Source organism: Rhodoferax sp. BAB1, from assembly GCF_013334205.1.
Lineage (GTDB): Bacteria > Pseudomonadota > Gammaproteobacteria > Burkholderiales > Burkholderiaceae_C > Hylemonella.
In genome coordinates this window covers 3,655,660-3,710,050 of sequence record NZ_CP054424.1, presented here as the reverse complement: position 1 = coordinate 3,710,050, position 54,391 = coordinate 3,655,660, and the positions used below count along the sequence as shown (strand labels likewise).

Here is a 54,391-nt window from a genome sequence, read left to right as displayed (position 1 = left end):
CCGGCGGCGATCAACTCCTTGGCGCGCTCCACGGCGGCGATGTAGTCGTCCTTGGCGAACTCGCGGCCGATCTCATGCGAGGGGCTGGGCTTGATGGGCGGCGCCTGCACCGAGGTGTTCAGACGCTCGCGCAGTTCGGCCAGCCGGGCCTGCGCCTGGTCATAGGCCTGCGGCTGCCCGGGGTCGGCGTAGACGATGAGGTAGAGCTTGCCCGAGAGGTTGTCGATGACGGCCAGTTCCTCGCACTGCAGCAGCAGGATGTCGGGGCAGCCCAGGGTGTCGGGCGGGCAGCTGTGCACCAGCTTTTTTTCGATGTGGCGTACCGTGTCGTAGCCGAAGTAGCCGGCCAGGCCGCCGCAGAAACGCGGCAGGCCGGGCTGCAGCGCCACCTTGAAGCGCTGGTGGTACTGGGCCACGAAGTCCAGCGGGTTCAGGCGCGAGGTCTCCACCACCACGTCGTCGGTCACGACTTCGGTCACTGCCGATTCGCCAAAACCGCGCGAGCGCACCAAGGTGCGCGCCGGCAGGCCGATGAAGCTGTAGCGGCCGAAGCGCTCGCCACCCACCACGGACTCCAGCAGAAAGGTGTTCTTGCCGCCGTTTTGCGCATGCGCCAGCTTGAGGTAGAGCGAGAGCGGCGTTTCCAGGTCGGCAAAGGCCTGGGCCAGCAGGGGGATGCGGTTGTAGCCCTGGCGGGCCAGTTCCTTGAATTCGGATTCGGTCATCACGGGAAAACTCCGGTTCGACGCCAGGACGGTTGGCCCTGGCGCCAGGCACTGTGTGCCCTGTTCATTCATTCAGTTCTGGAAACCCCGTGGACCGGGGTGGTGCATGACCGGGCGGGTCGTCAGCCGGCCTCAGTCGCGCGACCGGGCGCGCACGTCATGTCAGGTACGCCAGGGCCAGGCTCCCCGGTCGCTGCAACCTGTGCTGATGAGGCGGTGAATGAACATGGGCCCAGTTTAGCAAAGGCGCCCACCCCCAGAAAAACCCTGAATCGGGCCGGCGCCGGGGTCTGGGATAATTAGAACGAACGATCGTACTATTCCGGAGGTTTCCGATCATGTGGTTTCCTTTACGTCCCGCCGTGTTCGGCCTGCTGCTGGGTCTGGGCCAAGTGGCATCCGCGCTGGAAGTGGGCGGCGTCAATTTCGCGCCGCAAGTCGAAGTCAACGGCAGCAAGCTGGATCTCAACGGGGCCGGCGTGCGCTACAAGGCCGTCTTCAAGGTCTATGCCGCCGGCCTCTACACCAGCCGCAAGGCCGGCTCGCTGGAAGAAATCCTCAAGACGCCCGGGCCCAAGCGCATGAGCATCACCATGCTGCGCGAGATCGATGCCGCCGAACTGGGCAAGCTGTTCTCCCGCGGCATGGAGGACAACATGGACCGCGCGGCCTTCGTCCAGCTGATCCCCGGCATCATGCGCATGAGCCAGATCTTTTCCGATCACAAGAAGCTCATGGCCGGCGACAGCTTCACCCTGGACTGGGTACCCGGTCAGGGCTTGTCCATCGCGGTCAAGGGCAAGGTCCAGGGCGCCCCCTTCAAGGAGCCCGAGTTCTTCGCCGCCCTGATGGGCATCTGGCTGGGCAAGGCCCCGGCGGACTGGCAGCTCAAGAACGCCCTGCTGGACATCAAGTCCTGAGCGCAGCCGCCGGCATGGCCAGGGCCCATGACTCGAGGTCCCGGGCGCTCAGCGGCCGGCTGTACAGATACCCTTGGCCCTTGCCGCAACCGAGCTCGGCCATGAGCGCGGCCTGCTCGGCCGTCTCGATGCCTTCGGCCACGGTCTGCAGGCCCAGCGTGCGCGCCATGCTGATGGTGGCATCGATCATCACGCGGTGGTAATTGCTGGTGAGCGCCTGGCTCACGAAGGAACGGTCGATCTTGACCTGGTTGACCGGCAGCTCGTGCAGACAGGAGAGCGAGGAATAACCGGTACCGAAATCGTCCAGCGAAAGGGACACGCCGAGGGCCCGGATTTCGCGCAGGATGGCCTGCATGCCCTCGTCCTGGGCCGCCAGGCTTTCGGTCACCTCCAGCATGAGCGAGCCCGGTGCCAGCCCGGCGCTGTACAGCAACTCCGACAGCTTGGCGGTGAAACCTGCCTGGCGCAGCTGGGCCCGCGAGAGGTTGACCGACACCGTCTCGGGCGCACGCGCTCCCAGCAGGCCGCGCAGGCGCACCAGCTCATGGCAGGCCGTCTTCAGCACGAATTCACCCAGACGGCCGATCACGCCCGTGGCCTCGGCCACCGGGATGAAGGTCAGGGGTGACACCGGACCGCGCAGCGGATGCGACCAGCGCGCCAGTGCCTCCATCCCCACCAGACGGCCACTGCCCAGGTCCATCATGGGCTGGTACACCACATGGATCTCGCCCTTGTCGATGGCCTGGCGCAGGTCGTTCTCCAGCTCCACGTCGTCGTGCACACGCTTGCGCATGGAGGGCTCGAACATCTCATAACGCCCGCGTCCCTGGCGCTTGGCCTCGTACATGGCGATGTCGGCATCGCGCAGCACGCTGTCGGGATCCTCGGCCATGTGGGCCGTGGTCACGATACCGATGCTGGCCGTGGAGCTGACGCGGTGCGGACCGATCTGGTAGGGCTCGGCCAGCACTTCGAGCAGGCGGGCGGCCACCACCTGGGCGTCCAGATCGCCGCGGATGTTGTCCAGCAGCACCACGAACTCGTCGCCGCCGATGCGCGCGGCCATCTGGCTGAAATCGCTGGTCTGCACGAAGGCGTCGCCCGGGCGCAGGCTGTCCTCCAGGCGCTTGGCAATCTGGCGCAGCAACTCGTCCCCGACCGAATGGCCCAGGGTGTCGTTGACCTGCTTGAAGCGGTCGAAATCCATGAACAGCACGGCAAAGCAGTAGCCCGGCTGCTGCCGCGTGCGCTGGATCGAGGCCTCGATGCGGCCCAGCAATTCGACCCGGTTGGGCAGGCGCGTCAGGCTGTCGGTGCGGGCGGACTGCCGCAGCTGCTCCTCCAGCTCCTTCTGGGCGTTGATGTCGTAGCAGATGCCCGCCATGCGCAGGGCCCGGCCGCTGCCGTCGCGCGCCACCACGGTACCACTGAAAAGCGTCCACATCCAGCGCCCGCTGCCATGGTGCATGCGCACCTCCCAGTGCAGGGGCTGGTGCGAGTCCCGCAGATTGGTACGGATGGCCCAGCCCCAGCCCTCGCGGTCATCGGGGTGGATCAGCTGGAGAAAGCCGTCGGACGTCAGGTCCATCTGACCTGGCTGGTAGCCGAACAGGGACAGCAGGCGGTCGTTCACGTCCATGCGGCCGCTGGGTATGTCCCATTGCCAGACGCCCAGCGAGGCGCTTTCGATGGCCAGCGTGAGCAACTGCTGCTGTTCGCGCTGCTGCGTCACATCGACCAGGCAGGAGATCACGCCAGTCAGGTGCCCCGCCGCATCGTGCATGGGCTCGGTGTTGACCATGTGCCAGCGCAGCTCGCCCGCCGTGCGCATGTGGCCCACCAGTTCGCCGCGCAGCCCCCGGCCGCTGCTCAGGGTGCGCACGCTGGGGCGATCCGCCATCGCATAGGGCGTGAGGTCGGAGCGCACCACCATATTGTCCTCGGCCAGCCGGTCACGACCCAGCAGCTTCTGCTGCGGCAGCGCCAGCATCTCCTGCGCCTGCCGGTTGCACTCGATCACCACCCCCTGGGCCGACTGCAGCACCACACCGGCGGGCAGGGTGTCCAGCAGCGTCTGCATGCGCACGCGCTCGTTGACCGTGTCGGTGATGTCGCGGGCCACCAGCGTGAAGCCGGTGTGCAGGCCCTGCGCGTCATGGATGGGCTGGTAGTCGACATCGAGCCAGACCTCCTCGCCCTGGCGGCCACGGTGCATGACATCCACCCTGGCCGCCAGCCCCATGTCCAGCTCGGCCAGCAGGCGTGTCATTTCCTCGGCATCGTTGTAGTCATTGCTGGCCAGCAGGGCCGCATGCTGGCCCAGCACCTCGTCCAGCGTGCTGCCCTTGCCGCGCAGGAAGGCCTCGTTGCACCAGAGCACACGGCGTTCGCGGTCCACCACGGCCACCCAGTTCGAGGTGCGCTGCGCCACCAGGGCCAGGCGCTGGAGCTCCATCGACTGCTGCTGCAGATCCTCGCTCTGCCGCCGCACGAACAGCACCAGCGGCTCGGCCACCGCCAGGATCAGCAGCAACAGCACACCCAGCATGAAATTGCCCGAGAACTCGATGCGCTCCATGCTGGCGCCTGAACGCCGCTGGGCGGCCAGCTGCAGCTCGTCCACCAGGCTTTGTGTCGTCAGCCAGAAGGATTCCAGTTCCGTCTGCAGGAACTGGGCCGCGACCAGACGCCGCGCCGGATTGTCCTGGTCGATCAGCCACAGCAGGGACTGGGTCCGGTACCAGACCTTCTCCCGGCGGTCCTGCCACTCGAAGATGGCGCCGCGCAGCTGGGGGCGGTCGTCGAGCTGCCAGACCCCCTGGCGGGCCAGCAGCTCGTCGAGCAGTGTGGCCTGGGTCTGCGTCTGGTTCAGGGTTTCGGTCAGGGCGTTGACATGCTCCTCTTCGCTGCCCTCGTCGTGCTGCAATCGGGTCAGCAGCATGCTCATGCGCTGGATCAGCGTGCTCTGGGCGGCTGCCACGCGAATGATCTCCGCATCGGCTTGCCGGATTTCCTCGGCCTGCTGCTGCTGGCGCATCTGCCAGTAGGTCAGCGCGCCCACCACCACCAGCACCGTGTACAGGGCCAGCCGCACCCAGCGGTACACCTGGATGCCGCCTTCGGGCCGGCTGCGCCTGGGCAACCAGTCCAGCACGCGCCGCCAGGCGGACCCGCGCTTTTCCTGCGGGTCGGAAACGATGGACGTGGTCTCGCTGCTTTTCATGAACTGGCGCCGATGCTAGCCCTGAAGCGTACTCCCCGGCCTCATGACTGACACGTGGGGGCGCGCCCCCGCCTGTTGCTCAGGCCAGCGCCTGGCGCATGGCCTGGATCACGGCGCGGTAGTCCGGCTTGCCGAAGATGGCGCTGCCGGCTACGAAGGTATCGGCCCCGGCATCGGCCACGCGGCGGATGTTGTCGGCCTTGATGCCGCCGTCGACTTCCAGCCGGATGTCCTTGCCGCAAGCCTGGATGCGCTTGCGCGCGGCCTCGACCTTGCGCAGGGCGGAGTCGATGAAACTCTGGCCGCCGAAACCCGGGTTGACGCTCATGATGAGGATGAGGTCGATGTCCTCGATCACCCAGTCCAGCACGTCCAGCGGCTGCGCCGGGTTGAACACCAGGCCGGCCTGGCAGCCCTTGCCCTTGATGGCCTGTACGCTGCGGTGCACGTGGCCCGAAGCGTCGGGGTGGAAGCTGATCAGATCGGCACCGGCGGCGGCAAAGGCCTCGGCCAGCGCGTCCACCGGCTGCACCATCAGGTGCACGTCGATCGGCACGGCCTGGCCAGCGGGGGTCTTCGCGTGCGGCTTGAGGGCCTGGCACACCATGGGGCCGAAGGTCAGGTTGGGCACGTAATGGTTGTCCATCACGTCGAAGTGGATCCAGTCGGCGCCAGCGGCGATCACATTGCGAACCTCTTCGCCCAGGCGGGCGAAATCGGCCGAGAGGATGGAAGGGGCAATGCGGAAGGTTTGGGACATGGGCGGTATTTTCACAGGTACGATGCAGGGGATGGTGCTCGGAACTGGCGCGCACGGCGCCAGTTCCGAGCACCATTTCCTCGACTATATCCATATATGGCAAAGTACCAGATTCTTGTCGAAGTCCAGCCCCGCCATATGCCCGAGCAGTCGGCCCCGGCACAGGGCTTGTATGTCTTCGCCTACACCGTCACCCTCACCAACACCGGCGACATCCCCGCGCAACTGATCTCGCGCAGCTGGAACGTGAACGACGCGAATGGCCACACCGAGAAGGTGCGCGGCCTGGGTGTGATCGGCCAGCAGCCCCTGCTGCAGCCGGGTGCGACCTTCGAATACACCAGCGGCACCCGGCTGCGCACGGCCACCGGCACCATGCACGGCAGCTACTTCTTCGTGGCCGAGGACGGTGAACGCTTCGACGTGGACATCCCCATGTTCGTGCTGGACGCCCTGAGCGCCGGCGACGGCACGCGCACCCTCCACTAGGGCCTGTTCATGGCGTTACCGCGCGATCTCGACACCCTGCTGGACGCACTGGACCCCGAGGCCACGCTGGTCGAACGCCACCTCTGGCTGGTCCGCCTGCTGGACTGGATGCGCGGCGACCGCAGCTCGGTCAGTACCACCCTGGAACGCCTGCAGCTGCTGATCGAGCGGCTGGAGACCAGCGCCGAGCTGCGCAGCCGTGCCCAGGCCTGGTGGCTGGCCCTGCTGGACGGCGTGGACGGCACCACCCTGCTGGCCGACCACGGCTTGGCCCAGCGCCCGGTCTTCCTGAGCGAATTCATCAACCGCCTGCTGCAGCACGTGCTGCCGGCCACGCCGCAGACACGCGACGCCTCCGAGCTCCACACCCTGCTCTTCCCGCACGACTTCGACGCTGCCTGGCTGGGCCGCCTGGATGAAGAGACCGAACAACGCCTGGCCGCCGTCCTGGGCCTGTCCCTCACGGGCGCGCGGCCCTGGCGCGCTGCCCTGGAGGAATCCATCGCCTGCTGCGTGAGCCAGATCTGCGCCATCGGCTACGCCCCCGAGCTGCGCCTGCGCATGGACAACAGCGCGCAGCAGCTGCAGGCCTACCGCGAGCTGCTGGTCGACTTCGAAACCCTGCGCCGCGCCCTGCAGCAGCGCCCGCTCGACGCGGCCGCCCTGGAGCAGGCTGTGCAGGCCTTCAAGGACCGGCTCGACGCCTGCCGCCAGGCCGCCGCCAGCGTCTATGCCCACCTGGACGAGCACGGCATCTCGGTCGACGTGGTGTTCCGCCTGCGCCAGCTGCGCGAGCGCGTGCTGCGCTGCCGCCTGCTGCTCGACACCCTGCTGGCCCCCGGCGCCGTGGGCACCGGCAAGCTGCTGGCCCAGCTCACCCTGGCCGGCCACAACAACCGCAGCCTGCGTGCGCTGATCGCGAGCAACTCCTCCCTGCTGGCAGCCAAGGTGACTGAGCGCAGCGCCGAGACCGGCGAACACTACATCACGCGCAACCGGGCCGAGTACGCCGACATGCTGCGCAAGGCCGCGGGCGGCGGCGCCCTGATCTCGGTCACCACGCTCATGAAGTTCGCGTTGCTGGGCCTGGGCCTGTCGGCCTTCTGGGGCGGCTTCGCTGCCGGCGTGAATTACGCGCTGTGCTTCGTGCTCGTGCAGCTGCTGCACTGGACGGTGGCCACCAAGCAGCCCGCCATGACCGCGCCGGCCATGGCGGCCAAGCTCAAGGACCTGCAGGCACCCGGTGCGGTCGAGGACTTCGTCGACGAGGTCAGCCACCTCGTGCGCTCCCAGGTGGCCGCCGTGATCGGCAACCTGGCCCTGGTCGTGCCCGGTGTGCTGCTTCTGTGCGGCGCGTACTGGCTGACCATAGGCCATGCGCCGCTCAGCGTGGAAAAGGCCGGCCATGTGCTGCACTCGCTGACGCTGTTCGGCCCCACGCTCTTCTTCGCCGCCTTCACCGGTCTGCTGCTGTTCGCCTCCAGCATCGTCGCGGGCTGGACCGAAAACTGGTTCGTGCTGCAGCGTCTGGACTCGGCCCTGCGCTACCACCCGCGCGTCACCGCCGTGCTCGGTGTGGCGCGCGCCGACCGCTGGGCCAGCTGGCTGCGCCACAACATCTCGGGCCTGGCGGCCAACATCTCGCTGGGCTTCATGCTGGGCCTGGTGCCGGCCTTCGCGGCCTTCTTCGGCCTGGGGCTGGACGTGCGCCATGTCACGCTCTCCGCCGGCCAGCTGAGCGCGGCCGCCGTCACCCTGGGGCCGGACGTGCTGAAACTACCGCTGTTCTGGTGGTGCGTGCTCTCCATCCTGCTGGTGGGCGTGCTCAACGTCGCAGTGAGTTTCTTTTTCGCCTTCCGCCTGGCCCTGCGCGCGCACAACGTCACGGGCCTGGACCGCGCGCGCCTGTACCGGGCCATCCGGACCCGCGCGCGCCAGACGCCGCTGAGCTTCTTCTGGCCGCCGCGCGAAACGCCCGTCGTGGAGCCGCTACGCCATGGGTGAGTTCGAGCTGATCCGGCGCTACTTCCAGCGCCCCGGCGGCGCCAACCCCGCCGTGGCCCTGGGCATAGGCGATGACTGCGCCCTGCTGCAGGCCACGCCGGGCACACAGCTGGCCATCTCCAGCGACATGCTGGTCGAGGGCCGCCACTTCTTTCCCGATGTCGATCCCGAGGCCCTGGGCCACAAGGCCCTGGCGGTGAACCTCAGCGACCTGGCCGCCTGCGGCGCCCGCCCGCTGGCCTTCACGCTGGCCCTGTCGCTGCCGCGCGCCGACGAAGCCTGGCTGGAAGGTTTTGCGCGCGGCCTGTTTGCGCTGGCCGATGCGCACGGCTGCACCCTGATGGGCGGCGATACCACACGCGGCCCGCTCAACATCTGCATCACGGTTTTCGGTGAAGTGCCCAGCGGACAGGCCCTGCTGCGTTCGGGCGGACGGCCCGGCGACGAACTCTGGGTCAGCGGCACGCTGGGCGATGCACGCCTCGCGCTCGAAGCCTTGCAAGGAAAACGCAGCTTGCCCGCCGAAGTGCTGCAGGCGGCCCGCCAGCGCCTGGAACGCCCGACGCCGCGTGTGAGCCTGGGCCAGTCTCTGCGCGGCATCGCCACGGCCGCCATGGATTTGAGCGACGGCCTGGCCGGCGATCTGGGCCATCTGCTGCAGGCCTCGGGTTGCGGCGCACGGCTCGACGCCGCCGTGCTGGGCACACTGCTGGCCGCGCACGCCGCCTCACTGGACGAGGCGGCGCGTCTGGCCCTGGTGCTGGGCGGGGGGGATGATTACGAATTGCTGCTCAGCGCGCCTGTTGCGCAGCAGGCGGCGGTACAAGCGGCGGGCCGCGCAGCAGGCGTACCGCTCACGCGCATCGGCCGGCTCGAGGCCGAACCCGGTCTGCGGGTGGTGGACGCGCAGGGCCGTCAACTCGACGGCCGCTACACGTCCTACGATCACTTCGCCTGAACGGGGCCGCCGCGCAGCTGCGCGTGCCGACCCAGGCTGTGGGCGAGACGCCGGGCGCTGCGCTGCGCCGTGGCCAGACCGGCCGAACAGACACTGTCGGTGCCGCGCCAGAAATCGGCCCAGGCCTCGCGCCGCAGGGCCTGGGCCTGGCGCAGGGCCTGCTCGTGCAGGGCGTTCCAGTCGGCGGCGCTGTAAAGACGCTGCATGCTGTGCTGGGACTCGGTGCTCATGCTCTGCTCCTTGATGCCGGAATGAAAGTCGGCATGGCTTGCACTTTATTGGCTGAAGCAGGGGACGGAAACGGCAAAAAATCGAAGATGGTTTTGCAGTTAATGCAAAACCAGGCCATACTGTTTGTCATGCAATTGCAGTTGGACGATGTCGCCCTGTTCGCCCGCATCACCGAGCTGGGCACCCTCTCGGCCGTGGCGCGCGAGCGCAATGTGCCGGTCAGCCAGGTCACGCGTGCGCTGGCGCGGCTCGAAGCCGACTGCGGTGTGCGCCTGCTGCACCGCACGACCCACGGCCTAAGCCTGACCGACGAGGGCGACACCTTCCTCGCCCATGCGCGCCGCCTGCTCGACACCCGCGATGAACTGGCCAGCGAACTCAGTGGCAAGCTGGCCGGCCCTGGCGGCTGGGTGCGCATCAGCGCCAGCCCCCTGGTGGCCCAGGTCGTGATCGCGCCCGGCCTGAGCGGCCTGTACCGGCGTTACCCGCAGCTGCAGCTGGACATCAATGCCGACGACCGCCTGGCCGACATGGCACGCGACGGCATCGACATCGCCATCCGCTCGGGCTCCCCCAGCAGCGAAACCCTGGTGGCACGCGAGATCGGCCACTCCGGGCGCTCGCTCTACGCAGCGCCCGCCTACCTGGCCGCCCACGGCACACCGCAACACCCGGACGAGCTGGCGCAGCACCGCCTGATCGGCAACAGTGCCAGCCCCCTGCTCAACCGCTGGCCCCTGGCCCAGGGTGGCAAGGGCCAGGAGCTGCTGGTGCAGGGCCACACGCGCACCGACAACTCCTCGGTCATCGTGGCCCTGGCCCTGCAGGGCGCGGGCATCGCCCGCCTCATGGACCTGCTGGCGCGGCCCATGGTGGAGCGCGGCGAACTCGTGCCCGTGCTGCAGGGCCACTTCAGCGCCATGCCCGTACCCATCTACGCCGTGATGCTGCAGGAGCGGCACCGCCTGCCCAAGATCCGCGCCTGCATCGACTACTGGGCCGAGTGGCTGCGTGACCTGGCCGCCGCACCCGGCGCTCCACCATAATCGCCGCATGAACGCCCCCAGCCCCCTGCGTCCGCCCATGACCCGGCCCACCGGCCGTTTCCTGCTGGCGCATCCGGCCCACGCCATCGCCCTGGGTTTCGGTTCGGGGCTCAGCCCCAAGGCCGCCGGCACCGTGGGCACCCTCTGGGCCTGGGTCGCCTTTCTCGCGCTGCAGCCCTGGATGAACGAGGCGCGCTGGGGCCTGCTGCTGCTGCTCGCGCTGCCGCTGGGCTGGTGGGCCTGCAGCGTCACCGCGCGCCACCTGCACGCGGGCGACCCGGGCTGCATCGTCTGGGACGAGATCCTCGCCTTCTGGCTGGTGCTGTGGCTCATCATGCCCGCCGGCTGGCCCGAGCAGCTGCTGGCCTTTGTGCTGTTCCGCTATTTCGATGCCGCCAAGCCCGGCCCGGTGGGCTGGGCCGACCGCCTGTACCACGACATGGACCCCAGCCACGCGCGCCACGGCTGGGCCAAGGCCGGCTGGGGCATCATGCTGGACGACCTGGTCGCCGCCTTCTGCACCCTGCTGCTGATCGCGCTGTGGAGAACGCTGTGAGCGCGGACACCCTCCCCCTGATCGAACGCCTCGCCGCGCAGCTGCAGCAGCGCCAGTGGATGCTGGTCACAGCCGAGAGTTGCACCGGCGGCCTGATCGCCGGTGCCTGCACCGACCTCAGCGGTTCGAGCAACTGGTTCGAACGCGGCTTCGTCAGCTACTCCAACACGGCCAAGAACGAACTGCTGGGTGTGGAGACTGCGCTGCTCAAACAACACGGTGCCGTCAGCGAGGAAGTGGCACGTGCCATGGCCGCCGGCGCATTGGCGCGTTCCCGGGCCCAGGTGGCCGTGGCCGTCACCGGCGTGGCCGGCCCCACCGGCGGCACCCCCGACAAACCCGTGGGCCTGGTCTGGTTCGGCTTTGCGCTGCCGGGGCAGGTGCTGACGGAAAAGATGAATTTCCCCGGTGACCGCGCGGCCGTGCGTGCCGCCACCGTCACGCACGCGCTGCAGCGCCTCAACGAACTCCTGCCATGAACTGGTTTGATGGTTTCGAGCCCCGTCGCTTCGACGTCAACGGCGTACAGATCCATGCGCGTGTGCCCGTCACTGCGCGTGGCAGCAAGCCCGCGCTGTTGCTGGTGCACGGCTTCCCGCAGACCCATGCACTCTGGCACCGCGTGGTGCAGCAGCTGCAGCAGGACTACTGGATCGTGCTGCCCGACCTGCGTGGTTACGGCGACTCGGCCCAACCCGCCGGCCTGCCCGACCACGGCAACTACAGCAAGCGCACCATGGCCCAGGACCTGGTGGACGTGATGGACCAGTTGGGCTGTCCCACCTTCTTCCTCTGCGGCCACGACCGCGGCGGCCGCGTCGCGCATCGTCTGGCGCTGGACCACGCCGAGAAGGTGGAGAAACTCTGCGTGATCGACATCGCGCCCACGCTGGACATGTACGCCGCCACCGACATGGCCTTCGCACGCGCCTATTACCACTGGTTCCACCTGATCCAGCCCTGGCCCCTGCCCGAACGCATGATCGGGGCCGACGCCAGGACCTACCTGCACGCCAAGCTAGGCGGCTGGGGATCCCAGGGACTGGACTACATCGAACCGTTGGCCCTGGCCGAGTACGAACGCTGCTTCTGCAGACCCGAGGCCATCCACGGTGCCTGCGAGGACTACCGCGCCAGCGCCGGCATCGACCTGGAACACGACCGGACCAGCCGCGCGCACGGTCAGAAGATCGCCTGCGACACGCTGGTGATCTGGGGCGAGCGCGGCGTGGTGAACCGGCTCTTCAAGCCATTGGAGCTCTGGCAGGCGCAATGCTGCGCCACCGTCAGCGGCCAGCTGCTGACGGCCGGGCATTTCATCCCCGAGGAACTGCCGCAGGAAACGGCCGCCGCACTGAAGAACTTCTTTGTATAGAGCCGGCAGCGTAGAACTTGTGAAGAAATCGTAGCGAGCGGCCCGCGCGCAAGGCGGACGGAGCACAGCCACCGGAACGTACTTGCTGTACGTGAGGATGGCGCGCACCGCCCAACGCGGCGATCGGGCCGCGCAGTAGATTTATTCACAAGTTCTCAGGTCGCGCCGTGGCACTTCTTGTACTTCTTCCCGCTGCCGCAATAACAGAGGTCGTTGCGGCCGGGCGTCGTTTCCTTGCGCACGGTTTCCACCCGCGGGCCGATGCTGCGCCAGATCTCGCGCAGGTCGTAGACGGCCCAGATCGCGTCACCGAAGGCGTTGAGCCGCTCCACGCTGACCGAAGGCGGCGTGTCGTCGCCGAAGGGTGAAATCTCGGGCGGGGCCGTGTCGTCTTCGGTCATGGCCACCATGGCCTGCAGCGAGGCATCCAGCCACTCGGCCGCTTCCTTGTCGCGCGGGGGCGCCCACTCCTCGGGCCAGTTCTCCACGGCGAACATGAATCCCAGGGCCCAGACCTGGGCGAAGGCCGGCACCTCGTCACCGAGCTCCGCACGTTCCGCCGGCGACAAGGCTGCGATCGCACCACGCACGTCCATGACCTCGGGCTGGTAGGCCGCTTCGTCCTCCAGGTTCTCGACCTCGGCATCGAGTGCCGTTTGCACCTCCTGCCAGCGCCGGGTCCAGAGCGCGAGAAAGCGCTCGCGCTGGGCGGCATCGGCAAAGGGCGCGACGGCCCCGGCATCGTCCATGCCCAGCAGCACCGGCAGGTATTCCGCCGCAGGGATGGGCCGGCGGCAGCAGACCAGGGCGGCCAGAAAGCCTTCGCAGAATTCCCACTGCGGGATTTCCTCGTCGCGTTCGCGCAGATCGTCGAGGATGGCGTCGAGCTCGTCGAAATCTTCGGGCTGCAACAGCTCGCCGGGTTGGGGGTTGTCGGATGTCGTCATGGTCGTTCCCGAGGGTGGTGATCAGTGGGTCGCGGCGGCCAGGGCCGGGGCGGTGCTCACCCCCAGCGGCAACAGTCGTCGCTTGAGGCGCAACACGGCGTGGTCCTTGCTCAGCAGCAGCGCGCGGTGCGCCACGGCCAGGTCGATGAACTTCTGGTCGTCCGGGTCCTTGCAGACGCAAGACACCCGCGGGGCCGTCTCGACGATCTGCACCTGCCGGTCGAAAGCGGCCAGCACCGCGTCGACGCCGAGCTGGTAGTAGGCCAGGCGCGCGGCGATGTGCGGATAGGCCAGCACGCGGACCAGTTCCTCGCGCATGGCGGGCGTGGCGATCCATTGCAGCTGGCGGCTGTCGAGCGCCTCTTTCAGTGGCGGCGTGGCCGGGTCATCGAAGACCAGCAGATCCAGCACGATGTTGGTGTCCAGCACGATCATGGCTGGCCCGGTTTCTCGCGTGCCGAGCCCCTGATCATCTCGAACTTGAAGAGCCGGCACTCCAGCGGGCCGTTCCACATGGGCACACGGCGCGATTCCTTCAGGCGCATCTTGCTGGGCAATTTGAGGTCGGGCGTGAGCACCCAGGCGGTCCAGCCGCTGTAGTTCTTCTTCCAGTGGCTGGCCAGCTTGCTGAAGAATTCGTTGTCGTCGCCGGCCTGTTCCGTCTCGGGCAGCTCACGCGCGCCAAAGCGCGCGGCGCCCGCAAAGCCGCCGGCCTCGATGCGTTCGCCATAGGGCGGGTTGACCAGCATCACACCCGGCGTGGCGCAGGGCGGCATGCGCTGCAGGGCGTCACCGCCACGGAACTCGATCACGTCAGCCACGCCGGCCCGCTGGGCATTGCGCTGGGCAAAGTCCACCATGCGGTGCGACACGTCGCTGCCGTAGATCAGCGCGGCCTGGCCCGGCTCGGGCTTGACCACCGCCTGCGCGGCCTCGCTCTTCATCTCGGCCCATTCGGGGGCGCGGAAGGGGCGGTATTTCTCGAAGGCAAAACGACGCAGGGAACCGGCCGCGATGTTGCAGGCAATCTGCGCCGCCTCGATGGCGATGGTGCCGCTGCCGCAGCAGGGGTCGTACAGCGGCGTCAGGTCACCGTCGGCGTCGCCCTCGGCCCAGCCGCTGGCGGCGATCATGGCGGCGGCCAGGGTTTCCTTCAGGGGCGCATCACCCTTGTCCTCGCGCCAGCCGCGCTTGAACAGCGGTTCGCCCGAGGTGTCGATGTAGAGTGAGCAGCTGTCGGTGGTCAGGTGGGCGTAGATGCGCACATCGGGCCACTGGGTGTCCACATCGGGGCGCACGCCGCCCGAGGTTTCGCGAAAACGGTCACAGACCGCATCCTTCACCTTCAGCGCCGCGAAGTTCAGCGAGGTCAGCGGGCTGTGCTGGGCCGTGATCTCGACCTTGATGCTTTCCTTCGGTGTGAACCACTGCTCCCAGGGCACTGCCATGGCGGCGCGGTACAGGTCCTGCTCGCTGCGGTACTCGGTGTAGGACACCAGCACCAGCACACGCTGCGCCAGGCGGCTGTAGAGATTGAGCAGCATGGCCTGCGCAAACGAGGTGCGCACCGCCACCCCGCCACGTTGTTTGGTGATGCAGCCCGGCGGCAGGTCCGTGATCCGCAGGATCTCGGGGGCCAGATAGTCCTCGACGCCGGCGGCGCAGGGCAGGAACAATTGAAGCTGGTTCACAAGGCTTTCCGTAAATTCGCGGGCGCGATCTTGAGCGCCTCGCGGTATTTGGCGACCGTGCGTCGCGCGCACTCGATACCCTGCTCCTTGAGCATCTCGGAGAGCTGGCTGTCGGACAGGGGTTTCTTGACACTCTCGGCGCTGACGAACTGCTTGATCAGCGCGCGCACCGCCGTGCTGGAGGCATTGCCGCCGGACTCGGTGCCCAGGCCCGAGCCGAAGAAGTACTTGAGCTCGTAGGTGCCGAAGGGCGTGGCCATGTACTTGGCCGTGGTCACGCGGCTGATGGTGGACTCGTGCAGGCCGAGCTCGTCGGCGATCTCGCGCAGCACCAGCGGGCGCATGGCCAGCTCGCCGTGCATGAAGAAGTTCTTCTGTCGCTCGACGATGGCGCTGGAGACACGCAGGATGGTGTCGAAGCGCTGCTGGATGTTCTTGATGAACCAGCGCGCCTCCTGCAGGCGCTGCTGCAGCGCGGCGTGGTTGTCGGCGCTGCGGCCGCCGGCCTTGTGGCCCTTGAGCGCATTGGCATAGATATCGTGCACGCGCAGCCGCGGCATGATGTCCGGGTTGAGCTGCACGCGAAAGCGGGTCTGCGCGCCGCTGCCGCTGCGCACGACCAGCACGTCGGGCACGATGACGTTGCGCTCGACATTGACGAAACGCCGCCCGGGCTTGGGCTCCAGCCGCGCCACCAGGCCCAGGGCCTCACGCGTCAGGGCTTCGCTGCCGCCACAGAGCTGGGCGAGTTTGCGGAGATCGCGCCGCGCCAGCAGTTCCGGCGGCTGCTCGACCATGCGCAGGGCCTGGGCCACCACGGCCGGTTCCGGCAGGTTCTGCGCGCCGCGCATGGCCTCGGCCTGCAGGGCCAGCAACTGCAGGCGCAGGCACTCGGCCATGTTGCGCGCACCCACGCCGGTGGGCTCCAGGCTTTGCAGCAGACGCAGCGCGAGCTCGAAGTGGGCGAGCAGGGCCTCCAGATGCTCGCCTTCCTCGCCGGCCAGGCCCTGGGCCAGCGATTCGAGCGTGTCCTCCAGGTAACCGTCCTCGTTGAGGGACTCGATCAGGAACTGCAGGGCGGCACGGTCTTCGGCCCCCAGGCGCAGGGACAGGGCCTGGCGCTTGAGGAAGTCCTGCAGCGATTCCTGGCTGCGCGCCAGCTCGGTGGCATCGGCCTCATCGTCCTCGCGCGCGCCGTTGCGCGCCGGCGCGTCACCGCCCCACTCGCTGTCGTCGGGCGACATGTCCACGCTGCCATCGCCCTCCCAGCTGCCCTCGCTCTCCAGGCTGCTCACCGCGACGCTTTCGTCCGGCGCCTCGCTGGACGAAGCGCTGCTGCTGTAGTCGTAGTCGCCCTCGTCCTGCGCCACCGGGGTATCGGCACGCTCCAGGCCATGGGCCTCACGCTCAACGCTGTCGTCGGCGCGCTCCAGGAAGGGGTTCTCGTCGAGCAGTTGCTCGACCTCCTGGTTGAGCTCCAGCGTGGAGAGCTGCAGGAGACGGATGGACTGCTGCAGCTGGGGCGTGAGCGCCAGATGCTGGGAGACCCGCAGCGACAGTCCCTGTTTCATGTTGTCAGTCCGATGTGCAGGGCAAGCCCTCTCACATCTTGAAGTGCTCGCCCAGGTAGACCCGGCGCACGTCGGCGTTGTTGACGATGTCGCCCGGCGTACCCTGGGCCAGCACGCGGCCTTCGCTGATGATGTAGGCGTGATCGCAGATGCCCAGCGTCTCGCGCACATTGTGGTCGGTGATCAGCACGCCGATGCCGCGCGCCTTCAGGAAGCTGATGATGCGCTGGATCTCGATCACGGCGATCGGGTCGATGCCGGCGAAAGGTTCGTCGAGCAGGATGAAACGCGGTTGCGTGGCCAGGGCGCGGGCAATCTCCACACGACGGCGCTCGCCGCCCGAGAGCGCCAGCGCGGGCGACAGGCGCAACTTCTCCACGCGCAGGTCCTGCAGCAGGGCCGTGAGGCGCAGCTCGATCTCGTCCTTGCGCAAGGGCTTGCCGTCCGCGTCGCGCTGCAGCTCCAGCACGGCACGCACGTTGTCCTCGACGTTGAGCTTGCGGAAGATCGATGCCTCCTGCGGCAGGTAGCTCAGGCCCATGCGGGCGCGCTGGTGGATGGGCATGTGCTCCACCGGCTGGTCGTCGATCAGGATCTCGCCGGCGCTGGCACGCACCAGGCCCACGATCATGTAGAACGAAGTGGTCTTGCCCGCGCCATTGGGGCCCAGCAGTCCGACCACCTCGCCCTTGCGCACCGTCAGCGAGACGTCCTTGACGACCTCGCGGCTGCCGTAGAACTTCTTCAGGTGGCGGGCTTCGAGCCGGCTCGGGTCGCCGCCGGGCAGGGTGTCGGGGGCGGTGGCCGTGTCGGGCTGGGTATCGGGCGGGATCGTGCCGGCCATCTGCTGGCTGTCGCTCACTTGCGCCCTCCGAGGGAATCGTCGTTGCGCAGCGGCACGCCCGGGCGCGATGCGGCCGGCTGCGGCGCCTCGCTGCGCGGCGTCAGCGTGGCGCGTACGCGCCCGCTGCCCTTTTGCTGTCCGCCGTCCACGGTGAAGACATCCGTCAGGCTGTTGTACTGGATGATGTTGCCGGTCACCAGGTCGGCCACCTGGCTGCCGCGCAGGCGACGCAGCTCCGCGTTCCTGATCAGCTTGAAGACGTCGGCACGGCCGTCGTATTCGATGGTCTCGCTCTCGCCTTCGATGTATTCGTCATCGCCGTCGCGCTTCTGGCGGAAGGTGGCGCGCTGGCCGGCCTCGGCCGTCACCACGCCAAACTGGTAACCCTGCGGATCCTGGCGCACCTCGATACGGGCGCCCTTGATGATGATGGAACCCCGCGTCAGCACCACATTGCCGCTGAAGACGCTGGTCTGCCTGAGGTCGTCATAGCGCAGGGCGTCGGCCTCAATGTTCATCGGCTTCTTGCTGTCGGCCTTTTCGGCCCCGGCCAGGCCCGCGCTCAGTGCACAAGCGGCACACAGCAGGAGCCGGAGGATGGGAAATTTCATAAAGGCACGAATCTTGCTCTTTGGGGTCTGGGGCATTGTAATCGCGCCGGGCCGCTGGTCCAGGCCTTGCTTGGGCCTCTTTTCCTGAGCCTGCCGGTTTCGTGAGAGACTTCCAGCCCCAGGCTCCAGCCTTGACTGAAGCCCGTCAGGACCCCGCCCCACCCGCGCGGGCCCCCAACGCCCACCTCAGCTTGCGACCACCCGCCATGGACCTGCTTTTCATCGCCGACCCGCTGGAATCGTTCAAGACCTACAAGGACAGCACCTTTGCCATGATGCGCGAGGCACAGCGCCGCGGCCACACCGTGGCAGCCTGCGAGCCGCAGCAGCTGGGCTGGCAGGCCGCCACCGGTGTGCAGGCGCATGTGCGCCGCATCCGGCTGACCGGCCACGAGGAGCACTGGTTCCACGAATCGCCGCTGGCGCCGGCCCAGCGCCTGGTCGCGCTGCGCGACTTCGACGCCATCGTCATGCGCAAGGACCCGCCCTTCGACAGCGAGTACTTCTATGCCACCCACCTGCTGGAGCAGGCCGAACGCGAAGGTGCGCGCGTCTTCAACAAACCACGCGCGCTGCGCGACCACCCGGAAAAGCTCGCCATCCTCGAATTCCCGCAATTCACCACGCCCACCCTGGTCACGCGCGAAGCGCAGGCCGTGCGCGACTTCCACGCCCAGCACCGCGACATCATCCTCAAGCCGCTGGACGGCATGGGCGGCGCGGGCATCTTCCGGGTGCGCGACGACGGCCTGAACCTGGGCAGCATCATCGAGACGCTGAACCGCCACGGCGCGCAGACCCTGATGGTGCAGAAATTCCTGCCCGCCATCACGCAGGGCGACAAGCGCATCCTGGTCATCGGCGGCAAGCCCGTGCCCTACAGCCTGGCACGCATCCCGCAAGGCAGTGAAGTGCGCGGCAACCTGGCGGCCGGCGGCAAGGGAGTGGCCCAGCCCCTGAGCGCACGTGACCGCGAGATCGCCGAGGCCATCGGCCCGGTGCTGGCCGCGCGCGGCCTGCTGCTGATCGGCCTGGACGTGATCGGCGACTGCCTCACCGAGATCAACGTCACCAGCCCCACCTGCTTCCAGGAAATCACCGACCAGGCCGGCTTCGACGTCGCGGCCATGTTCCTCGACACGCTGGAAGTGGCGCTGACGGTGCGCTGAGCGCCCGCCTCAGCCCACCGGGCCGGCGGCCAGCCGGAACACGGCCACCGTCTGCACCAGCTCCTGCGCCTGCATCTTCAGGCTGGCCGCGGCCGCCGCCATCTGCTCGACCAGGGCCGCGTTCTGCTGCGTGGCCTGGTCCATCTGGGTCACGGCCTCGCCGATCTGCGCCACGCCCTGGCTTTGCTCGCTGCTGGCCCCGCTGATCTCGCCCATGATCTCGGTCACGCGCCGGATGGCCGCCACCACCTCGTTCATGGTGGTCCCGGCCTGGTCGACCTGGGCACTGCCCTGCTCGACACGCTGCACGCTGTCGGTGATCAGGTTCTTGATCTCCTTGGCGGCCTCGGCGCTGCGACCGGCCAGCGAGCGCACCTCGCTGGCCACCACGGCAAAACCGCGGCCCTGCTCGCCCGCCCTGGCCGCTTCCACCGCGGCGTTCAAAGCCAGGATGTTGGTCTGGAAGGCGATGCCGTCGATCACGCTGATGATGTCGTGGATCTTGCGCGCGCTATCGTTGATGCCCTTCATGGTGTCCACCACCTGGGCCACCACCTCGCCGCCCTGCACGGCCACCGTGCTGGCGCTCTGGGCCAGCTGGTTGCCCTGTCTGGCGTTGTCGGCGTTCTGGCGCACGGTCGAGGAAAGTTCTTCCATGCTGGCGGCGGTCTCTTCCAGCGCACTGGCCTGCGACTCGGTACGCGAGCTCAGGTCCTGGTTGCCCTGGGCAATCTCGGCACTGGCGGTGGCCACGCTCTCGGAGCCCTGGCGCACCCGGGCCACCACCTGGGCCAGGGACTGCTGCATGCCCATCAAGGCCTGCAGCAGCCGGGCCAGCTCGTCGCTTCCGCGGGCCTGCTGCGTGGAAGTCAGGTCCCCGGTCGCGACGGCCTGGGCCAGCGCCAGGGACTGCTGGATCGGCTGGGTGATGGTGCGGCTGAAGCGATAAGCGGCGACGACACCCAGCACGAACACCACCAGCATCAGCACCAGCGACACCACCAGGGCCTGGCGCCCTTCCATACTGGCCTGCTGCCCGACCTCACGCGCATGAGTCGCCAGTTCGGTGCTGACATCGTCGAGCAGCTTGGCCGGCGCCCGGTCCATGCCGCTGACCGCCTTGTCGCCGACGCTGGCGTCGAAATCGGCGGCCTTGAAGGCCTCCAGGCCCTTGCGGTAACCCTGTCCCATCTTGGCATGCTCCTGGAGAAAGTTCTCGACCATGGTCTTGCTTTCCCCGGGTGGCAAGGTGGCCAGCAGCTTGCGCCCCTGGTCCGCCACGGCCTGCTCGGACTTGGTGAAACTGCCCCAGTAACGCTCCAGCTGCTTGGGGTCACGGCCGCGCAGCAGCGTGTTTTTCCATTCCTGGACCTGGGTCTTGAAGTCGACCAGCATGGCGGAGGCGGCGCGCTCCTGGTCATTGCCCAGCTGCACGACCGTTTCATACACCCCCAGCGCCTGCCGCATCTGGTACAGACCGGCCAGCGCCGCGGCCAGCAGGAGGGTCAGGGCCAGGGCAAAGGCCAGGGGCAGACGCACGGTTATGCTGTTCATCATCGACTCCTCGGTCTGCGAGCCTGCATCCAGGTCCGCGGGGGGGGGTGGAAGATCCTCGGCACCCATTGTGGCCCAGCCCCGCTCAAGGCGTAAAGCGGTATCAGCCGGGCAGCGGCAGGCCGTCCACAAACACCCTGAGTTCACCCGGCGCAAACGCCGTCCACAACTCGTCGCTGGTCAGCGGCGCCGTCACCACCACCGCCACGCGGTCACCCGGCGCGGCGTGCTCGGCGAAATTCACGCTCAGGTCCTCGTCGCGCAGGGTGGCGCTGCCGAAAGGGTGCTGACGCACCACATGGAAGAGCTTCGTCGAGGCATGCGCCCACAGCGCCTCGCCATTGCTCAGCAGGAAATTGAAAGTGCCGTGGCGTGCGATCTGCGGCACCAGTTCGCGCAGGGTCAGCGTCAGCTCGGCGATGGAAGGCACGCTGGCGTGCGACTTGGCCAGTTCCTGCAGCAGCCAGCAGAAGGCGCGTTCGCTGTCGGTATGCCCCACCGGCCGGAAGCTGCCATGCAGGCGCGGCGCGTAGTCCTTGAGGTCACCGTTGTGCGCAAACACCCAGTAACGGCCCCAGAGCTCGCGCACGAAGGGGTGGCAGTTCTCCAGCGTCACCTCGCCCTGCGTGGCCTTGCGGATGTGCGAGATGACGTTGCGGCTCTTGATCGGGTAATGGCGGATCAGCTCGGCCACGGGCGACTCGGCGGCCGACTGGTGGTCGACGAAATGGCGCAGGCCCTTGTCCTCGAAGAAGGCGATGCCCCAGCCGTCGCCGTGGTGGTCGGTGCGCCCGCCGCGCTCGGCAAAACCCGCGAAGCTGAACATCACGTCGGTCGGCACATTGCAGTTCATGCCCAGCAGCTGGCACATGGTCCTATTTCTCCAGTCGCGCAGACACGCGCATCTGCCAGGCCGCCAGCATGGCCAGCGCGCAAACCCCCGCCAGCAAAACGAAGGTCTCGTCGAAGGCGGCCAGCCGCGCCACGCTGCTGTCGGGGCGGCTCAGGTTGTCGCCATGCGCGGCGATACGCCACTCCAGCACGATGCCGCACAGGCTCACGCCCACTGCACCGCCCAGCATGCGCAGGAAATTGATGGCGCTGGAAGCCTGCGAGATCAGCCGCGGCTCCAGGCCCGCCATGGCGCCGTTGTTCAGCGAAGGCAGGATGAACCCCAGGCCGATGCGGCCCAGCACCACCCAGGCCACCAGCAGCCACAGTGTAGCGTGCAGGCTGATCGTCACCATCAGCGCGAACGATGCGGAAAGCAGCGCCAGGCCCAGGCAGATCAGCACGCGGATCGGCCAGTGGTCCGACAGGCGCCCGGCCAGGGGGATGGTGACGGCCAGCACCAGCCCCGCCGGCAGCATGATGGTGCCCACGTGGGATGCCGAGAGCTGCTGCGCCATCTGGATGTAGAGCGGCAGCAGGTAGGTCGAGCCGAACAGGGCCGTGCCGTAGATGAAGGCCACCAGGCTGCCCATGGCGAAGGAGCGGAAGGCAAACAGGTCCGGATGCATGAGCGGCATGTCGCCGCGCCTGGCCTGGTGCCGCTGCCAGGCGATGAAACCCACCGTGCAGGCCAGCGCCACACCCAGCAGCGCCCAGGCCTGCGCGGACGTTGCGCCGTGCAGCTCGACCATGCCGTTGAGCAGGCACAGCGTGCCCACGGTGGCCAACAGCAGGCCGGCCCAGTCCAGCCGGTTGCCCTGGCGGTCGGCCGCGGCGCCGCCGGGCGCGGTGACCGGCACGTAGCGATAGGCCAGCCAGATCGACGCCACGCAGAAGGGCACGACCATGAAGAAGATGGAACGCCAGCCGAACCAGTCGACCAGCAGGCCGCCGATGCTGGGGCCCAGCGCCGGGGCCAGCACCACGCCCATGCCGAAGATGCCGCCGGCGCGGCCGCGCTCCTGCGGCTGGAAGGCGCGCATGATGATGATGGCCGGGATGGGCTGCACCACCCCCGCGGCCAGGCCCTCGACCACACGCGCGACCAGCACCACCTCGAAATTCCCTGCCAGGCCGCCGCCCACGCCGCCGCCCAGCAGCATCAGCATGGCCACCACGTAGGTGCGGCGGTAGCCGAAGCTGGCCAGCAGCCAGGGCGTGCACAGCATGGCCACCGTGGTCGCCACCATGAAGCTGGACGTGGCCCACTGGGCACGCTCCTGCCCCAGCACGAACTGGTGGCTCATGTCGGGAATGGCCACGTTGATGATGGTGGAGGACATGATGGACGCCATGGTCCCCACCATCACCGCCAGCAGCAGCAGCCAGCGGTAGCGCTCGCCGTAACGCGCCTGCATCTCGGGCAGGGTGGCGGGGTGCTTCACGCATGCCCTCCGGCGGGGACGCAGCGCAGGCTGACGCTGGCCACGTGGCCCAGCTCCGCCAGCGCCGCCTGCAGTTCGCGCTGCAGGCGCTGCAGTTCGGCGGCGCTGACGTGCACGCCCAGTTCGGCCTCCACCTCCAGCCCGCCTTCCAGGTAGTGCAGGCGCAGCGTCACCGGATGGCCCAGCACCTCCCGGGCCCGGGCCTGCACCAGAGTACGCGGCGGCAGCGCCAGCACGCGTGGCAGGTGGCGCACCGTGCCGGGGTCGATGTGCACGGTGCACTCGGCCACGCGGTGCGCGGCCTGGACCTGGGCCGCGATCTGCTCGGCGATGTAATGCCCCTCGGAGACCGTGAGGTGCGCATCCACCTCCACATGCATGTCGATCACGGCCCAGTCCCCCATGCGGCGCGTGCGCAGCTTGTGCACGTCCAGCACGCCGTCGACCGCCTGCGCCGTGCCGTGGATGCGCGCGATCTCCTCGGGATCCAGCGCGTGGTCGGTCAGGCTGTGGAAGGCGTCGACCGAGAAATCCCAGCCGGCCTTGACGATCATGAAACCCACGATGACGGCCGCCACCGCATCCATGCTGTGATAGCCCAGCAGGTTGGCCGCGATGCCCACCGCCACCACCAGGGAGGAGGCGGCGTCGGCGCGCGCGTGCCAGGCGTTGGCAATCAGCATCGAACTCTTGAGCCGCTCGCCGATGCGCCGCATGTAGCGGAACAGCCCTTCCTTGGCGACCAGCGTGAGCAGCGCGGCCAGCAGCGCCAGCGGATGCACGGCCCCCAGGCTCTCGCCCGCATGCAGCTTGACCCCGGCCGTCCACACCATGCCCACGCCCGTGGCCAGCAAGATCAGACCGATGGCCAGCGAGGCGGCCGTCTCGAAACGCGCGTGGCCGTAGGGGTGCTCCGCATCGGCCTCGGCGTGCGAATGGCGCGCGGCAAACAGCACCACGCCGTCGGCCACCAGGTCGGAGAGCGAATGCAGACCGTCGGCGATCAGGGCCTGGGAACGTGCGAACACGCCGATCACCACCTGCATGGCGGCCAGTACCAGGTTGATCCAGACGCTGATCCAGGTCGAACGCAGGGCCTGGCGCTGTTCTGTTTGGGTGCGGGTCATGGCGGGGGGCGGATCCGGGAGACGACGGGACACTGATGCTAGCAGGCGTGCCGACTTGGTGGCACCATGGATGGCATGACATTCCGCCCCCTGCTCTGCCTGTCGCTCACACTGCTGTTCACGCTGCCGGCCCAGGCCAGTTCGCAACTGGCGCTGGACAAAGGCTGCTACAACTGCCACGGTGAGCCCCCGCGCCGCAACACCCCCGGCATGGCCCAGCTGGCCAGCGACTACGCCCGCTACCGGGGCCAGGCCGATGCGCCGCAGCGGCTGACCGACAAGCTCCGAGAGGGCAGCCTCTTCGCCCACATCGCGGCGCACGAACGCCTCAGCCAGGAAGAGTGCATCACGCTGATGCGCTGGATCATCGAGGGCGCGAAGTAGTTCGCCTCAGCGCGGCACGGCGCCCGCGCAGGCCGCGCAGGCCGCGCAGATGCAGGCCTTGCGCTGCGCCTCGGGCGGCACTCGCGCCAGCAACTCCGGGGCAAAGGCCACGGTGGTGCACCAGCAGGGCGGCTGGGCCTGCCCGGTGGCGCGCGCGATCTCGTTGGCGCAGCCATTGGGCTGGCCGCACAGCGGGCAGCGGCAGGGGTCGATGGCGGCGGGGCTCGGGTCCATGGGCAACAGGGTTGGCCGCAGTTTAGCCGCCCCCCGGCGGCAGGCCCCCTCGTTTAGACTCCACGGTGCCTACCCGGCCCCAGTCACCGTGCCCATTGCCACCCGCCCCCCCGTCGTGCTGGCCCTGCTCCTGCTGGGTCACAGCCTGCTGCATTTCATCCTGGGCTGGGTGCTGGAACTCTCGGGCGACGAGGCGCTGCATGCGCTGTACGCCACCCAGCCAGCCCTGAGCTACCTTGACCACCCACCGCTGGTCGGCTGGATCCAGTGGCCGCTGGTGGCGCTGGATGCGCCCGAAGGTTTCCTGCGCCTGGTCCCCGAAGTGCTGTGGGCGCTGACGGCGCTGTTCATCCACGACACGGCACGCCGCCTGCACACCCTGCTGGTGCCGGCGGTCGGCCGCATCGACGACGCCGGCCTGTGGGCCGTGCTGGCCTTCAGCCTGGCGCCCGTGCTGCACATCCTGGGCATCGGCCTGCTGCCCGACACGCTGCTGATGCTGTTCACCGCCGCCTTGCTGTGGCAGACCCTGCGCCTGCTGGACGAAACCCATGTCCGGCAGCTGTCCGACTGGCTGCTGCTGGGCGCCCTGCTGGGGCTGGCCGGCCTCTCCAGATACACCGCCCTCTTCGCCTTCCTGCCGGTGCTGGCCTGCCTGCTGGCCGCCCACGGCCTGCGCCTGCTCACCCGCGCCGGCCCCTGGATCGCCCTGCTGCTGACGCTGGCGCTGGTGCTGCCGGTCCTGCTCTGGCATGCCGGGCACGACGGGGCCTCGCTGGCCTATCCGCTGCGCTACGTCATGGGCAGCGCCTGGGACATCGGCCAGCTGCTGGTCTTCCTGCTGGCGCAGTCCCTGCTCTACCCGCTGCTGATCTGGGGCATCTTCGGCCTGCGCCACAAGGTCCTGGGGGGCCTGGAACTGGACCACAGCCAGGCCTGGCTGCTGACCTTTTTCGCCCTGCCTTTTGCCGTGCTCACCGGCCTGTCGGGTGGCGGCGCCAGCCTGACGCACTGGACCGCACCGGCCTGGGTGGCGCTGGCGCCCTTTGCCGGCCTGGGCCTGGCCGCCCTGTGGGCGAGCGGGCGGCGCAGGCTGATCTGGCTGCTGGGCGGCCTGCAGACCCTGTTCACCGTGGGCCTGTACGCCCTGATGCTGCTGGCCGGCCCGCCCTGGATCAGCAGCGAGGCGCCGGGCAGCCCTGAACCCGAAAGAAGCAACCCCTTCGCCGATTTCTACGGCTGGCACGAGGCCGGCCTGCACGCGGTGCAACTGGCACGCATCCACCATATCCCGCGCCTGGCCGTGCAGCACCGCAGCCTGGCCAGCCGCCTGGCCTGGTACGCCCGCCCCCTGCCGGTGCACGTACTGGCCCCCGAGAGCGACCAGTTCTCGCTCTGGACCGGCCCGCTGCCCGTGGGCGAAAGCGCCGTGCTGCTGGACTGGTCACAGCTCGCCTACCAGTTGCCCGTGGGCCCGGGCCTGTTCGAGCGCTGCGAACCGGCGCAGAGCTTCACCGTGCAACACGCCGGGCGCGCGGTCTCGCGCTTTCGCCTGCACCTGTGCCATGGCTGGGGCGGTCGCCCCGCACCACGCCGCCAGGACGCGGCCTGAACCACCCCAAAAAACCCAGGAGACGAACCCATGCTTTTTTACGATCTGGTCAATGCCCGCGGCGCGCACTTCAGCCCCAACAGCTGGCGCGCGCGTCTGGCCCTGCTGCACAAGGGCCTGGCCTTCGAGGTGCGCGACGTGCTGTTCGGCGACATCCCCGGCATCAACGCCGGCGGCGACAAGCTCACCATCCCCACCCTCTCGCACCAGGGCCGGCTCGTCACCGACAGCTGGGCCATCGTGCAATACTTGGACGCCACCTTTCCCGACACGCCGCGCCTGATCCCCGCGGGCGCCGAGGGCCACGTGCTCAAGTTCTTCCAGTACTGGGCGCAGACCACCCTGCACGCCGGCATCGCGCGCCTGATCCTCAAAGACCTGCACGACAGCCTGGACCCGGCCGACCAGGCCTACTTCCGCGCCTCGCGCGAAAAGCAGTACAAGGCCACGCTGGAAGAGGTGCAGGCCGGCCGCGAGGAACGCGTCGACGCCTTCCGCAAGTCGCTGCAGCCCCTGCGCCTGGCCCTGGGCCACGGCCCCTACATTTGCGGCGAGCAGCCCGGTTACGCCGACTACCTGGCCTTCGGCGCTTTCATGTGGGCGCGCGTGAGCAGCCCCTTTGCCCTGCTGGCCGAGGACGACGTGGTCCACGCCTGGCGCGAGCGCTGCCTGGACCTGTATGGCGGTGCCGGCCGCCAGGAACGGGCCGCGTAGTCACACTAGATCGAATAGGTCTCGTAGGTGGCGGGGTGGAACAGCTCCTCCACCGCCATGAGCCGCTTGGACAGGCCCTGCGCGTGGTGGTGCCGCACAAAGGTCTCCAGCGTCTTGCGTGCCGCCTGCACGCCGTAGGACCAGTAGTCCTCGCCCAGCGATTCGCGCGCCGCCTTCAGCTGCTCTTCCACAAAGGGCAGGGTCACCTTGGTGGCCGAGGTGTCGGACAGCAGCTCCAGCGCCTGCGCCTTGGACACCGTGAAGGCCTTGACCACGGCCGCAGGCAGCCAGGGATGGGCCTGCGCCAGTTCCTTGCGGATGCCCACCACATGCATGATGGGAAACACCCCGGTGCGGCGGTAGTAGTCCTTGGCCTCGGCCGTGGGGTCGTCGAACAACCAGCCGATGTTGGGATTGCGCAGGGCCGCGCGGTTGGGCGGGCGCGGGCCGATGAAACCGTCGATCTCGCCGCGGTCCAGCAATTCGGAGATGGTCGTGCCTTCGGGCGCGGCCTCCACCTTCACGCCCGGCGGCAGCTGCAGCGCGATCTTCTCGGGCCGTCCCGGCGTGTCGATGCCACCGCGCACCCAGGTGATGTCCTCGGGCCGCACGCCGTAGTCGTCCTGCAGGATGGCGCGCGCCCAGACATTGGCCGTGAGCTGGTATTCCGGCAGGCCCACGCGCCGGCCCTTGAGATCGGCCGGCTGCTTGATGCGGTCCTTGCGCACGTAGATCGAGGTGTGGCGAAAGGCACGCGACAGGAACACCGGCACCGCGATGTAGGGGCAATCCCCCTGCGAGTGCTTGACCAGGTAACTGGAGAACGAGAGTTCGGCGATGTCGAAGTCGCGGCTGCGCATGGCCCGAAAAAACATCTCTTCCGGGTTGAGCAGCATGTAGACCGGGTCGACGCCGTCGATCTGGACCCGGCCGTCGTACAGCGCACGGGTGCGGTCGTAGTCGCCCATGGCGACCGAGAGCTGGAGTTTGGCCATGGCTGCGACTTCCCGTTCCGGTTTACTGGGGCTTCTTGATGGACAACACCAGCGGCGTCCAGCGCTCGATCTCGCTGCCCACGTAGCGCGTGAAGGTCGCGGCATCCCAGTCCTGGGTTTCCATGCTCTCGAATGCGAGCTGCTTCTGTGCGGCCTCGGTCTTGAGCCCACGGCGCACTTCCTCATTGATCCGGGCCACCAGGGCCGGCGGCATGCCGGGCGGGCCCGAGAGGGCGAACCAGGTGATGGAGGTGAGGCCCGGGTAGCCCAGCTCGGCAAAGGTGGGCACGTTCGGGATGTCGGCCAGGCGCTTGGAGGCCGTGGTGGCCAGCGCCTTGAGCCGGCCCGTCTTGACGTGTGCGTTGGCCGACGAATAGGTCATCACGGCGGCCAGGATCTGGCCGCTCAGCAGGTCGGTGACGGCCGGCCCGGCCCCCTTGTAGCTGATGTGGGTCTGCGCGTACTGGGCCTGCTTGGCCAGCAGTTCACCGACCAGGTGGCCGTGGGTGCCCTGGCCCGGCGAGCCCCAGCTCAGCCCGTCCTTGAGCTGCTTGGCATAGGCGATGAACTCGGGGACCGTATTCGCCGGCACCGAGGGGTGCACCACCAGCGCCAGGGGCGGGCCGCCCAGCAGCGCGATGTGGGTGAAGTCGTTCATCGGATTGAAGACCTTGGTCTCCACCGGCGCGATCACATGCGAGCCGATGCCCGAGACCACCAGGCTGTAGCCGTCGGGGGGCAGCTTGGAGACCTGACCCGAGCCGATGGTGCCACCGCCGCCGGCCTTGTTTTCCACCACGAAGGTCTGCTTCAGGTTGTTCTGCAGTTGCTGCGCGATCATGCGCCCCAGCGTGTCGGAGGAACCGCCCGGGGCGTAGGGCACGACGATGCGCACCGGCCTGGCAGGCCAGTCGCCGGCGGGCGACGGGGCCTGCGCCAGGGCGCCGGTCGAGAGGCCGAGCAGCGCGGCCACGGCGAAGAGTTGACGAACCATGGGTGTCTCCTTTTTATGGGTTGCTGGAACCGTTGGGCTCATGCTATCTTCGTTCTTCCAAAAGGAAAACCATTCCTCTATACGGAACAGGAGACAACGATGCTGAAAAAAGAACAGAACGAACTGGTGACCCGCACCAACGCCGGCACCCCCATGGGCAACCTCTTCCGGCGCTACTGGCTGCCGGCGCTCCTGTCCGAGGAGCTGCCCGCGCCCGACTGTGCGCCGGTGCGCGTCCAGCTGCTGGGCGAACGCCTGATCGCCATCCGCGACACGCAGGGCCGGCTCGGCGTGATGGACGAGTTCTGCGCGCACCGCGGGGTCTCGCTCTGGTTCGGCCGCAACGAGGAAAACGGGCTGCGCTGCCCGTACCACGGCTGGAAATTCGACGTCAACGGCCAGTGCGTGGACGTGCCCTCGGAGCCGGAGGGCAGCCGCCTGTGCGACAAGGTCAAGCTCAAGTCCTATCCCCTGATCGAGCGCGGCGGTGTGGTCTGGATCTACATGGGCCCGCCCGAGCACCAGCCGCCGGCCCCCGAATGGGAATTTGCCACCGTGCCCGCCGAACAGAGCTTCATGTCCAAGCGGCTGCAGGAATGCAACTGGCTGCAGGCCCTTGAAGGCGGCATCGACTCCAGCCACGTCTCCTTCCTGCACCGCGGCGGCCTGAGCCGCGACCCGCTCTTCAAGGGCGCCAAGGGCAATGAGTACAACATGCAGGACCTGCGGCCGCAGTTCGAGGTGGCCGAGGCCGAGGGCGGGCTGCTGATCGGGGTGAGCCGCAAGGCCGAAGCCGGCAAGCTCTACTGGCGCATCACGCCCTGGATCATGCCCATGTTCACCATGGTGCCGCCGCGCGGCGACCACCCGGTGCACGGCCACTTCTGGGTGCCGATCGACGACGAGAACTGCTGGGCCTGGAGCTTCGACTACCACCCCACGCGCGCGCTCAGCGCGACCGAGCGCCAGGCCATGCAGGAAGGCCACGGCATCCACTGCAAGTACGTACCGGGCACCTACATCCCGCTGGCCAACAAGTCGAACGACTACCTGATGGACCGCGAGAAGCAGCGCTCCGGCGAGCTCTACAGCGGCATCGAAGGCATTGCCGTGCAGGACTCCTCGCTGCAGGAAAGCATGGGCCCGATCGCGGACCGCACCCGCGAGCACCTCACCGGCACCGACCGCGGCATCGTGCAGGCGCGCCGCCGCCTGATCGCCGCGGCCACGGCGCTGGCCGAACACGGCACACCGCCGCCCGGCACCGAGCCGCACGTGCAGAAGATCCGTTCGGTCGCCATCGTGCTGCCCGCAGGCCAGCCCTTCCACGAAGCCGCCAGGGACGCGCTGCGGGCCGAACCCAAGAAGCCGCACGTCACGGTATGAGCACGCAGCCCCACCCCGCAGCCGGAGGCACCGCATGAAAGCCGCGGTGGCGATCGCCGCCGGCGTCACCGAGATCCGCGAGCTGGACGTGCCCGCACCGGACGCGGCCTCCGGTGTGCTGCGCGTGCTTTGCACCGGCGTCTGCGGCAGCGACTGGGGCTATTACCAGAACCTGCCGCCCTCGCGCGGGCCGCTGATCCTGGGCCATGAGACCGTGGGCCAGGTCGAGCAGATCGGCAGCTTCGCGGCCCGGCACTGGAACGTGAAGGAAGGCGATCTGGTCGCACTGGAGGAGTACCTGCCCTGCGGTCATTGCGAGTACTGCCGCTCGGGCGAGTTCCGGCTGTGCAATGCCACCGACTGGCGCCTGGGCGGACTGCGCTACGGCGCCACCGGCCTGTCGGTGGCGCCCGGCCTGTGGGGTGGTTTTGCACAGCAGCAGCACCTGCACTTCAACACGGTGTTCCACCATGTGCCGGCCGGGGTCTCGGCGCGCCACGCGGCCCTGGCCCTGCCCCTGTCCAACGGCATCGAGTGGACCTACCTGCAAGGCGGCGCCGGGCCGGGGCAGACGGTGCTGATCCAGGGGCCCGGCCAGCAGGGCCTGGCCTGCGTGGTGGCTGCGCGCGAAGCGGGGGCCGAGCAGATCATCGTGACCGGCCTGGGCAGCGAGACCGACCGCCAGCGCATGGTCCTGGCCCGGCAGCTGGGCGCTCACCACACCATCGACATCGAGGCGCAGGACCTGCTGGAGACCGTGGCCGACCTCACCGGCGGGCGCATGGCCGACCTGGTGATCGACTGCGCGGCCGGCGGGCCGGCCTCGGTGATCAGCGCGATCGAGCTGGCGCGCAAGCGCGGCCGTGTCATCCTGGGCGGACAGAAGCGCCAGAAGATCCCGGCCTTCGACAGCGACCGCATCATCGCCAACTTCCTGACCGTCAAGGGCATGCGCGGGCATTCCTACGAGTCGGTGGAACTGGCGCTGCAGCTCATCGCCGGCAATCGCCACAACGTCACCGCCATGAGCACCCACACCTTCACGCTGGAGGAGACCGATCTGGCGCTGCGTTCGCTGGTGGGGGAAGGCGTGGCCGGTCCCATCCACATGACCATCGAGCCCAAGCGATGACGACCGTCGACGCTGAAAGCCCGTCGCGCCGCCTGTCATCCGTCGGCGGCGCCCTGCGCCTGCTCAAGACCTTCACCCCCGAAGAGCCGGAACTGGGCATCACCGCCCTGGCCAAACGCCTGGGTGTGGCCAAGAGCACGGCCCATCGGCTGGCGAGCACACTGGTGTCCGAAGGTTTCCTGGAACAGAACCCGGTCGATGGCCGTTACCGGCTCGGACTGCTGCTGTTTTCCCTGGGCGCCCAGGTGCGCCGGCGCATGGACGTGTCGGAGCAGGCGGTGCCGCACCTGCACGCGCTGAGCACACAGAGTGGCGAGACGGTGCACCTGGCGGTGCTGCACGACGCCGAAATCCTCTACCTGCGCAACATCGACAGCCCGCACGCCATCCGCACGCGCTCCTACCTCGGTGTACGCATGCCGGCGTATTGCACCAGCGAAGGCCGGGCCCTGCTGGCCTACAGCCCGCCGCTGGTGGTGGCCCACATCATGCGGGCCAGGCTGCAGCCGCGCACCGAACATACGGTGACCGACAAGGCGAAGCTCACGAAAATCCTGGCGCAGGTACGCGACAGCGGTTATGCCATTGACGATGAGGAATCCGAAAACGGCATGCGCGGCGTGGCCGCACCGATCTTCGATGCCAGTGGTGCGGTGGTCGCCGCCGTGGGGCTGGCCGGGCCGGCGCAACGGGTCAGCAAGACCGGCTTGCGCAAATTCTCCGCCCTGGTGGTGCAAGCCGGCCAGGCCATTTCTGCCCGCCTGGGGCATCACCACAAATGAGCAGCCGCCGGATCTCCGTCTGGCTCGTGACCGGCTACCTGGGCAGCGGCAAGACCACGCTGCTGAAACACTGGCTGCGTGATCCGGCGCTGGCCGATGCGGCGCTGGTGGTCAACGAGATCGGTGAAGTGGGTTTCGACGACCGCCTGCTGGCCAGTGCCGTGGACAGCGCCATGCTGCTGTCCAACAACTGCGTCTGCTGCACCGGCCTGCCGGGGCTGGAAGAGGCGCTGACCGAACTCTGGTGGGACCGCCTGTACCGGCGCCGCCCCACGTTTTCCTCCGTGGTGATCGAGACCACCGGCCTGGCGGATCCCCGGCCCATCATCCAGGCCTTCGGGACCGTCCCCTTCCTGCAGCAGCGCTACGCCCTCGCCGGCGTGCTGGCCACCGCCAGCGCCCCGGCCGGCCTGGCCCTGATCGAGGCGCAGGCTGAGGCGCGCGCGCAGATCGAAGCGGCCGATGTGCTGATCATCACCAAGGTCGACCAGGCCGATGGCGCGCCCCTGGCAGCTGCCCTGCGCGCACTGAACCCGCGCGCAGCCCTGGTGTCGTCGGCCCAGGCCTCCCTCGCCTGGCCACAGGTCTGCGCATTGCTGGACGGCGCGGCCGGTGCGGCGCCCGCGCCGTCGCATGCAGCCCACGGCCATCACCACCACGCGGCGGCCCGCTTCGTGGCGATGGACGCGGCCCTGTCGGCCACCGCCTTGCGCGCGCAGATCGAGGCCCTGCGCGACGACCGCTTGCTGCGCATCAAAGGAGTGGTCGCGCTGGACGACGGCCAGCGCTACACGGTGCAATGGGCCGTCGGTGACCCCGACATCACGCTGGCGGCCTTTGCCGGGCAGGCACCTGCGCTGGGCCTGACCTGCATCAGCAGTGGCCCGGCCGCTGCGCAGGCCGCAGTCCCCGGGCACGACCATAGACAATAGCCCCATGGGATTCTTCTCGCGCTCCAGGAAACCAGACACTGCGACAGCGGCTGTAGCGGCGCCCTCCATGAACGCCCTGGCGCCCCTGAGCCACCCGGTGTTCCGCATGCTGTGGGGCACCTGGCTGGTGGCCCACATCTGCATGTGGATGAGCGACGTCGCGGCCGCGTGGATGATGACCTCGCTGACCACCACGCCGATCTGGGTGGCCCTGGTGCAGACCGCCTCCACCCTGCCGGTGTTCCTGCTGGGCCTGCCCAGCGGGGCCATGGCCGACATCCTGGACCGCCGGCGTTATTACATCCTGACCCAGTTCTGGGTGGCCACCGTGGCCATCCTGATGTGCGTGACCATCCTGGCAGGCTGGATGTCGCCGCCCCTGCTGCTGCTGCTGACCTTTGCCAACGGCATCGGCCTGGCCATGCGCTGGCCGGTGTTCGCCGCCATCGTGCCCGAGCTGGTGGCGCGCCCGCAGCTGCCGGCGGCGCTGGCCCTCAATGGCGCGGCCATGAACGGCTCGCGCATCGTCGGGCCGCTGGTGGCCGGCGCCCTGATCGCCAGCGCCGGCACGGTCTACGTCTTCCTGCTCAATGCCGTGCTTTCGGTGATCGCCGGTTTTGTCATCATGCGCTGGCGTCGCGAGCACAAGCCCAGCCCGCTGGGGCGCGAGCGCCTGTTCAGCGCCATGCGGGTGGGCCTGCAGTTTGTCGCGCATTCGGCCCGCCTGCGGGTGGTGCTGCTGCGCATCGCCCTGTTCTATGGCCACTCCACGGCCTTGCTGGCCCTGCTGCCGCTGGTGGCCAGGGGTTTGCCCAACGGTGACGCCGGCACCTTCACGCTGCTGCTGGCCTCCATGGGCGCGGGGGCGATCACGGCCGTGATGTTCCTGCCACGCCTGCGCGCCAAGCTCAACCTCAACCAGCGCGTGACCGTGGGCACCCTGCTGCAGGCCGCCTCCATGGCGGTGATCGCCTTTGCGCCCAACCTCTATGTGGCGGTGCCCACCATGTTCCTGGGCGGGGTGGCGTGGATCACCGTCGCCAACTCGCTGAGCGTGGCCGCCCAGATGGCGCTGCCCAACTGGGTGCGGGCGCGCGGCATGTCCATGTACCAAATGGCCCTCATGGGCTCCGGTGCCCTGGGGGCGGCGGTGTGGGGGCAGGTGGCGACCTGGAGCAGCATCCAGACCAGCCTGTGCGTGGCCGCCGTGTCGACCGTGCTGGCCATGGTGCTGGCCCGCCGCCTGTGGGCCGCCCATCACGACGAGGAAGACCTCACGCCGGCCAGCGAATACAGGCTGCCCGTGGTCAGCACGCCGCCGACCTCGGGCCATGTGCTGGTCACCATCGAGTACCGCATCGATCCGGCCCAGGAGGAAGCGTTCCGGGCCGTGATGCAGGAAAACCGGCGCAGCCGCCTGCGCCGCGGCGCCCTGCACTGGGAGCTGGTGCACGACCTCAGCCAGCCCGGCATCTACGTCGAGCACATCGTCGACGAATCCTGGACGGACCACCTGCGCCGCTTCGAGCGCATGACGGCGGACGACGTCGCGCTGCGCGAACGTGCGCGCGCCTTTCACATCGGCGATGCCCCGCTCATCGTGCGGCGCTTCGTGATCGACAGCACCATCCGCAGCTGAAGCGGCATGGACAGCCTGCAACGCTTTCTCGATGCCCAGGCGCCGGTCTACACAGAGGTGCTGGCCGAGCTGCGCGCCGGCCGCAAGACCAGCCACTGGATGTGGTTCATCTTTCCGCAGCTGCGTGGCCTGGGCCGCAGCAGCATGGCGCAGCACTACGGCCTCGCCTCGCGTGTCGAGGCGCTGGCCTATCTGCAGCACCCGGTGCTGGGAGCGCGGCTGAAGGAGTGCATGGGCTGCCTGCTGGCGCACCAGGACCTGAGTGCCGAGGACATCCTGGGCGACATCGACGCCATGAAGCTGCGCTCCTGCGCCACGCTGTTTGCGGCGGCGGCACCGCAGGAGCCCTTGTTCCAACGGGTCGTGGCGCAGTTCTACGCTGGCCAGCCTTGCCATCGCACACTGGACCTGCTGGACCGACCATGAACGAGCTGCTTCCCATGCTGCTGATCTGCGCCGTCGGCCTGGGCGCCGGTGTACTCGGTGGCGTGATCGGTTTCGGCACCACCATCCTGCTGATGCCGCCACTCGTGTACTTCTACGGCCCCATGACGGCCGTGCCCGTGATTGCGCTGGTGGCCATCGTGGCCAACCTCGCGCGGGTCGGCCTGTGGTGGCGCAGCATCGACTGGAAACTCTGTGGCGTCTACGCGGCCACCTCCGTGCCCGCCGTGGTGCTGGGCGCGAACACCCTGGTTCAGTTCAACCCGCGCCTGATCGAACTCATCCTCGGCAGTTTCCTGCTGCTCATGATCCCGGTGCGGCGCTGGCTGCGCCGCATGGACTGGAAGCCCCATCTGGGCCACATGGCGCTGGTAGGCGCCGGCATCGGCTACCTCACGGGCATCGTGGCCTCCACCGGTGCGATCAACACCCCGTTTTTCCTGGCCTACGGCCTGGTGAAGGGCGCCTACATCGGCACCGAGGCCGCCAGTTCCCTGGCCGTCTTCCTGGCCAAGGGTGCGGCCTTTCACACCCTGGGCGTGATCGACAGCCGCGCCATCGGCCAGGGCCTGCTGATCGGTGTCTTCGTGTTTGCGGGCTCCACCCTGTCCAAACGCCTGGTGCTGCACCTGCCCGAGCATCGGTTCCTGCAGCTCATGGAAGGCGTGATGGGGGTCTCCGGGCTGGCCATCCTGTGGATGGCCTGGCCGGGCCAGGACTATTAAGAAGCCCCGTCGATAGCCAACCTCCGGCTCCTGCGCTCCCCGGCCACGCCTGAAAGTTTTGCCCCCGAATTGCTACGACTGGTTTATATTCGTGTCTGACATTTACCTTTGGCACACCCGCACGAAAGTCGGGGTCGCAAAACCTCCGGTCTAAGGCCCTCTGGGCACGATAGCGGGGTTGCCGTCAAGATCGTCCGTTTCGGGCCCTGCTCTTGTCGCAAACGGAAACGCCCCCTGCGCGTTTCCGTGTTTTGCCACCCCCGCTTTTTGCCAGCGTGCCAGCCCCTGAATGGAAGCCCGCATGGAACACCAGCAAGCAGAGCAAGCCCCCCGCCCGCCGGCCACCGACGCTGAAACGGCGTGGCATGACACCCTGGCCGCCATGAGCGCCGTGTTGCAGGACTGCCTGCAGGCCCCCCGGGCCGCACCGTCGCGCGAGATCGAGCGGGCGGAAGCAGCCCTGCGCGAATACACCCGGCGGCTGCGGCAAGAGAAGCAGCTGGCCGAGGCGGAACTGTGAACCCGCCCAGCGCCGCGGCCACGCCCCTGCAGGAAGCAGCATCGGTGACCATGCGTCCGGCGCGCGGGCGCATGTCACCCGCCCTGCCGGGTTCGCTGGACCCGCAACGCGACAGGCTGCGCTTTTGCATCGGTGTATGCCAGGCCGACCGGCCCGAAGCCGGCGGCGTGGAAACCTCCCCCGGCCGTTTCCGCTGCGCCAACTGCTGGGCCGCCTTCCAGGCCCGGATGAAATTTCGCTGAGACGACGCCCACCCCCGACATCGCCACCCGAGTAAGCCCATGCTGCCCCAAATCAAAACCCTGCTCGGCAAGTCTGCCGCCCCGGCCCAGCGCGAAGCCCGTGCGGAACGCATGCCGCCCGACGAGGGCATGCGCTACCGGCGCGAGATGCTCTACCAGTCCATCCGCGAAAGCATGCTGGCCATGGAAGTGCTTTCCAATATGTACAAGTTCAAGGTGGTGAACGTGGACCAGCAGCACCAGGTCTTCATCGTCATGATCGAGGTCAGCAAGCTGTTCGAAGCCAAGTGGAACGGCGCGTCCGCCAGCTTCGCCCAGGCCGAGCAGCGTTTGATGACCGGCGCCATGAACCGCGCCGGTGTCACGCTGCAGGGCGTCTTCTGGCGCGTCGACGAAACCGTCGACGCCTTCGCCATGCCGGCCCGCGCCAGCGACGGCGCCGATCAGACCGGCGTGGCGATGCGCACGCGCGAAGTCCCGGGCGACGTGTCCCACGCCAGGGTGCGACTGGCACGCCGCAGCGCCGAGACCCCGGCGGCGCCGACGGGCAGCGCGAACAGCGCGTCCGGCCCCTCCGCAGCTGGCGGGAAAAGCGACATCGGCAGCACCCAGTACGGACAGCTCTGAAGCACCCCATGGAACTCGCCAGCCTGCTCCAGTCCCCCGCCGCGCTTCCCAGCATTCCCCGCGTGATCGCGCTGCTGCTGGCCGAACTCGACCGGGACGAGCCCGACCTCTTCCAGATCAACCGCCTGCTGGGCCAGGACCCCGTGCTCACCACGCGCCTGCTGCAGCTCGTCGGCACGGCCCACCATCAGCGGCAGAAGCCGATCACCAGCGTGGGCGAGGCCATGGCCCTGGTGGGCCTGCAGCAGGTGCGCGAAATGGCCTACGCCGCTGCCGCCACCAGCGCCTTCCGTCAGGTCGGCAACGTGGACATGCCGCGCTTCTGGCGCTACAGCCTGAACGTGGCCAAGCTCACGCGGCATCTGGCCCAGGACGTCCGCCACCCGGTCTCGCCCTTCACGGCCGGGCTGCTGCACGGCCTGGGCATGCTGGTCATGCACCTGGGCATGCCCCGGCAGATGGAAGAGCTCGACCGTCGCATGCCCCTGTACGCCCCGCAGCGGCACAGCGCCGAATACGAACTGGTCGGCTACAACTACGCCCAGGTCGGCGCCGACCTGGCACGCGCCTGGCAGCTGCCGCAAGCCCTGGTGGACATCCTGGAACACCAGGACGCGCCCTTTGAACGCGACAGCTACGAGCCCCTGAGCGGCATCCTGCACCTGGCGGTCTGGCGCTGCCGCGCCATGGAGATGGGCTACACCGACGAAGACCTCGCCCAGACCTTCCCGGACACCACGGCCCTGGCCCTGAAAATGGACCTGCACGATGTACTGGACCGCGACCCCATCGCCTGGACCACGCGGCAGGAAGTTGACGCCCTGACCGGCTAGCGCTGCGGACGCCTTTCCACGGCGGTCTGTGCCTGCGGTATCGTTCCCTACCTGCGCACCCACCCGAAGGAAACGCCATGTCCACGCTTGCCGCCATCGTCATCGGCCTCGTCGCCCTGCTGCACATCTGGTTCCTCGTGCTGGAAATGTTCCTCTGGGACAAGCCGGCCGGCCTCAAGGCTTTCGGCCAGACGCTGGAGAAAGCCCGGGCCTCCAAGGTGCTGGCCGCCAACCAGGGCCTGTACAACGGCTTCCTCGCCGCGGGCCTGCTCTGGGGCCTGAGCCTGGGCGCGGCGGGTACGCACATCCAGGTCTTCTTCCTGCTCTGCGTGCTGATCGCCGGCCTGTACGGCGCGGCCACCGCCAGCCGCAAGATCCTCTTCGTGCAGGCCCTGCCGGCCGCGCTGGGCCTGCTGCTGCTCGCGCTCGCCTGAGCGGGCCCCGGCGCACGGGCGTGGGGCACACAAGGGCTCGCAGTTACTACAACTTACAGACGGCAACAGCGGCTTCATCAAGAATGATCGTCCCGCCCCCACGCCCCGTCCCATGAGCAAGCCCAGCAAGAAAGCCGCTCCGGCGCCCGTCCCCGCGCAGCCGGGTTCGCTCAAGCTCGCCTTCCTGGGCTGGTACGGGGTGGTCGGCACGGCCCTGGGTTATGTGCTGCCCTTCAAGCCCCCGTTTGCCGAAGGTTATGCCAAGGAATACTGGCGCCACGCCCTGGGCAGCCTGCTGCTGGTGCTGGCACTGCTCGGCGGCATCGTCGGCCTGACGCTCTACCTGCTCGACGCCAACGACTTCAAGGCGCAGATCGTCGACTACGTCAAGACGCACAAGCAGCGCGATCTGGTGCTCGACGGCGACATCCACGTCACCTGGTTCCCGCAGCTGGGCCTGGAGACCGGCAAGCTCAGCCTGAGCCAGCGCAACAGCAGCCGCAAGTTCGCCTCGGTGGAAAACGCGCGGCTCTATGTCGCCTGGTGGCCGCTGCTGCGCAAGCAGGTGCAGGTGGAACGCGTCGTGCTCGACGGCGTGCACGCCAACCTGCTGCGCCACCCCGACGGCAGCAGCAATTTCGACGACCTGCTGGTGCCGGCCGACTGGATGGGCGAGCTGCAGTTCGCGGTGGAAAAAGTGCGCGTGCTCGAATCCTCGTTCAACCTCCAGGACGAGGCTTCGGGCCAGGCCTTTTTCGTGCACGGGCTCAACCTGGAAACCGGCCGCCTGGCCGACGCTACGGCCGGCCAGGTGCAGGCCAGCCTGCGCCTGCAGTCGGTGCAGCCGCAGTTGGACCTGCAGCTGCGCCTGAACGCGCAGCTGCTCTACGACCACGCCAGCCATCGCTACGAACTGTCCCAGATGGAAGGCCAGGCGCAGGGTGATGCCGTCGGCTTCAACGAACTGCTGCTGGACTGGCGCGGCCGGCTCACGGCCTGGCCGGGCCAGCACAAGCTGCTGCTGGAACCCTTCAGCGCCACGGCACGCGGGCGCCTGGCGCAAGACCATCTCGAAGGCAAGCTGGCCGCCGCGCGTGTGCAGCTGACGCGCGAGCTCTGGCAGGCCAGCACGCTGGCGCTGGAAGGCCGCGTCACACGCGAACAGTCCGTGCTGGCCGCCACGCTGCAAGCGCCCGCCATCGAAGCCGGCACCAAGGCCTGGAAGAGCGCCGATGTACAGGCCACCCTGGAGCTCAAACACGCCGGCGGCACGCTGCAGGGGCGCGGCAACAGCCCCCTGCTCTACGACAGCGAGAAACGTTTGTTGCAGCTGGAGGCCCTCAACACCAGCTGGAGCGCCAGCCACCCCCTGCTGGCCGCGCGCCTGCAGGCCACGGCCAACGGCAAACTGTCGGCCGCGCTGGCCACGCAGGAGGTGACGCTGGATGTGAAGGCCGGCATCGACGACAACCAGCTCAGCGGCCGCGTGCAGTTGCAGGACTTCAAGGCCCCGGCCTGGACCTTCGACCTCGCAGCCAGCGCGCTGGACCTGGACCGCTACCTGGTCAGCGACTGGACACGCCGCCTGCAGGACAGCACGCAGGCGAAAGATTTCGACGCACTCAACACGCTGAACCTGCGCGGCAAGCTGCGCAGCGACTCACTGCGCGTGGCGCGCCTGCAGACCGGCGCCTTTGCCGCCGAACTGCGCGCCGCCTCGGGCACGCTCAGCGTGGAGCCCATCACGGCACACCTTTATGGCGGCAGCCTGTCAGGCGGCCTGAGCCTGAGCGCCGGCGAGACACCGAAGCTGGCCATGCGCCAGAAACTCAGCGGCGTGCAGATCGATGCCCTGCTGGCCGACCTGACGGGCAGCGAGGCCCGGCTCAGCGGCAAGGGCCAGCTGCTGTTCGACCTGAACGCGCAAGGGGCCACGTTGCCAGCGCTGCGCCAGTCGCTCACGGGCACGGCCAGCCTGGCGCTCACGCGCGGCACGCTGGCCGGTGTGCAACTGGGTGAGGCCCTGCTGGCCGGCAAGGAGCAGCTGGGCCTGACGGGCGCCGAGCGCCGCGACAGCGTGCGCCTGACGGAAAACACCGCCTACAACGAACTCAAGGCCAGCCTGAGCGTGGAACAGGGCAAGGCACGCAGCGAAGACCTGCTGCTGAAGTCCCCCCTCTTCACCAGCAAGGGCGAGGTGGACCTGGCCCTGGACACCTTGCAGATCGACGCTTGGTTGGACACCACCGTGACGCCGGGCCTCAAGCGGGCCAGCGCGGGTGAACTGGCCGAACTCTCGGGCATCAACATCCCCATGCGCATCAACGGCCAGGGCAGCGCGGCCACCCTCAGCTACAGCCTGGGCGAGGCCAGCGGCGGCAACCTGCCCCGGCTGGCGCGGGCCAACCAGGCGCGTGTGACCGCGGCCATGGCACCGGCTCCAGCAGCGCCGGCCAGCATGACAACCACCGCCAGCACGGCCGGCGCCGGCAAGCCCGCCGGCAAATAAAGGTCGCAGCCGCGGCCAGAGGGCGGCGCTAGCAGTCCACTTGCGCCGGGCCTTGGCGCCCGGGACAATGGGCCATGCAAAGCAAGACCTTCACCATCGGTCGCTTCCGCCGCGCGGACTACGACGAAAAAACCCAGCAGCTGGACCTGCACTGGGACAGCAAGACCGTGCTGGCCTACAAGCAGGTGCCGCAGGAAGTTTTTCGCCGGCTGTGCAATGCGCCGAACCCGACGACCTATTGGGAAGACAGGATTGCGGAGGAGTATCCGAAGGGGGTGCCGATGGGCAAGAGCGGGGGCTCTGAGGATGCTGCGCAGAAGTTTCGGGATTTGTTCGGCAGCGGGGAGTGAGCCGTGGCTATGGCGATGGGATGCGGGTCAACAGCCGCCCGCGCACTCGAGTTCGAACAGTGGCACCTCGGCCTGGCGGCTCAGCCAGATGCCACCGCCCAGCTCAGTAAACCCTTGCGACAGGCCGCGCCGGTACAGCTGGCCGGAATGACGGAACAGGCGCGGGTCGGTCAGTGTCTCGTCGATGGTGTCGCGCTCGTAGTCCTCGCGCGTCACGGCTTCCACATACAGCGCGCCCCGGCTGATCGTGCCCAGGTTGTGCAGCGCCCGATTCAGGTCGGCCTCGTTCAGGTAGGGCAGCACGCCCTGGCAGATCACCAAGTCGAAGGGCTCGGCGCATCGGTAGTCCACCACCGAACCGCGCTCCCAGCCGTAGCGCGCGCAGAGGTAGTCGCTGACCTCCACGCCGTGGTACTGCGCCTCGGGAAAGTGCAGCGTCAGCGCCTCGCGCCACAGGCCGATGCCGCAGCCTACGTCCAGCACCCGCCGCACGGGTACGCGCAGGTACTTGAGGTAGCTGCACACGAATGCACCCAGCCGCGCCACATGCGCGGGGTCAACCCCGCTGGTCTTCTTGTCAAAGTAGTAGCGCTGGTAATACGCCTCGTCGAACCACTGGTCACTGGCTGATTGCACGGTTGTTCCTTATTGCTGGGGAGCTCCGATGCGGGGAGCCGATGAGGAGTATGGCGCTGGACAGTCTGCAGGCTCGCGGGCCATGCGCGCACCATTCGTATCTTTACGGGGTGACGCGCGGTTTGTGAAGTGCGCGTCCCTGCGCTATATTGGCGCGAATTCTTGAAACAAAACAGGCATTTAGCTTGCTACAAGGGAGGCGCCAGGATGACCATCCGTCCATGTTATTCCGCACTTTTGCGGTCCATATCACGTTAGGTTTTCAAGTTCAGGGCCGCACATGGATAACTACGAGAATCCGCTGCCGGGAAAGACCTACATCAGTCCATCGCTCAAGTCGTTCTCCGAACCTGAGCGAAAGGTGCGCATAGCAACAAAGCTGCTCGACCAACCAGAGACGTATGCCTTTGCCCACGAAAAGGGCGAGATGGTGCTCCGCCTAAAGGAGGGAGCAAAAACTACGATAACCGCGAAGTTCTTCGAAGATGATCGCGGCCTGTTCGTCCTGAGCATTCAAGGCTACACGATCGCGACGGCCAAGCCGCACAACGCGAGCTTCTCGTTCATCGGCGACGAGATCGGGCGTTTGGTGGAGTTCATCAACCACATCCAGGCCATGCCGTTGAAGAGCGCTGCGCCGCTGAAGATCACGGACGAGCAGTTGCGCCGTATGGTTCTGTCAACACAGCAAGCGCAGGCACTGCTTCGCGACAACGAGGAGCTATTCTCGGAGGTGCTGAAGTCGCAAATTACGAAGCAGGATGTCGTGGCAGTCGGCTACAGAAAGCGGCAACTGCAGGTCTTCGACAAGCTCCTGGAGGACCCCGCATACTTCGAAGAGATCAAGTCGAAGAAAAACTGCACCTCGGAGGGAGTGTGGCAGCAGTTTTTCGAAAAGAACCAGTGGATCTTCGGGTACGGCCTCAGCTACATCGCTTTGTCGGGGCTCTCGGACAAGAAGCTTGAGCAAGTGGTCCATGGCCATACCGTTACAGAACATGGGAAGCGGGTCGATGCCCTGCTAAGAAGTCGAGGTGTCATTTCCAGCCTTTGCTTTGTGGAGATCAAGCACCACACGACTGAGCTTCTCCAGGACAAACCCTATCGGAGCGGCTGCTGGGCGATTTCCGACGAACTCGCCGGCGCAGTCGCGCAAGTTCAAGGAACGGTGGCATTGGCTGCGGAAACCATCCGCCAAAAGCTTGCGCTGCACGACGGGTCGGGGAATCCGACTGGAGAAGAGGCCTTCAACTATCTCCCGAAGTCTTTCGTTGTGGTGGGCAGCTTGCGTGAGTTCATGATGCAACATGGTGTGAATCAGGAGCGGTATCGCTCATTCGAACTATTCCGGCGAAATCTAGGAGCCCCGGAGGTCTTGACCTTCGATGAGCTCTACGAACGCGCTCGTTTCATCGTCGAACAGCATGAAACTTAAGAACTCCTTCGACGCGGGCACGCACCGGAATTGCGCCGCGAAGCGTACCGGTTTACTCCAACATTCATCCGGCGATCGAAGACCGGGCCAACGTAGCCGGCCCCAGCCCCGCCGACTCCACTGCCAGCGTTTTGATGGCCTCACCAACCTCAATCTCTAGTTTGAACGCCAACACCGAATCCGCCCGCGTCCGCCCTCGATTCACAGCCGCCACCGGCTTGCCTGTCGCCACCGCCTCCTCCACAAAGCGGTAACCCGAATACACCATCAACGACGAACCAGCCACGAGCACGGCATCCGCTTGCGCCAGCGCCTCCCGCACCGCCGCCACACGCTCCCGCGGCACGCTTTCGCCGAAGAAGACCACGTCGGGCTTGAGCAAACCGCCGCACTGCGGGCAGTCCGGTACCTCAAACGCGGTGAAGTCCAGGCCGTCGAGATCCGCATCGCCATCGGGCAGGCTGCGCGCGTCGAGTCCCAGCCAGTCCGGGTTGCGCGCCATCAGCTCCTCCTGCAGCGCGCGGCGTGGCGAGCGCACACCGCAGCCCAGGCAACACACGGTGTCGATACGACCATGCAGGTCCACCACGGCCTGGCTGCCCGCGGCCTGGTGCAGGCCGTCCACGTTCTGCGTCACGAGCTGAACGATACGGCCCGCGCGTTCCAGCTGCGCGAGCGCGTGGTGCGCGGCCGTGGGTTGCGCATGCGCCATGGTGCGCCAGCCCAGCATGCTGCGCGCCCAGTAACGTTTCCGCGCGACCGGGTCGCCGGTGAAGACCTGAAAACGCATGGGCTCACGCTGTTTCCAGGCCCCGTTTTCGTCACGGTAGTCGGGGATGCCAGCGGCGGTGCTGCAGCCGGCGCCGGTGATGACCAGCAGACGCGGGTGCTTTTGTACGAAATCGATCAGAGGCTGCAGACCGTCCATGCGTAGATTGTGCGGACTTTGGGTCACGGGCGTGGGGCAGGGGCCTGCCGTGCACGCAGCCGGGTATTGATGTATGATGGCCGTCATGCGAAATTCAAACACCACCGCCAGAGCGGCCGCCAAGGATGCCACCCACGAACGCATCGTGGCTGTGGCCGCGCGGGCCATCCGCCGCAGTGGCTACGACGGCACCGGCGTGGCGGACATCATGAAGGAGGCCGGCCTGACGCATGGCGCCTTCTATTCCCACTTCAAGTCGCGCGAGGCCATGCTGGCCGAAGCGGCGGGAAAGGCCTGCGCGGAGTCCGCTGCCACCGTGGCCGACGTGGTGGCCGGTGTGCCCCCCGGCAAGGCACTGGTTTCCATGCTCAGCGCCTATCTCTCCCGCGAACACGTCGAGCAGGCGGAGAACGGCTGCCCCCTGGCGGCTCTGGGTTCTGAAACCTCGCGCCAGGCCCCCGAGGTGCGCCGTGTGACCACCCGGCACGTCAAGGAAATGATCGACCTGCTCGCCCGCCAGTCGCCCGACTGGGGGCAGCCCAGCGCCCACGAGCGGGCGCTCGTGACCCTCTCCACCATGGTGGGCGCCTTGCTGCTGGCGCGTGCGGTCGATGAGCCGGGTCTGTCGGACAGCCTGCGCCTGGCCGCCCTCCAGCACCTGGCCCCGGCCGCTCACTGACCTCCCAGGCTGACGCTGCCTTTTTCTTCGCCCCAACACATGATGATCATCATGCGAATCACGCACAACACCCCGCTGAAGAAGCGCGACCTCTCGCGGCAGAGCTGGCTTGTCTGCGCCTTTCCCAAACACACACACTGACGGAGACATCTCATGAACATGAAAAGCAGGATTGCCCTCGTGACCGGCGCCTCATCGGGCATCGGCCTGGCCACGGCGGAACGGCTCGCACAGGCGGGCTACACCGTCTACGGCACCAGTCGCCGTGGCGGCGAAGCGAGCAGCGGACGGCCGTTCGAGATGCTGCCCCTGGACGTGACCCGCGATGCATCGGTGGACGCCGCTGTGCAGCAACTGCTGCAGCGCGAAGGGCGCATCGATCTGCTGGTCAACAACGCGGGCTTCGGAGTCGCCCCTGCCGGTGCGGAAGAAAGCTCGATCGAGCAGGCGCGTACGCTCTTCGACACCAATTTCTTCGGGATCGTCCGGATGACACGTGCCGTCGTGCCGCAGATGCGGCAGCAGGGTGCGGGACGCATCATCAACATCGGCTCGGTGCTGGGCTTCCTGCCCATGCCTTACATGGCCCTGTACTCCGCCACCAAACACGCCGTGGCTGGCTATTCGGAGTCACTCGACCATGAGCTGCGCACCCAGGGCATCCGTGTCTCGGTCGTCGAGCCGGCCTACATCAACACACCGTTCGACGCGAACCTGATGCAGCCCGATGCGCCGCTCGACGTGTACCGCGACATACGCGCGGGGGTGGAGAAACGGGTGAAGCAGATCCTCGTGGGTGCCGACGGCCCGGAGGTGGTGGCCGAGATGGTGCTGCAAGCAGCCACGGCAGCGCATCCCAAGATGCGCTATGCCCCCGGACAGGCCCAACGCCTGCGTTTGCTGCGCCGGTTTGCGCCCGCCGGCGTGCTGGACGCGGGGGTACGCAAAGACCTGCGTCTCAGCGCGTAGACGAGGCCCAGGCCCTGAGGCAAACTGTTTAAAAACCTGGCGACGCCATGCAGAAGGAAAGATCATGAAGGCATTTGTTCTTGAGCGTTATGGAAAAAAAGGCGCATTGCGATCCGCAGACGTGCCGGTTCCGGCGCTGCGTGATGACGAGGTCCTGGTCGAAGTCCATGCAGCCGGTGTGAACCTGCTGGATTCGAAGATCAGGGACGGCGAGTTCAAGCTCATCCTGCCCTATCGCCTGCCGCTGATCCTGGGGCACGACGTGGCCGGGGTGGTGGTCAAGGTCGGCCCGCATGTGCGGCAGTTCAAACCGGGCGATGAGGTCTATGCGCGCGTCGATGATTTCCGGATCGGCACCTTCGCCGAATTCGTCCCCGTCAAGGAAACATCCCTTGCGTTCAAGCCCGCCAACCTCACCATGGAAGAAGCCGCCTCCATCCCCCTGGTGGGCTTGACGGCATGGCAGGCACTCGTGGAGAAGGCCGATCTGAAAAAAGGGCAGAAGGTCTTCATCCAGGCAGGTTCCGGCGGCGTGGGCACTTTTGCCATCCAGCTGGCCAGGCATCTGGGCGCCACGGTCGCCACGACGACGAGCTCGAGCAATACCGCGCTCGTGCAGGGCCTGGGCGCAGACATCGTGGTCGACTACAGGACGCAGGACTTCGAAGAGGCCTTGCACGACTACGACGTCGTGCTGAACAGCCAGGATGGCCCGACCCTCGTCAAGTCGCTGCGCGTGCTCAAGGCGGGAGGCAAGCTCATCTCCATCTCCGGGCCACCCGACGCCGCATTCGGCAAGGAGATCGCGGCACCCGGCTTCGTGAGGCTGGTCATGCGACTGCTGAGCGCCAGTGTCAGGCGCAAGGCGCGAAGCCGGGGCATAGGCTACACCTTCCTCTTCATGAAAGCGAACGGTACCCAACTGCAGGAGATCACCCGGCTCATCGAAGGAGGCGCCATCCGCCCCGTGGTGGACAAGGTCTTCCCCTTCCAGTCCACCAATGAAGCCCTGGCCTACATCGCAGCCGGTCGAGCGAAGGGCAAGGTCGTCATCAAGGTCAAGTGAAGCGATCAAACAAAACGGCAAGGTCCATCACAGACCTTGCCGTTTGCTTTGAGCGGCGGTGGATTACTGCAAAGCCTTGACCCCCGCACACGGGTCAGTGTGCGGCTTTCACTTTCAGGCGCCAGGCGTGCAGCAACGGCTCGGTGTAGCCGCTGGGCTGCTCCAGGCCCTTGAAGACCAGGTCCGTCGCCGCCTTGTAGGCTGCGGAGGTGGCGAAGTTGCCGGCCATGGGCTTGTAGAAGGGGTCGCCGGCGTTCTGCTGGTCCACCACGGCGGCCATGCGCTCGAAGGCGGCGCGCACTTGCGCCTCGGTCACGATACCGTGCAGCAGCCAGTTGGCGATGTGCTGGCTGCTGATGCGCAGCGTGGCGCGGTCTTCCATGAGGCCGACGTTGTGGATGTCGGGCACCTTGGAGCAGCCCACGCCCTGGTCGATCCAGCGCACCACGTAGCCCAGGATGCCCTGGCAATTGTTCTCGATCTCTTCCTTGATCTCCTCGGCGCTCCAGTTGGGCTTGGCGGCGACGGGGATGGTCAGCAGGCCGGTGAGCAGCTTGTCTTCCAGCGCCTTGAAGTTCTTCGCGGTGGCCTGCTGCTCCAGTTCGTCCTGGATGTCGGCCACATTGACCTGGTGGTAGTGCAGGGCGTGCAGGGTGGCGGCGGTGGGCGAGGGCACCCAGGCGGTGTTGGCGCCGGCCTGGGGGTGCACGATCTTCTGCTTGAGCATGGCGGCCATCAGGTCGGGCATGGCCCACATGCCCTTGCCGATCTGGGCGCGGCCCTTGAGGCCGCAGGCCAGGCCTTCGAGCACATTGCTTTGCTCGTAGGCGGCGATCCAGTCGGTGCCCTTCATGGCGGCCTTGCGGATCATGGGGCCGGCGTACATGGCGGTGTGCATCTCGTCGCCGGTGCGGTCCAGGAAGCCGGTGTTGATGAAGGCCACGCGGCTCTTGGCGGCGGCGATGCAGGCCTTGAGGTTGACGCTGGTGCGGCGCTCCTCGTCCATGATGCCCAGCTTGACGGTGTTCTCGGCCAGGCCCAGCAGCTGCTCGACGCGGGCGAACAGCTCGGAAGCAAAGCCCACTTCGGCGGGGCCATGCATCTTGGGCTTGACGATGTAGATGGAGCCGGTGCGCGAGTTGCGCACGCCGTTCTGCGTCAGGCCCTTGAGGTCGTGCAGGGCGATGGTGGTGGTGATGACGGCGTCCATGATGCCTTCATGGATCTCGCTGCCATCGCCGTAGAGGATGGCCGGGTTGGTCATCAGGTGGCCGACGTTGCGCACGAAGAGCAGGGAGCGGCCGTGCAGCCGGATCTCCTCGCCGTTGGCGCCCTTGTAGATGCGGTCGGCGTTGAGGCGGCGCACGAAGGTCTTGCCGCCCTTGGCCACTTCCTCGGTCAGCGTGCCCTTGAGGATGCCCAGCCAGTTGTCATAGGCCAGCACCTTGTCGTCGGCGTCGACCACGGCCACCGAGTCTTCCAGGTCCAGGATGGTGGAGAGGGCGGCTTCGACCAGCAGGTCGCTGACGCCGGCGGCGTCGCTGCGGCCGATGGGCGTGCTGCGGTCGAACTGGATCTCGATGTGGATGCCGTTGTTGCGCAGCAGGACGGCCGAGGGCGCCACCGCGCTGCCCTGGTAGCCGACGAACTTGTGCGCGTCGGCCAGGCAGAACTTGCTGCCGTCCTTCAGCGCGACCTTCAGCTTGCCGCCTTCCACCGTGTAGGCGGTGGCGTCGACGTGCGAGCCCTTCTTCAGCGGGGCCACGCGGTCCAGCACATGGCGCGCATATTCGATGACCCTGGCGCCACGCACCGGGTTGTAGCTCTTGCCGTCCGGGCCGGCCTTGGTGGCGCCGCCGTCTTCGGGCAGGGCGTCGGTGCCGTAGAGCGCGTCGTACAGCGAGCCCCAGCGGGCGTTGGCGGCGTTCAGTGCATAACGGGCGTTCAGGATGGGCACCACCAGCTGCGGGCCGGCCTGCACGGCCAGCTCGGCGTCCACGTTGGTCGTGTCGCTGTGCACTTCGGCCGGCACGGGCACCAGGTAACCGGTCTTTTCCAGGAAGGCGCGGTAGGCCTTCATGTCCTGGATGGGGCCGGGGTGGGCCTTGTGCCAGGCGTCCATCTCCAGCTGCAGGCGGTCGCGCTCGGCCAGCAGGGCGGCGTTCTTGGGGCCCAGCTCGTGGGCGATGGCGTCGAAGCCCTTCCAGAAAACGGCGCTGCTGATGCCGGTGCCCGGCAGTACCTTGTCTTCGATGAAGCGGTACAGCTGGGTGGCGACTTGCAGCCGGTGGGCGGGGGTGCGTTGTGTCATGGTCTTGACTCCTGGAACATAAAAATCGTAGTCAGACGGCGTGTCATTCGGCGGGAAAGAAGCCGAGCACGTCGTTGAGCGTGTTGCCGGTGCGCGTGGGCTGGGTGCCCAGTTCCTCGAAGGGCAGCGCATAGCGGTTGACCCACAGGGTCCGGTAGCCGTACCAGGTGGCGGCCAGTGCGTCCCAGCTGTTGCTGCTGACGAAGACGATCTGCGCGGCACGCAGGCCGGTCGCCTGCTCGCCCAGCGCGTACGCCTCGGGGTGGGTCTTGTACTTGCGCACGGCGTCCACGCTGATCACGTGGTCCAGCAGGCCTTCCAGGCCCGCGCTGCGCACGGCGATGCCCAGCATCTCGGGGTCGCCGTTGGAAAGGATGCCGGTGGTGATGCCGCGCGCCTTCAGTGCCTGCAGCACGTCGCGGTTCTCGGGGAAGGCGCTCAGGTGGCGGTACTGGTTCATCAGCTGCAGCTCGGCCTCGGGGGTGAGCGTGAGCTGCAGGCGCTTGCAGGCGTAGCGCAGGCCGGCCTGCGTGAGCTGCCAGAAGGGCTGGTAGTGCGCGCCATGGTTGCTGGTGGTGACCAGGCGCGTGTATTCGATCTGCTTCTCGCGCCAGAGCTGGCCCAGAGCCTGGCCCTGGCCCGGGAACAGCTGCTCCGCCACCAGGCCGACGCTGTAGACGTCGAACAGGGTGCCATAGGCATCGAAGAGCACGGCTTTCGGCTGCGATGTGGCTGGGGCGCGGGGTTTTTCCATGCCCTCACTTTATTTGATACTTTCACTCCCATTAATAAAGAAAATATGCATAAATTGCGAACAAAAAGTATCGAATCGAATTTTCGGGCTGGCAGGCATAATTTGGGCAGTTTCCGGCCCGCTGAACGATCAGCCGGCTTTCCTGCAGCATCTGCTGCTTACTGTCTGCCATTCATGTCCATCCCCTTCGACCTGGTCGACCTGCGCCTGATGGTTCGCATCGCGGAAGCCGACAGCCTGACCAAGGGCGCCGAGGCAGCCCATATGTCGGCCCCGGCCGCCAGCACCCGCATCAAGGCCATCGAGGAAAGCCTGGGCGTCAAGCTGCTGCACCGCAGTTCCCAGGGCGTGACGCTCACGCCGCCGGGCCAGGCCTTTGTGCACCATGCGCGCCTGGTGCTGGGCCAGCTGGAACACCTGCGCACCGACCTGCAGGAGTACGCGCGCGGCATCCGCGGCCACCTGCGGGTGCACGCCAACACCACGGCCCTGGGCGAGTTCCTGCCGCCGGTGCTGCGGCGTTACCTGCTGGCCCACCCCGACGTGAACGTGGACCTGCAGGAGCGCCTGAGCCACGACATCGTGCGTGCGGTATCCGAGGGGCAGACCGACATCGGCATCGTGGCCGGCCTGGTGCGCACCGAGAACCTGCAGGTGCTGCCCTACCGGCGCGACCGTCTGGTGCTGGTGCTGCCGCGCGGCCACAAGCTCGCCGGCGCGAGCGCCGTGAGCTTTGCCGACACGCTGGACTTCGACCACATCGGCCTGGCCGAGAGCAGCGCGATCCGCGCCTTCCTGCAGCAGATCTGCGAGGGCCTGGGCCGGCCCATGCAGCAGCGCATCCAGGTCAGCAACTTCGAGGCAGCCTGCCGTATGGTGGAGGCGGCGGTGGGTGTGGCCATCCTGCCGGGCTCGGCCGCGCACCGCCACGCCCAGACCATGGCGATTGCCATCGTGCCCCTGGCCGACCCCTGGGCCGAACGCGCGATGCAGATCGTGGTGCGCAGCCTGGACGCGCTGCCCGCTTACGCGCGGGAGCTGGTGGATTTGCTGGTGGAGGATGCGAGGCAGGAATAGGCCGACCGCCGACACACGGTCGAACGCCTCGTTACGGTTGATACCGGATCCGCATTGCCGGCGAGCTGCGGTGTCCCGAGAATAGGCGCTTCGTCCAGCGGCAAAAGCTGTCTTTGCCCTGACGCGATTCCCCATCTCCTGCACCACACATCATGCTGCTCCGCTTCAAGATCTCGCTACTGGCCGTCTTCGTCCTGTCCACGCTGCTGGGCATGGCCGCGCCGAACCTGACGGCCCTGCTGGTCGGCATCGCCGCCCTGGGCCTGGGGCTGGCGATTTCCATCATCCACTTCGTGATGACCGAGCACCGGGCCGAGCGCGAACTCCACTCATCCTTCTGACGCCCGGCTCAGCTCCCGACCGGCGTGTAGGCACTGCGATTGGCCAGCAGCCACTCGCGTGATGCCAGGGCCTCATGCTGCGCCGGGTGGAAGTCCGCGCGCAGGTAATCACGCCAGGGCCCGAAGGTGCAGCGCACCAGGCCCTGTTTGCCGAAGAGAAAACTGGCCGCACTGGCCCAGGTAGACCAGCGCCAGAGCGTTTTATCGCGCCGCAGGTTGAGCACCGTCTGGCGCAGCAGGTCACCGATGAAGAACACCGTCGCGCGGCGAAACCACTTGCGGCGCCAGTCCTCGTTGCCGCCCAGGGCCTGGTAGAGGGCGAAGGCGGTGCAACGATGCTCGGCCTCCTCGGCGCTGTGCCACAGCCACAGGGTGGCCAGGCGGCGGTCAGCGCTGCCGAGCACCTCGGGGTGCTTGAGCAGCCAGTCGGCAAAGATGGCCGTGAAATGCTCGTTGGCCGCGGTGATGGCCAGGGGGTGCCGCGGATCCAGGTCTTGCAGCAGCTTGAGGCGCTGCTGTGCGCGCGGGCCCCAGCGGTTCTCCAGGCCCTGTTTTTCCAATTGCTGGTTGTACAGTTCGTGCAGCCGCCGGTGCGTGGCTTCCTGCCCCACGAAGCCCTGCACCTCCGCCTTGAACTGCGCCTGCAGATCGCCGGGCAAGGCCTGGTAGCCCTGGCGCACGGCATCGATGAAGAACTGCTCGCCCACCGGGAAACTCATGGACAGGGCGTTGAAGAAGGCGGTGCGCAAGGGGTCGCCGTCACACCAGTGGCGCGCCATGGGGGCGTCCATGTCAACGAGCAGGCGGCGGACAACAAGATCGGTCATGGGCAAGGTCAGATCAGGGAGAGTGTGGGGATGATGCTCGCGAAAAGGGCAAGGACTGTCAAGACAGAATGCCGCAATGCCTCACGCGCGCGCATCACCGGAGACCGGCAAGAAAAACGCCGGGCGAACCCGGCGTTTTGCATGGCGTGAGGTGCCGCTCAGTCGGCAAACTGGCCGGCCGCACGGATGGCCGTGCCCCACTTCTGCACTTCAGCGGTCAACCAGGCGCGCTGGCCTTCGCTGGTCTGGCGGCCGGCCGGCGGGATTTCGCCGCCCAGCTGGGCCATGCGGTCCACGAAGGCCGGGTCCTTGAGGGCGATACGCATGGCGTCGCCGAACTTCTGCACCACGGCAGCGGGTGTGCCCTTGGGCGCGTAGACACCGTGCCAGACGATGACCTCGAAGTCCTTCAGGCCGCCTTCATGCATGGTGGGCGCATCAGGCAGGGCCTTGATGCGCTGCTTGCTGGTCACGCCATAGAGCTTGACGGTGCCGGCCTTGATGTGCGGCACGGTGTTGGTGGTCTGGTCGCACAGCAGGTCGACCTGGCCGCCCAGCAGCGCATTGAGAGCCGGGCCGGTGCCCTGGAAGGGCACGGTGGTCAGCGTCACGCCCAGGGCCTGCTGGAACAGGGTGCCGCACAGGTGGGAGACGGCGCCCAGGCCGGCATTGGCCAGGTTGATCGAGGCGGCGTTGGCCTTGACGTAAGCCATCAGCTCGGCCAGGTTCTTGGCCGCCATGTCCTTGCGCGCCAGCATGGTCATGGGCACGTCCACCACATTGCCTACGTGCTCGAAATCGCTCACGGGGTTGTAGGCCAGCTTGCGGTACAGGGCCGGGGCGGTGGCCATGCCGTTGTGATGGATCAGGAAGGTGTAACCGTCCGCCGGGGCCTTCATCACGTAGCCGCCAGCAATGGTGCCGCCAGCACCCGCCTTGTTTTCCACCAGCACGGTCTGGCCAAGCGACTTGGTCATGGTGGCGGCCAGGGTACGGGCCACGATGTCGGTGGGGCCGCCGGCGGCGAAGGGCACCACCAGGGCGATGGGCTTGGCCGGATAAGCCTGCGCCAGGGCGGCGGTGCTGCCCAGGGCCAGGGTGGAGGCCACGGCGGCGGCGGTGAAGATTCTGCGGTTCAGGTTCATGGGGCGTCCTTGTTGCTTGGATGAGTAAAAAATCCCTATTTCTTCTTGTGCCGCCTATGGTGATTCAGATGCCATGGGGCGGCAAGCCGGGTCATCCCTAGGATGTGGATATCCCGTACAAGTCCTCAGGACAACAAGCGCCCCACTTTAGGGACGGCCGCGATAGCCCACAGGCCGGCCATGGCCGCGCGCATCTCGGCCTCGGAAGCACCCCCGTGGTACAGGGCCAGACGCAGGGCCTTGTCTTCCAGTTCGGGGCGGCTCAGGGTGTTGCCGGGGTCGCCCTTGGGTTCGTCCACACGGCCGTGCAGCAGGCGACCGTCCGTGGTCTCCACGCGCACCTTGCCGATCCAGCGCGCGGGGTAGGCGCCGTCCACCTCGGGGTCGAGTTCCATGACGACCTTGTCATGGAAGGCCGTCACCTCACCGGCCTTGAAACTGGCGTCGAACTCGCTCAGGCCCGCACGGCCCAGCACGGCCACCAGGCCCAGCACCGTACCCATGGAGAACTTGCTCTGGTGCACAGTCTGCGGGTCGGTCACCGGGCCCAGCACGTCGATGGCGCCCTGGTGCACGAGGGCGGTGACGCGCT

At 67.6% G+C, this 54,391-nt stretch carries 56 protein-coding genes and 1 riboswitch (2 of these 57 running past the window's edge); of the genes, 32 read left to right on the top strand and 24 right to left on the bottom strand.

Features of this window, described 5'->3' with window-relative positions; all coding sequences use genetic code 11:
• On the bottom strand, positions 1-728 hold the 5' portion of the coding sequence (gene trpE / locus HTY51_RS17940) for an anthranilate synthase component I (protein ID WP_174254010.1). The gene continues 772 nt to the left of window position 1, outside the view; 728 of the gene's 1,500 nt are visible here — the first part of the coding sequence; the start codon lies at positions 726-728; its stop codon lies beyond the left edge, outside the window.
• Between the two features lie 335 nt (positions 729-1,063).
• Between trpE and HTY51_RS17935 the strand changes: the two genes are divergently transcribed.
• Positions 1,064-1,645: a chalcone isomerase family protein gene (locus tag HTY51_RS17935; protein ID WP_174254009.1), complete on the top strand. Its 582-nt coding sequence runs from the start codon at positions 1,064-1,066 to the stop codon at positions 1,643-1,645.
• Here HTY51_RS17935 and HTY51_RS17930 read toward each other — a convergent pair.
• Positions 1,635-4,874, bottom strand: coding sequence for an EAL domain-containing protein (locus HTY51_RS17930; protein ID WP_174254008.1), 3,240 nt, complete (start codon positions 4,872-4,874; stop codon positions 1,635-1,637). The two genes, HTY51_RS17935 and HTY51_RS17930, sit on opposite strands and share 11 nt — an antisense overlap.
• A 79-nt stretch (positions 4,875-4,953) precedes the next feature.
• Positions 4,954-5,634 (bottom strand): ribulose-phosphate 3-epimerase, encoded by a 681-nt coding sequence (gene rpe / locus HTY51_RS17925; protein WP_174254007.1) that lies wholly within the window; start codon positions 5,632-5,634, stop codon positions 4,954-4,956.
• Between the two features lie 96 nt (positions 5,635-5,730).
• Between rpe and apaG the strand changes: the two genes are divergently transcribed.
• From apaG to thiL, 3 genes are read left to right on the top strand one after another with little or no spacing between them, the layout of a single operon-like run.
• Complete coding sequence (apaG, locus tag HTY51_RS17920) at positions 5,731-6,123, top strand: Co2+/Mg2+ efflux protein ApaG (RefSeq protein ID WP_174254006.1); 393 nt, start codon at positions 5,731-5,733, stop codon at positions 6,121-6,123.
• A gap of 9 nt (positions 6,124-6,132) precedes the next feature.
• Positions 6,133-8,127: a site-specific recombinase gene (locus tag HTY51_RS17915; RefSeq protein WP_174254005.1), complete on the top strand. Its 1,995-nt coding sequence runs from the start codon at positions 6,133-6,135 to the stop codon at positions 8,125-8,127.
• The gene (gene thiL, locus HTY51_RS17910; RefSeq protein ID WP_174254004.1) at positions 8,120-9,085 is read left to right on the top strand and encodes a thiamine-phosphate kinase; all 966 of its coding nucleotides are present in this window, start codon (positions 8,120-8,122) and stop codon (positions 9,083-9,085) included. Before HTY51_RS17915 ends, thiL begins: the two co-directional genes overlap by 8 nt.
• Here thiL and HTY51_RS17905 read toward each other — a convergent pair.
• A complete protein-coding gene (locus HTY51_RS17905) occupies positions 9,073-9,315 on the bottom strand; it encodes a hypothetical protein (protein WP_174254003.1) in 243 nt (80 codons plus the stop codon). The two genes, thiL and HTY51_RS17905, sit on opposite strands and share 13 nt — an antisense overlap.
• Before the next feature lie 129 nt (positions 9,316-9,444).
• Here HTY51_RS17905 and HTY51_RS17900 point away from each other — a divergent pair, with 129 nt between their 5' ends.
• Genes HTY51_RS17900 through HTY51_RS17885 form a run of 4 tightly spaced genes read left to right on the top strand, consistent with a single transcriptional unit; the run spans position 9,445 to position 12,293 of the window.
• Positions 9,445-10,362 carry a LysR family transcriptional regulator gene (locus HTY51_RS17900; RefSeq protein WP_254606928.1) on the top strand — a complete coding sequence of 306 codons (918 nt, stop codon included), beginning with the start codon at positions 9,445-9,447 and terminating at the stop codon, positions 10,360-10,362.
• A gap of 7 nt (positions 10,363-10,369) precedes the next feature.
• Positions 10,370-10,918 carry a phosphatidylglycerophosphatase A gene (locus HTY51_RS17895; RefSeq protein ID WP_174254002.1) on the top strand — a complete coding sequence of 183 codons (549 nt, stop codon included), beginning with the start codon at positions 10,370-10,372 and terminating at the stop codon, positions 10,916-10,918.
• 59 nt (positions 10,919-10,977) lie between these two features.
• The gene (locus HTY51_RS17890; RefSeq protein ID WP_174254336.1) at positions 10,978-11,397 is read left to right on the top strand and encodes a CinA family protein; all 420 of its coding nucleotides are present in this window, start codon (positions 10,978-10,980) and stop codon (positions 11,395-11,397) included.
• Positions 11,394-12,293, top strand: a complete 900-nt coding sequence (locus HTY51_RS17885) for an alpha/beta fold hydrolase (RefSeq protein WP_174254001.1) — start codon at positions 11,394-11,396, stop codon at positions 12,291-12,293. The genes HTY51_RS17890 and HTY51_RS17885 overlap by 4 nt, the downstream gene beginning before the upstream one ends.
• Before the next feature lie 155 nt (positions 12,294-12,448).
• Here the strand turns inward: HTY51_RS17885 and HTY51_RS17880 are convergent, their stop codons facing one another.
• The 6 genes from HTY51_RS17880 to lptA are packed head-to-tail and all read right to left on the bottom strand — an operon-like array spanning position 12,449 to position 17,957.
• Complete coding sequence (locus tag HTY51_RS17880) at positions 12,449-13,240, bottom strand: YecA family protein (protein WP_174254000.1); 792 nt, start codon at positions 13,238-13,240, stop codon at positions 12,449-12,451.
• Between the two features lie 21 nt (positions 13,241-13,261).
• On the bottom strand, positions 13,262-13,675 hold the full coding sequence (locus HTY51_RS17875) for a putative toxin-antitoxin system toxin component, PIN family (RefSeq protein ID WP_174253999.1): 414 nt from the start codon (positions 13,673-13,675) through the stop codon (positions 13,262-13,264).
• Positions 13,672-14,931 carry a class I SAM-dependent RNA methyltransferase gene (locus tag HTY51_RS17870; protein ID WP_174253998.1) on the bottom strand — a complete coding sequence of 420 codons (1,260 nt, stop codon included), beginning with the start codon at positions 14,929-14,931 and terminating at the stop codon, positions 13,672-13,674. The genes HTY51_RS17875 and HTY51_RS17870 overlap by 4 nt, the downstream gene beginning before the upstream one ends.
• Positions 14,928-16,502 (bottom strand): RNA polymerase factor sigma-54, encoded by a 1,575-nt coding sequence (gene rpoN, locus HTY51_RS17865; protein ID WP_174253997.1) that lies wholly within the window; start codon positions 16,500-16,502, stop codon positions 14,928-14,930. The genes HTY51_RS17870 and rpoN overlap by 4 nt, the downstream gene beginning before the upstream one ends.
• Positions 16,503-16,533: 31 nt before the next feature.
• Positions 16,534-17,346: an LPS export ABC transporter ATP-binding protein gene (gene lptB, locus HTY51_RS17860; protein ID WP_371733877.1), complete on the bottom strand. Its 813-nt coding sequence runs from the start codon at positions 17,344-17,346 to the stop codon at positions 16,534-16,536.
• A 14-nt stretch (positions 17,347-17,360) separates the two neighbouring features.
• Positions 17,361-17,957, bottom strand: a complete 597-nt coding sequence (gene lptA, locus HTY51_RS17855; protein WP_174253996.1) for a lipopolysaccharide transport periplasmic protein LptA — start codon at positions 17,955-17,957, stop codon at positions 17,361-17,363.
• A gap of 206 nt (positions 17,958-18,163) precedes the next feature.
• Between lptA and gshB the strand changes: the two genes are divergently transcribed.
• On the top strand, positions 18,164-19,126 hold the full coding sequence (gshB, locus tag HTY51_RS17850; RefSeq protein WP_174253995.1) for a glutathione synthase: 963 nt from the start codon (positions 18,164-18,166) through the stop codon (positions 19,124-19,126).
• A 9-nt stretch (positions 19,127-19,135) separates the two neighbouring features.
• On the opposite strand, the gene HTY51_RS17845 is transcribed toward gshB, so the two are convergent.
• From HTY51_RS17845 to HTY51_RS17830, 4 genes are all read right to left on the bottom strand, one after another.
• Positions 19,136-20,680, bottom strand: a complete 1,545-nt coding sequence (locus HTY51_RS17845) for a methyl-accepting chemotaxis protein (protein ID WP_174253994.1) — start codon at positions 20,678-20,680, stop codon at positions 19,136-19,138.
• Positions 20,681-20,783: 103 nt separating this feature from the next.
• A complete protein-coding gene (locus HTY51_RS17840; protein ID WP_174253993.1) occupies positions 20,784-21,551 on the bottom strand; it encodes a class II glutamine amidotransferase in 768 nt (255 codons plus the stop codon).
• A gap of 4 nt (positions 21,552-21,555) precedes the next feature.
• On the bottom strand, positions 21,556-22,989 hold the full coding sequence (locus tag HTY51_RS17835; RefSeq protein WP_174254334.1) for a DHA2 family efflux MFS transporter permease subunit: 1,434 nt from the start codon (positions 22,987-22,989) through the stop codon (positions 21,556-21,558).
• A gap of 23 nt (positions 22,990-23,012) precedes the next feature.
• Complete coding sequence (locus HTY51_RS17830) at positions 23,013-24,143, bottom strand: cation diffusion facilitator family transporter (protein ID WP_174253992.1); 1,131 nt, start codon at positions 24,141-24,143, stop codon at positions 23,013-23,015.
• A 75-nt stretch (positions 24,144-24,218) separates the two neighbouring features.
• Here HTY51_RS17830 and HTY51_RS17825 point away from each other — a divergent pair, with 75 nt between their 5' ends.
• Positions 24,219-24,527, top strand: coding sequence for a hypothetical protein (locus HTY51_RS17825; RefSeq protein WP_174253991.1), 309 nt, complete (start codon positions 24,219-24,221; stop codon positions 24,525-24,527).
• Positions 24,528-24,533: 6 nt separating this feature from the next.
• Here HTY51_RS17825 and HTY51_RS17820 read toward each other — a convergent pair whose 3' ends face one another.
• Entirely contained in the window at positions 24,534-24,761 is a 228-nt protein-coding gene (locus tag HTY51_RS17820; protein WP_174253990.1) for a cysteine-rich CWC family protein, read from the bottom strand.
• 88 nt (positions 24,762-24,849) lie between these two features.
• Here HTY51_RS17820 and HTY51_RS17815 point away from each other — a divergent pair, with 88 nt between their 5' ends.
• Both HTY51_RS17815 and HTY51_RS17810 read left to right on the top strand, forming a co-directional pair.
• Positions 24,850-26,373: a glycosyltransferase family 39 protein gene (locus tag HTY51_RS17815; RefSeq protein WP_174253989.1), complete on the top strand. Its 1,524-nt coding sequence runs from the start codon at positions 24,850-24,852 to the stop codon at positions 26,371-26,373.
• 30 nt (positions 26,374-26,403) lie between these two features.
• Positions 26,404-27,087, top strand: coding sequence for a glutathione S-transferase family protein (locus HTY51_RS17810; protein ID WP_174253988.1), 684 nt, complete (start codon positions 26,404-26,406; stop codon positions 27,085-27,087).
• Between the two features lie 5 nt (positions 27,088-27,092).
• Here the strand turns inward: HTY51_RS17810 and HTY51_RS17805 are convergent, their stop codons facing one another.
• Both HTY51_RS17805 and HTY51_RS17800 read right to left on the bottom strand, forming a co-directional pair.
• Complete coding sequence (locus HTY51_RS17805) at positions 27,093-28,082, bottom strand: PhnD/SsuA/transferrin family substrate-binding protein (RefSeq protein ID WP_174253987.1); 990 nt, start codon at positions 28,080-28,082, stop codon at positions 27,093-27,095.
• A gap of 22 nt (positions 28,083-28,104) precedes the next feature.
• Positions 28,105-29,076 carry a tripartite tricarboxylate transporter substrate binding protein gene (locus HTY51_RS17800; protein WP_174253986.1) on the bottom strand — a complete coding sequence of 324 codons (972 nt, stop codon included), beginning with the start codon at positions 29,074-29,076 and terminating at the stop codon, positions 28,105-28,107.
• Positions 29,077-29,175: 99 nt separating this feature from the next.
• On the opposite strand from HTY51_RS17800, the gene HTY51_RS17795 reads away from it, so the two are divergent.
• The 14 genes from HTY51_RS17795 (at position 29,176) to HTY51_RS17730 (ending at position 41,631) form a co-directional block, all read left to right on the top strand.
• Positions 29,176-30,462, top strand: a complete 1,287-nt coding sequence (locus tag HTY51_RS17795) for a Rieske 2Fe-2S domain-containing protein (protein WP_174253985.1) — start codon at positions 29,176-29,178, stop codon at positions 30,460-30,462.
• Between the two features lie 34 nt (positions 30,463-30,496).
• Positions 30,497-31,594, top strand: a complete 1,098-nt coding sequence (locus HTY51_RS17790) for a zinc-binding dehydrogenase (RefSeq protein ID WP_174253984.1) — start codon at positions 30,497-30,499, stop codon at positions 31,592-31,594.
• Positions 31,591-32,376: an IclR family transcriptional regulator gene (locus HTY51_RS17785; RefSeq protein WP_174253983.1), complete on the top strand. Its 786-nt coding sequence runs from the start codon at positions 31,591-31,593 to the stop codon at positions 32,374-32,376. Before HTY51_RS17790 ends, HTY51_RS17785 begins: the two co-directional genes overlap by 4 nt.
• Positions 32,373-33,308, top strand: a complete 936-nt coding sequence (locus HTY51_RS17780) for a GTP-binding protein (protein ID WP_174253982.1) — start codon at positions 32,373-32,375, stop codon at positions 33,306-33,308. The genes HTY51_RS17785 and HTY51_RS17780 overlap by 4 nt, the downstream gene beginning before the upstream one ends.
• A gap of 67 nt (positions 33,309-33,375) precedes the next feature.
• The gene (locus HTY51_RS17775) at positions 33,376-34,947 is read left to right on the top strand and encodes an MFS transporter (protein ID WP_174253981.1); all 1,572 of its coding nucleotides are present in this window, start codon (positions 33,376-33,378) and stop codon (positions 34,945-34,947) included.
• 6 nt (positions 34,948-34,953) lie between these two features.
• Entirely contained in the window at positions 34,954-35,373 is a 420-nt protein-coding gene (locus tag HTY51_RS17770; RefSeq protein ID WP_174253980.1) for a DUF1810 domain-containing protein, read from the top strand.
• Positions 35,370-36,116, top strand: coding sequence for a sulfite exporter TauE/SafE family protein (locus tag HTY51_RS17765; RefSeq protein ID WP_174253979.1), 747 nt, complete (start codon positions 35,370-35,372; stop codon positions 36,114-36,116). The genes HTY51_RS17770 and HTY51_RS17765 overlap by 4 nt, the downstream gene beginning before the upstream one ends.
• 100 nt (positions 36,117-36,216) lie before the next feature.
• Positions 36,217-36,302, top strand: a riboswitch (cyclic di-GMP riboswitch).
• Between the two features lie 115 nt (positions 36,303-36,417).
• Positions 36,418-36,636 carry a hypothetical protein gene (locus HTY51_RS17760; RefSeq protein WP_174253978.1) on the top strand — a complete coding sequence of 73 codons (219 nt, stop codon included), beginning with the start codon at positions 36,418-36,420 and terminating at the stop codon, positions 36,634-36,636.
• On the top strand, positions 36,633-36,878 hold the full coding sequence (locus HTY51_RS17755) for a hypothetical protein (protein ID WP_174253977.1): 246 nt from the start codon (positions 36,633-36,635) through the stop codon (positions 36,876-36,878). The genes HTY51_RS17760 and HTY51_RS17755 overlap by 4 nt, the downstream gene beginning before the upstream one ends.
• A 39-nt stretch (positions 36,879-36,917) precedes the next feature.
• Positions 36,918-37,505, top strand: a complete 588-nt coding sequence (locus HTY51_RS17750; protein WP_174253976.1) for a hypothetical protein — start codon at positions 36,918-36,920, stop codon at positions 37,503-37,505.
• 8 nt (positions 37,506-37,513) lie between these two features.
• Positions 37,514-38,338 carry an HDOD domain-containing protein gene (locus tag HTY51_RS17745; protein WP_174253975.1) on the top strand — a complete coding sequence of 275 codons (825 nt, stop codon included), beginning with the start codon at positions 37,514-37,516 and terminating at the stop codon, positions 38,336-38,338.
• A gap of 77 nt (positions 38,339-38,415) precedes the next feature.
• The gene (locus tag HTY51_RS17740) at positions 38,416-38,772 is read left to right on the top strand and encodes a DUF1304 domain-containing protein (RefSeq protein ID WP_174253974.1); all 357 of its coding nucleotides are present in this window, start codon (positions 38,416-38,418) and stop codon (positions 38,770-38,772) included.
• Between the two features lie 112 nt (positions 38,773-38,884).
• The gene (locus tag HTY51_RS17735; protein ID WP_174253973.1) at positions 38,885-41,281 is read left to right on the top strand and encodes an AsmA family protein; all 2,397 of its coding nucleotides are present in this window, start codon (positions 38,885-38,887) and stop codon (positions 41,279-41,281) included.
• 74 nt (positions 41,282-41,355) lie between these two features.
• Entirely contained in the window at positions 41,356-41,631 is a 276-nt protein-coding gene (locus tag HTY51_RS17730; RefSeq protein WP_174253972.1) for a KTSC domain-containing protein, read from the top strand.
• Between the two features lie 27 nt (positions 41,632-41,658).
• Here HTY51_RS17730 and HTY51_RS17725 read toward each other — a convergent pair whose 3' ends face one another.
• Complete coding sequence (locus HTY51_RS17725; RefSeq protein WP_174253971.1) at positions 41,659-42,267, bottom strand: class I SAM-dependent methyltransferase; 609 nt, start codon at positions 42,265-42,267, stop codon at positions 41,659-41,661.
• Between the two features lie 280 nt (positions 42,268-42,547).
• Between HTY51_RS17725 and HTY51_RS17720 the strand changes: the two genes are divergently transcribed.
• Positions 42,548-43,702 (top strand): Shedu immune nuclease family protein, encoded by a 1,155-nt coding sequence (locus HTY51_RS17720; protein WP_174253970.1) that lies wholly within the window; start codon positions 42,548-42,550, stop codon positions 43,700-43,702.
• 64 nt (positions 43,703-43,766) lie between these two features.
• Here HTY51_RS17720 and HTY51_RS17715 read toward each other — a convergent pair whose 3' ends face one another.
• Entirely contained in the window at positions 43,767-44,630 is an 864-nt protein-coding gene (locus HTY51_RS17715) for an NAD-dependent protein deacetylase (protein ID WP_174253969.1), read from the bottom strand.
• Positions 44,631-44,703: 73 nt separating this feature from the next.
• Here HTY51_RS17715 and HTY51_RS17710 point away from each other — a divergent pair, with 73 nt between their 5' ends.
• The 3 genes from HTY51_RS17710 to HTY51_RS17700 all read left to right on the top strand — a co-directional run bounded on the left by HTY51_RS17710 (position 44,704) and on the right by HTY51_RS17700 (position 47,344).
• Positions 44,704-45,309, top strand: a complete 606-nt coding sequence (locus tag HTY51_RS17710; protein WP_174253968.1) for a TetR/AcrR family transcriptional regulator — start codon at positions 44,704-44,706, stop codon at positions 45,307-45,309.
• Between the two features lie 153 nt (positions 45,310-45,462).
• The gene (locus HTY51_RS17705; RefSeq protein WP_174253967.1) at positions 45,463-46,278 is read left to right on the top strand and encodes an oxidoreductase; all 816 of its coding nucleotides are present in this window, start codon (positions 45,463-45,465) and stop codon (positions 46,276-46,278) included.
• Positions 46,279-46,342: 64 nt separating this feature from the next.
• Positions 46,343-47,344, top strand: coding sequence for an NADP-dependent oxidoreductase (locus tag HTY51_RS17700; RefSeq protein WP_174253966.1), 1,002 nt, complete (start codon positions 46,343-46,345; stop codon positions 47,342-47,344).
• Positions 47,345-47,438: 94 nt separating this feature from the next.
• Here the strand turns inward: HTY51_RS17700 and HTY51_RS17695 are convergent, their stop codons facing one another.
• Both HTY51_RS17695 and HTY51_RS17690 read right to left on the bottom strand, forming a co-directional pair.
• Entirely contained in the window at positions 47,439-49,655 is a 2,217-nt protein-coding gene (locus tag HTY51_RS17695; protein WP_174253965.1) for a malate synthase G, read from the bottom strand.
• Positions 49,656-49,698: 43 nt separating this feature from the next.
• Complete coding sequence (locus HTY51_RS17690; protein WP_174253964.1) at positions 49,699-50,409, bottom strand: haloacid dehalogenase type II; 711 nt, start codon at positions 50,407-50,409, stop codon at positions 49,699-49,701.
• Positions 50,410-50,583: 174 nt separating this feature from the next.
• Here HTY51_RS17690 and HTY51_RS17685 point away from each other — a divergent pair, with 174 nt between their 5' ends.
• On the top strand, positions 50,584-51,486 hold the full coding sequence (locus tag HTY51_RS17685) for a LysR substrate-binding domain-containing protein (RefSeq protein WP_174253963.1): 903 nt from the start codon (positions 50,584-50,586) through the stop codon (positions 51,484-51,486).
• Positions 51,487-51,638: 152 nt separating this feature from the next.
• Positions 51,639-51,827, top strand: a complete 189-nt coding sequence (locus HTY51_RS17680; RefSeq protein WP_174253962.1) for a hypothetical protein — start codon at positions 51,639-51,641, stop codon at positions 51,825-51,827.
• A gap of 8 nt (positions 51,828-51,835) precedes the next feature.
• Here HTY51_RS17680 and HTY51_RS17675 read toward each other — a convergent pair whose 3' ends face one another.
• The 3 genes from HTY51_RS17675 to HTY51_RS17665 form a co-directional block, all read right to left on the bottom strand.
• Entirely contained in the window at positions 51,836-52,654 is an 819-nt protein-coding gene (locus HTY51_RS17675; RefSeq protein ID WP_174253961.1) for a metal-dependent hydrolase, read from the bottom strand.
• Between the two features lie 158 nt (positions 52,655-52,812).
• Entirely contained in the window at positions 52,813-53,799 is a 987-nt protein-coding gene (locus HTY51_RS17670) for a tripartite tricarboxylate transporter substrate-binding protein (RefSeq protein WP_174253960.1), read from the bottom strand.
• Positions 53,800-53,924: 125 nt separating this feature from the next.
• On the bottom strand, positions 53,925-54,391 hold the final stretch of the coding sequence (locus tag HTY51_RS17665; RefSeq protein WP_174253959.1) for an MmgE/PrpD family protein. It continues 892 nt past the right edge of the window; the window shows 467 of its 1,359 coding nt (coding positions 893-1,359); the start codon falls outside the window, past its right edge — the gene reads right to left on this strand; it ends in the stop codon at positions 53,925-53,927.

Bases quoted from the DNA above. Each gene is read 5' to 3' on its own strand.
- HTY51_RS17935 (WP_174254009.1), top strand. From the start codon at position 1,064: ATGTGGTTTCCTTTACGTCCCGCCGTGTTCGGCCTGCTGCTGGGTCTG.
- HTY51_RS17930 (WP_174254008.1), bottom strand. From the start codon at position 4,874: ATGAAAAGCAGCGAGACCACGTCCATCGTTTCCGACCCGCAGGAAAAG.
- rpe (WP_174254007.1), bottom strand. From the start codon at position 5,634: ATGTCCCAAACCTTCCGCATTGCCCCTTCCATCCTCTCGGCCGATTTC.
- apaG (WP_174254006.1), top strand. From the start codon at position 5,731: ATGGCAAAGTACCAGATTCTTGTCGAAGTCCAGCCCCGCCATATGCCC.
- HTY51_RS17915 (WP_174254005.1), top strand. From the start codon at position 6,133: ATGGCGTTACCGCGCGATCTCGACACCCTGCTGGACGCACTGGACCCC.
- thiL (WP_174254004.1), top strand. From the start codon at position 8,120: ATGGGTGAGTTCGAGCTGATCCGGCGCTACTTCCAGCGCCCCGGCGGC.
- HTY51_RS17905 (WP_174254003.1), bottom strand. From the start codon at position 9,315: ATGAGCACCGAGTCCCAGCACAGCATGCAGCGTCTTTACAGCGCCGCC.
- HTY51_RS17900 (WP_254606928.1), top strand. From the start codon at position 9,445: ATGCAATTGCAGTTGGACGATGTCGCCCTGTTCGCCCGCATCACCGAG.
- HTY51_RS17895 (WP_174254002.1), top strand. From the start codon at position 10,370: ATGAACGCCCCCAGCCCCCTGCGTCCGCCCATGACCCGGCCCACCGGC.
- HTY51_RS17890 (WP_174254336.1), top strand. From the start codon at position 10,978: ATGCTGGTCACAGCCGAGAGTTGCACCGGCGGCCTGATCGCCGGTGCC.
- HTY51_RS17885 (WP_174254001.1), top strand. From the start codon at position 11,394: ATGAACTGGTTTGATGGTTTCGAGCCCCGTCGCTTCGACGTCAACGGC.
- HTY51_RS17880 (WP_174254000.1), bottom strand. From the start codon at position 13,240: ATGACGACATCCGACAACCCCCAACCCGGCGAGCTGTTGCAGCCCGAA.
- HTY51_RS17875 (WP_174253999.1), bottom strand. From the start codon at position 13,675: ATGATCGTGCTGGACACCAACATCGTGCTGGATCTGCTGGTCTTCGAT.
- rpoN (WP_174253997.1), bottom strand. From the start codon at position 16,502: ATGAAACAGGGACTGTCGCTGCGGGTCTCCCAGCATCTGGCGCTCACG.
- lptB (WP_371733877.1), bottom strand. From the start codon at position 17,346: ATGGCCGGCACGATCCCGCCCGATACCCAGCCCGACACGGCCACCGCC.
- lptA (WP_174253996.1), bottom strand. From the start codon at position 17,957: ATGAAATTTCCCATCCTCCGGCTCCTGCTGTGTGCCGCTTGTGCACTG.
- gshB (WP_174253995.1), top strand. From the start codon at position 18,164: ATGGACCTGCTTTTCATCGCCGACCCGCTGGAATCGTTCAAGACCTAC.
- HTY51_RS17845 (WP_174253994.1), bottom strand. From the start codon at position 20,680: ATGAACAGCATAACCGTGCGTCTGCCCCTGGCCTTTGCCCTGGCCCTG.
- HTY51_RS17840 (WP_174253993.1), bottom strand. From the start codon at position 21,551: ATGTGCCAGCTGCTGGGCATGAACTGCAATGTGCCGACCGACGTGATG.
- HTY51_RS17835 (WP_174254334.1), bottom strand. From the start codon at position 22,989: ATGCAGGCGCGTTACGGCGAGCGCTACCGCTGGCTGCTGCTGCTGGCG.
- HTY51_RS17830 (WP_174253992.1), bottom strand. From the start codon at position 24,143: ATGACCCGCACCCAAACAGAACAGCGCCAGGCCCTGCGTTCGACCTGG.
- HTY51_RS17825 (WP_174253991.1), top strand. From the start codon at position 24,219: ATGACATTCCGCCCCCTGCTCTGCCTGTCGCTCACACTGCTGTTCACG.
- HTY51_RS17820 (WP_174253990.1), bottom strand. From the start codon at position 24,761: ATGGACCCGAGCCCCGCCGCCATCGACCCCTGCCGCTGCCCGCTGTGC.
- HTY51_RS17810 (WP_174253988.1), top strand. From the start codon at position 26,404: ATGCTTTTTTACGATCTGGTCAATGCCCGCGGCGCGCACTTCAGCCCC.
- HTY51_RS17805 (WP_174253987.1), bottom strand. From the start codon at position 28,082: ATGGCCAAACTCCAGCTCTCGGTCGCCATGGGCGACTACGACCGCACC.
- HTY51_RS17800 (WP_174253986.1), bottom strand. From the start codon at position 29,076: ATGGTTCGTCAACTCTTCGCCGTGGCCGCGCTGCTCGGCCTCTCGACC.
- HTY51_RS17795 (WP_174253985.1), top strand. From the start codon at position 29,176: ATGCTGAAAAAAGAACAGAACGAACTGGTGACCCGCACCAACGCCGGC.
- HTY51_RS17790 (WP_174253984.1), top strand. From the start codon at position 30,497: ATGAAAGCCGCGGTGGCGATCGCCGCCGGCGTCACCGAGATCCGCGAG.
- HTY51_RS17785 (WP_174253983.1), top strand. From the start codon at position 31,591: ATGACGACCGTCGACGCTGAAAGCCCGTCGCGCCGCCTGTCATCCGTC.
- HTY51_RS17780 (WP_174253982.1), top strand. From the start codon at position 32,373: ATGAGCAGCCGCCGGATCTCCGTCTGGCTCGTGACCGGCTACCTGGGC.
- HTY51_RS17775 (WP_174253981.1), top strand. From the start codon at position 33,376: ATGAACGCCCTGGCGCCCCTGAGCCACCCGGTGTTCCGCATGCTGTGG.
- HTY51_RS17770 (WP_174253980.1), top strand. From the start codon at position 34,954: ATGGACAGCCTGCAACGCTTTCTCGATGCCCAGGCGCCGGTCTACACA.
- HTY51_RS17765 (WP_174253979.1), top strand. From the start codon at position 35,370: ATGAACGAGCTGCTTCCCATGCTGCTGATCTGCGCCGTCGGCCTGGGC.
- HTY51_RS17760 (WP_174253978.1), top strand. From the start codon at position 36,418: ATGGAACACCAGCAAGCAGAGCAAGCCCCCCGCCCGCCGGCCACCGAC.
- HTY51_RS17750 (WP_174253976.1), top strand. From the start codon at position 36,918: ATGCTGCCCCAAATCAAAACCCTGCTCGGCAAGTCTGCCGCCCCGGCC.
- HTY51_RS17745 (WP_174253975.1), top strand. From the start codon at position 37,514: ATGGAACTCGCCAGCCTGCTCCAGTCCCCCGCCGCGCTTCCCAGCATT.
- HTY51_RS17740 (WP_174253974.1), top strand. From the start codon at position 38,416: ATGTCCACGCTTGCCGCCATCGTCATCGGCCTCGTCGCCCTGCTGCAC.
- HTY51_RS17735 (WP_174253973.1), top strand. From the start codon at position 38,885: ATGAGCAAGCCCAGCAAGAAAGCCGCTCCGGCGCCCGTCCCCGCGCAG.
- HTY51_RS17730 (WP_174253972.1), top strand. From the start codon at position 41,356: ATGCAAAGCAAGACCTTCACCATCGGTCGCTTCCGCCGCGCGGACTAC.
- HTY51_RS17720 (WP_174253970.1), top strand. From the start codon at position 42,548: ATGGATAACTACGAGAATCCGCTGCCGGGAAAGACCTACATCAGTCCA.
- HTY51_RS17715 (WP_174253969.1), bottom strand. From the start codon at position 44,630: ATGGACGGTCTGCAGCCTCTGATCGATTTCGTACAAAAGCACCCGCGT.
- HTY51_RS17710 (WP_174253968.1), top strand. From the start codon at position 44,704: ATGATGGCCGTCATGCGAAATTCAAACACCACCGCCAGAGCGGCCGCC.
- HTY51_RS17705 (WP_174253967.1), top strand. From the start codon at position 45,463: ATGAACATGAAAAGCAGGATTGCCCTCGTGACCGGCGCCTCATCGGGC.
- HTY51_RS17700 (WP_174253966.1), top strand. From the start codon at position 46,343: ATGAAGGCATTTGTTCTTGAGCGTTATGGAAAAAAAGGCGCATTGCGA.
- HTY51_RS17695 (WP_174253965.1), bottom strand. From the start codon at position 49,655: ATGACACAACGCACCCCCGCCCACCGGCTGCAAGTCGCCACCCAGCTG.
- HTY51_RS17690 (WP_174253964.1), bottom strand. From the start codon at position 50,409: ATGGAAAAACCCCGCGCCCCAGCCACATCGCAGCCGAAAGCCGTGCTC.
- HTY51_RS17685 (WP_174253963.1), top strand. From the start codon at position 50,584: ATGTCCATCCCCTTCGACCTGGTCGACCTGCGCCTGATGGTTCGCATC.
- HTY51_RS17680 (WP_174253962.1), top strand. From the start codon at position 51,639: ATGCTGCTCCGCTTCAAGATCTCGCTACTGGCCGTCTTCGTCCTGTCC.
- HTY51_RS17675 (WP_174253961.1), bottom strand. From the start codon at position 52,654: ATGACCGATCTTGTTGTCCGCCGCCTGCTCGTTGACATGGACGCCCCC.
- HTY51_RS17670 (WP_174253960.1), bottom strand. From the start codon at position 53,799: ATGAACCTGAACCGCAGAATCTTCACCGCCGCCGCCGTGGCCTCCACC.